Origin of the sequence: Paraburkholderia piptadeniae (assembly GCF_900007165.1) — a bacterium.
Lineage (GTDB): Bacteria > Pseudomonadota > Gammaproteobacteria > Burkholderiales > Burkholderiaceae > Paraburkholderia > Paraburkholderia piptadeniae.
In genome coordinates this window covers 115,343-156,364 of record NZ_CYGY02000021.1, presented here as the reverse complement: position 1 = coordinate 156,364, position 41,022 = coordinate 115,343, and the positions used below count along the sequence as shown (strand labels likewise).

General features: G+C 58.4%; 32 protein-coding genes, 2 pseudogenes and 1 riboswitch (1 of these 35 running past the window's edge). Of the genes and pseudogenes, 13 read left to right on the top strand and 21 right to left on the bottom strand.

Going from position 1 to position 41,022, the window contains the following annotated elements:
• The first annotated feature begins 361 nt into the window (after positions 1-361).
• From BN2476_RS09950 to BN2476_RS09935, 4 genes and pseudogenes are all read left to right on the top strand, one after another.
• Positions 362-1,087 carry an OmpW/AlkL family protein gene (locus tag BN2476_RS09950; protein WP_087733956.1) on the top strand — a complete coding sequence of 242 codons (726 nt, stop codon included), beginning with the start codon at positions 362-364 and terminating at the stop codon, positions 1,085-1,087.
• A gap of 70 nt (positions 1,088-1,157) precedes the next feature.
• A complete protein-coding gene (locus BN2476_RS09945; protein WP_087733985.1) occupies positions 1,158-2,342 on the top strand; it encodes a thiolase family protein in 1,185 nt (394 codons plus the stop codon).
• Between the two features lie 192 nt (positions 2,343-2,534).
• Positions 2,535-3,569, top strand: coding sequence for an XdhC family protein (locus tag BN2476_RS09940; RefSeq protein WP_087733983.1), 1,035 nt, complete (start codon positions 2,535-2,537; stop codon positions 3,567-3,569).
• 240 nt (positions 3,570-3,809) lie between these two features.
• A pseudogene (locus BN2476_RS09935) lies at positions 3,810-3,959 on the top strand (IS5/IS1182 family transposase); the annotation flags it as partial.
• Positions 3,960-4,039: 80 nt separating this feature from the next.
• On the opposite strand, the gene BN2476_RS09930 reads toward BN2476_RS09935, so the two are convergent.
• Entirely contained in the window at positions 4,040-4,408 is a 369-nt protein-coding gene (locus BN2476_RS09930; RefSeq protein WP_087733955.1) for a DUF1330 domain-containing protein, read from the bottom strand.
• A 103-nt stretch (positions 4,409-4,511) separates the two neighbouring features.
• Here BN2476_RS09930 and BN2476_RS09925 point away from each other — a divergent pair, with 103 nt between their 5' ends.
• From BN2476_RS09925 to BN2476_RS45410, 3 genes are all read left to right on the top strand, one after another.
• Positions 4,512-4,775 (top strand): hypothetical protein, encoded by a 264-nt coding sequence (locus BN2476_RS09925; RefSeq protein ID WP_143810933.1) that lies wholly within the window; start codon positions 4,512-4,514, stop codon positions 4,773-4,775.
• A 1,082-nt stretch (positions 4,776-5,857) separates the two neighbouring features.
• A protein-coding gene (locus tag BN2476_RS09920) for an IS3 family transposase (protein ID WP_218274508.1) occupies positions 5,858-7,035 on the top strand; the annotation gives its coding sequence in 2 pieces (ribosomal slippage) (positions 5,858-6,125 and positions 6,125-7,035; 1,179 coding nt in all).
• Between the two features lie 361 nt (positions 7,036-7,396).
• Positions 7,397-7,591, top strand: a complete 195-nt coding sequence (locus tag BN2476_RS45410) for a hypothetical protein (RefSeq protein ID WP_143810932.1) — start codon at positions 7,397-7,399, stop codon at positions 7,589-7,591.
• Between the two features lie 32 nt (positions 7,592-7,623).
• On the opposite strand, the gene BN2476_RS09910 is transcribed toward BN2476_RS45410, so the two are convergent.
• The 11 genes and pseudogenes from BN2476_RS09910 to speB all read right to left on the bottom strand — a co-directional run bounded on the left by BN2476_RS09910 (position 7,624) and on the right by speB (position 21,769).
• On the bottom strand, positions 7,624-8,292 hold the full coding sequence (locus BN2476_RS09910) for a TetR/AcrR family transcriptional regulator (RefSeq protein ID WP_087733952.1): 669 nt from the start codon (positions 8,290-8,292) through the stop codon (positions 7,624-7,626).
• Between the two features lie 228 nt (positions 8,293-8,520).
• On the bottom strand, positions 8,521-9,666 hold the full coding sequence (locus tag BN2476_RS09905) for an MFS transporter (protein WP_328590284.1): 1,146 nt from the start codon (positions 9,664-9,666) through the stop codon (positions 8,521-8,523).
• 158 nt (positions 9,667-9,824) lie between these two features.
• Positions 9,825-11,381: a methyl-accepting chemotaxis protein gene (locus BN2476_RS09900; protein WP_087733950.1), complete on the bottom strand. Its 1,557-nt coding sequence runs from the start codon at positions 11,379-11,381 to the stop codon at positions 9,825-9,827.
• A 523-nt stretch (positions 11,382-11,904) separates the two neighbouring features.
• Positions 11,905-12,969 (bottom strand): alkene reductase, encoded by a 1,065-nt coding sequence (locus tag BN2476_RS09895; protein WP_087733949.1) that lies wholly within the window; start codon positions 12,967-12,969, stop codon positions 11,905-11,907.
• A gap of 647 nt (positions 12,970-13,616) precedes the next feature.
• A complete protein-coding gene (locus BN2476_RS09890; protein WP_087733948.1) occupies positions 13,617-14,072 on the bottom strand; it encodes a MarR family winged helix-turn-helix transcriptional regulator in 456 nt (151 codons plus the stop codon).
• Between the two features lie 1,036 nt (positions 14,073-15,108).
• Positions 15,109-15,662, bottom strand: a pseudogene (locus BN2476_RS09885) (tyrosine-type recombinase/integrase); the annotation flags it as partial.
• 425 nt (positions 15,663-16,087) lie between these two features.
• Positions 16,088-16,861 (bottom strand): IclR family transcriptional regulator, encoded by a 774-nt coding sequence (locus BN2476_RS09880; protein WP_087733947.1) that lies wholly within the window; start codon positions 16,859-16,861, stop codon positions 16,088-16,090.
• 111 nt (positions 16,862-16,972) lie between these two features.
• Positions 16,973-18,517, bottom strand: a complete 1,545-nt coding sequence (locus BN2476_RS09875; protein WP_087733946.1) for a long-chain-fatty-acid--CoA ligase — start codon at positions 18,515-18,517, stop codon at positions 16,973-16,975.
• A gap of 1 nt (position 18,518) precedes the next feature.
• Entirely contained in the window at positions 18,519-19,382 is an 864-nt protein-coding gene (locus BN2476_RS09870; protein ID WP_438942869.1) for an enoyl-CoA hydratase/isomerase family protein, read from the bottom strand.
• Between the two features lie 11 nt (positions 19,383-19,393).
• Positions 19,394-20,791, bottom strand: coding sequence for an aminotransferase family protein (locus BN2476_RS09865; RefSeq protein WP_087733945.1), 1,398 nt, complete (start codon positions 20,789-20,791; stop codon positions 19,394-19,396).
• 18 nt (positions 20,792-20,809) lie between these two features.
• Positions 20,810-21,769 (bottom strand): agmatinase, encoded by a 960-nt coding sequence (speB, locus tag BN2476_RS09860; protein WP_087733944.1) that lies wholly within the window; start codon positions 21,767-21,769, stop codon positions 20,810-20,812.
• A gap of 175 nt (positions 21,770-21,944) precedes the next feature.
• On the opposite strand from speB, the gene BN2476_RS09855 reads away from it, so the two are divergent.
• The gene (locus tag BN2476_RS09855; protein ID WP_087733943.1) at positions 21,945-23,216 is read left to right on the top strand and encodes a M20 family metallo-hydrolase; all 1,272 of its coding nucleotides are present in this window, start codon (positions 21,945-21,947) and stop codon (positions 23,214-23,216) included.
• A gap of 69 nt (positions 23,217-23,285) precedes the next feature.
• Here BN2476_RS09855 and ubiA read toward each other — a convergent pair whose 3' ends face one another.
• The 5 genes from ubiA to BN2476_RS09830 all read right to left on the bottom strand — a co-directional run bounded on the left by ubiA (position 23,286) and on the right by BN2476_RS09830 (position 28,525).
• Positions 23,286-24,143 carry a 4-hydroxybenzoate octaprenyltransferase gene (gene ubiA, locus BN2476_RS09850; RefSeq protein ID WP_087733942.1) on the bottom strand — a complete coding sequence of 286 codons (858 nt, stop codon included), beginning with the start codon at positions 24,141-24,143 and terminating at the stop codon, positions 23,286-23,288.
• Positions 24,144-24,212: 69 nt separating this feature from the next.
• Positions 24,213-25,331 (bottom strand): alcohol dehydrogenase family protein, encoded by a 1,119-nt coding sequence (locus BN2476_RS09845; RefSeq protein WP_087733941.1) that lies wholly within the window; start codon positions 25,329-25,331, stop codon positions 24,213-24,215.
• Between the two features lie 23 nt (positions 25,332-25,354).
• Positions 25,355-26,161 carry an ABC transporter permease gene (locus tag BN2476_RS09840; protein ID WP_087733940.1) on the bottom strand — a complete coding sequence of 269 codons (807 nt, stop codon included), beginning with the start codon at positions 26,159-26,161 and terminating at the stop codon, positions 25,355-25,357.
• Positions 26,158-27,426, bottom strand: a complete 1,269-nt coding sequence (locus BN2476_RS09835) for an ABC transporter permease (RefSeq protein ID WP_087733939.1) — start codon at positions 27,424-27,426, stop codon at positions 26,158-26,160. Before BN2476_RS09835 ends, BN2476_RS09840 begins: the two co-directional genes overlap by 4 nt.
• 7 nt (positions 27,427-27,433) lie before the next feature.
• A complete protein-coding gene (locus BN2476_RS09830) occupies positions 27,434-28,525 on the bottom strand; it encodes an ABC transporter ATP-binding protein (protein ID WP_087733938.1) in 1,092 nt (363 codons plus the stop codon).
• 336 nt (positions 28,526-28,861) lie between these two features.
• On the opposite strand from BN2476_RS09830, the gene BN2476_RS09825 reads away from it, so the two are divergent.
• From BN2476_RS09825 to BN2476_RS09805, 5 genes are all read left to right on the top strand, one after another.
• Entirely contained in the window at positions 28,862-29,689 is an 828-nt protein-coding gene (locus BN2476_RS09825; protein WP_087733937.1) for an IclR family transcriptional regulator, read from the top strand.
• A gap of 416 nt (positions 29,690-30,105) precedes the next feature.
• Positions 30,106-31,203 carry a polyamine ABC transporter substrate-binding protein gene (locus BN2476_RS09820; RefSeq protein WP_087733936.1) on the top strand — a complete coding sequence of 366 codons (1,098 nt, stop codon included), beginning with the start codon at positions 30,106-30,108 and terminating at the stop codon, positions 31,201-31,203.
• A 72-nt stretch (positions 31,204-31,275) separates the two neighbouring features.
• A riboswitch (glycine riboswitch) is annotated at positions 31,276-31,370 on the top strand.
• A 135-nt stretch (positions 31,371-31,505) separates the two neighbouring features.
• Entirely contained in the window at positions 31,506-32,762 is a 1,257-nt protein-coding gene (locus BN2476_RS09815) for a D-amino acid dehydrogenase (RefSeq protein ID WP_087733935.1), read from the top strand.
• Between the two features lie 137 nt (positions 32,763-32,899).
• Positions 32,900-33,391 carry a cupin domain-containing protein gene (locus tag BN2476_RS09810; protein WP_087733934.1) on the top strand — a complete coding sequence of 164 codons (492 nt, stop codon included), beginning with the start codon at positions 32,900-32,902 and terminating at the stop codon, positions 33,389-33,391.
• A gap of 50 nt (positions 33,392-33,441) precedes the next feature.
• The gene (locus tag BN2476_RS09805) at positions 33,442-34,422 is read left to right on the top strand and encodes a LysR family transcriptional regulator (protein WP_087733933.1); all 981 of its coding nucleotides are present in this window, start codon (positions 33,442-33,444) and stop codon (positions 34,420-34,422) included.
• 951 nt (positions 34,423-35,373) lie between these two features.
• Here the strand turns inward: BN2476_RS09805 and BN2476_RS09800 are convergent.
• The 4 genes from BN2476_RS09800 to BN2476_RS09785 form a co-directional block, all read right to left on the bottom strand.
• Complete coding sequence (locus BN2476_RS09800) at positions 35,374-35,907, bottom strand: MarR family winged helix-turn-helix transcriptional regulator (protein ID WP_087733932.1); 534 nt, start codon at positions 35,905-35,907, stop codon at positions 35,374-35,376.
• 177 nt (positions 35,908-36,084) lie between these two features.
• Positions 36,085-36,891 (bottom strand): oxidoreductase, encoded by an 807-nt coding sequence (locus tag BN2476_RS09795; protein WP_087733981.1) that lies wholly within the window; start codon positions 36,889-36,891, stop codon positions 36,085-36,087.
• 31 nt (positions 36,892-36,922) lie between these two features.
• Complete coding sequence (locus BN2476_RS09790; RefSeq protein ID WP_087733931.1) at positions 36,923-40,060, bottom strand: efflux RND transporter permease subunit; 3,138 nt, start codon at positions 40,058-40,060, stop codon at positions 36,923-36,925.
• Positions 40,057-41,022 carry the 3' portion of an efflux RND transporter periplasmic adaptor subunit gene (locus BN2476_RS09785; RefSeq protein WP_087733930.1) on the bottom strand. Its footprint extends 147 nt past the window's final position, so 966 of the gene's 1,113 nt are visible here — the last part of the coding sequence; its start codon lies beyond the right edge, outside the window; its stop codon occupies positions 40,057-40,059. Before BN2476_RS09785 ends, BN2476_RS09790 begins: the two co-directional genes overlap by 4 nt.

The window sequence follows — 41,022 nt, the reverse complement described above, 5'->3', positions numbered from 1 at the left end:
TTTGCCGGGTCAACTTCAGCTCTGCTGGAACCATTGGGGTCACCGCTGCGCCATTGAAAAATTCCTTAGCATGACTATAGATAAATTGGGTCGGCTGCCCGGACGGCCTGCATCTACATTGGCAGTCGCAGGGCGCCCGAGATCTCGCTTTCGATCGTTCTCGAAATCATGGCGATCAAAAATGGGTAGAGGCGAAGACCCTGCCTGCATCACCGCAGGTTTGCTCCCCTCGTCGCGACGCCGGTCGACGCAAGTAAAGACCGATGTGGAGCAACTAAAAGACGAAGCTGCTGAACCATGGTTTTGAGAAGCACCTTGTTGCGCGTTAGGCAATTATATAAATGAACGGAGACGGAGACAAATGAAGAAAGGAAGCCAAATTATCACTGCCCTGGCCATAGGGTTATCAATTGCTTTCGCATGCGAGGGCGCTCGAGCTGACGAATCTGCAAGCGCGCAAGTCGACGAACCCGCAAACACTGTAAAGATGGGATATGTCGGTGTCGTTTTCAACACCAAATCTGGCAACATGTCGGGTCCGCCGGGTACCACCCCTCCCGGTCTTCAGGTGGACCTGAAGAATACAAGCATACTGGGGTTGAGCTACCAGCGGAGGCTGTCCGACCACTGGTCTGTCCTGCTCCAAATGGGAAGTCCTGTGAGCATACGCGGCGAAGGAGCCGGCAATGCAGCCGGCGTAGGGGAGCTCGTAACAGCCAAGGCCTGGTTTCCGGCTCTTATGGTTGACTATACCTTCACGGACTTCCATGGCATTCGGCCTTACGTGGGGCTTGGTGTGAACTACACTTTCTTCACGGATCAAAAAGTCACTGCCGCTTACACGAAGGCGTTCCAAGGGACGCAGACTTCGATCGAGACGAAAAATTCCTGGGGGCCAGTCGCGCGACTAGGGGTCGAGTATCTGCTCAGCAAGCATTGGCTCGTCGATTTTTCGTATTTGCATTACTGGACGAGAACGACACTCACCCTCACTACTGCGACACCCGGATTCGGCAACATCGCCCGGACCATCGGCGTCAAGGCCAACCCCGATCTCTTTGGTTTGGTGGTCGGATACCGGTTCTAACGACGAATCCTTATTTACTCAAGCAGGGCCGCTCCATAACTGAAATGATTCAATCAGAGTAATGATCACCATGAGCAAGAACATCGTCATCTGTTTCCCCGTTCGCACAGCCATTGGCGCTTTTGGTGGGGCACTGAAGAGCACACCGGCAGCAAGGCTGGGCGCGCACGTCATTGCCGCGACACTGCGCCGCTCGAAGCTCGATCCAGAGCGTGTCGACTCGGTCGTGATGGGCAACGTGGTGCAGGCCGGCAACGGTATGAATGTCGCTCGGCAGGCGGCGATCCATGGGGGCTTGCCGGTGAGCGTACCGGCGATGACGGTCAACCGGGTTTGCGGTTCCGGCGCGCAAGCTGTGGCCACTGCGTATGCGGAAATTGCGAGCGGACTCTCGCGCCTCCTGATTGTCGGCGGGACGGAAAACATGGAGCGCGCACCGTATCTATTGCCCGGCATGCGTTTGGGGACTCGCATGGGCAATGCAGAGGCCATGGATTCCGTGTTGTTCGATGGATTGAACGACGCCTTCTCGGGCAAACATTCGGGCTGGCACACCGAGGATCTTGTGCTGAAGTTGGGGATCACTCGCGATGCCCAGGATTCATTCGCCATGCAAAGCCAGCGCCGTTTCGCCAATGCGCAGGCCGCCGGTTGGTACGAAGCAGAGATTGAACCCTTGACCTTGACGGGGCCGAAGGGAGCCACGATCAACTTTTCTGCAGATGAATCGAATCGGCCGGATACCACGATGGAGACCCTTGCGAAGCTGAAGCCTGCCTTTCGCCCCGACGGAACGATTACCGCAGGCAACGCTCCGGGCGTCAATGCAGGTGCTGCCGCGATGATCGTTTGTGATGAGGTCATGGCACACGACAACAATATGCAACCCATGCTCGCGATTCGCGGTGTGGGTGTCGCCGCGGTCGAACCCGCGTTCTTCGGGCTGGGGCCGCTCCCTGCCATCCGTCTGGCACTCGATCGAGCAGGGTGGAGGGTCGAAGACGTGGACCGATACGAGGTCAATGAAGCCTTTGCCGCCATCGCAATCGCCGTGCGAGACGAGCTGAAGATCGATCCGTTGAAATTCAACATCGACGGCGGCGCGATTGCCCACGGACACCCAATAGGCGGCACCGGTGCCATTCTGATCACGAAGGTCGCGCATGCGCTCGAGCGCACCAAGACACGTAAAGCAGTGGTCTCGCTGTGCATTGGTGGCGGGCAGGGGATCGCCTTGTGCCTCGAGCGGATTTGATATCGAATATTTTTCCCGAGACACAATGACGCTGTACCGAAAGAGCTCTTCATCGAACAGAGGGTGCCGGGCACGAGTGTTCCCGCCGAACTCGTTGACGATGCCGGCGACCCATAGTCGAGACTCAAGCGGCGGATGTGGATTACGGCGACAGCGATCGCGCTACTCGCCATCATGGAAGTAGGACACGTCATGGATGCGGAAGACTTGCAAGTTTTGCGTGACTGCAGTTTGTGGATGTCTCAAAGGCATTCGGTGTTGCTTGTTACCGTGGTCAGGACGTGGGGATCTTCTCCGCGTCCGCCTGGCGCCATGATGGCCATTCGTGACGATGGGCGCGTAACGGGTTCGGTGTCGGGGGGCTGTATCGAGGATGACTTGATCGCCGATGTGCGCGAACGAAGCATCAACGGACTTACGCCGCAGAGTCTGCCTGCGATCGTCTCTTATGGCATCAGTGCAGACGAGGCACATCGCTTTGGGTTGCCTTGCGGCGGGACACTTCAGCTGGTTCTCGAGCCGCTCTCTCACGTCAGCCGCATCGACGAATTGGTGGACAGGCTTAACTCGCGGCGCCTGACATGTCGGGCCTTGAATCTGAAAACGGGAACAGTCGAATTGTCGGATTCGGATCGTGGGGATCAGCTTGAACTTGCGGAGGACTTGCTCCAAACGGTCCTCGGTCCCCGCTATCGCCTCCTGGTCATTGGCGGCGGTCAGCTTTCGCGTTACCTCTGCGCAACGGCCATAGGATTGGGTTTTGAGGTCACCGTTTGCGACCCCCGCACGGATTACCTGGATGACCATGAGTTTGGGCCCGTTTCGATCACGCGCGACATGCCGGATGACGCGGTACAGGCCTTTCAACCGGATGCTCAAACGGCGATTGTGGCGCTGACGCACGATCCGAAGCTCGATGATCTGGCGCTTATGGACGCCCTGAAGACGCCCGCCTTCTATGTGGGGGCACTCGGCTCACGATTGAACAACAGCAATCGGCGAGCGCGGATGAAGGAACATTTCGAAATGACCGATGAGGAATTGCAGCGACTCGATGGGCCCGCGGGAATCTACATCGGCAGTCGAACTCCGCCCGAAATCGCGCTGTCGATCCTCGCCGCGATGGTGGCCGCCAAGAATGGTGTGAAGCTGCCTGACCAGGCGATGGTGTCCTCAGCCAAGGAGGCCGCTTCAATGGCAACGCCGTATGCCGTTTGCAGCGTCTAGTCGGGCGTGGTTGACACGTCAAACTCGGCTTCAGGTCACTACGTTCGCGATGGAAGCGCGCCTGTCAGGCCCGGATGAGATCCCGTTCAGCAGGAGATATACAGAGAAGTTGATCACGTGCTGCAGATCGAGTTCGTGGCCAGGAAAGGGCACGGCTGAGCCAGGATCAGTGTGGCCAGTCCATGCTCGACCGACCATGCGGCATGCACGACGTGATTTGGTTTTTTAGCCTAGCCCTGCGTCCTGCCACGTTGCCGGGTCGTAGAGCGCACCTTCGGCAGGATGACTCGCTGGCGCTGCCTCGTGCGAGACTATGAAGAGCGCCTCGAATGCTCTGAGGCCATGGTCCACGTCGCCTTCGGAATTCTTCTCCTCAGGCGCATTGTTCACCAGCAGGTGTTCTCAAACGCGCCCTCGGAAGCCTCCTCCTCAGGCGCATTATTCACCAGCAGGTCTTCTCAAACGGACGCTTAAGGCTTGAGTACCGCCAGTACATCGTCAAGCGAACGGTCGGGGGCGGCCATATCGGGACCAACGAACGTCTGCCATATATAGCACGCTGTCCCGTTCTCCCGCAGCGGATGCAAGTCGGCCAAATCTGGATCGTCCCGGAAGCTGTTGAATGCCTCTTCGGACTCCCATTCAACGAGAAAAAGAACCTGCCGTGGCGCGAGATCACCAACGACATTGTCTTGGAAACGGGCAAGCGCCACCATTCGGCCGCCATATCGCGGGGCCGCTTCAGGCAAACGGCGGAAATACGCAAGGTATTTCTCCACGTCGACCACGTCGAACATATTCAGCGCGTAAAACTTTTTCTTCCGCGAACTTTCGCTCATTGCCAATACTCCTTTTGATGAACAGAATTGCGGTGGCAGTGCACCTTTCTCGCCCATGTTGGACGGATCTTCGGTCCGATCAGACCTTGTGCAGGCCGATCCGATGGCGACCTACCCTGACAAGCACGCCCAGACGCACGCCGGTCGGCTCGCCGTCGCGGAAAGTGACCTCATCAGACTCGACGATCGCAACATAGCCCTTGGCCCGCTGCAGCAGCCGAAGCCCGCCACCCGGCAAGTCCTACGCGACACAAGGAGCTTCCAGACGGAGCGCATCGAAGTCGAATCGCGAAATCAAACTTTTGTGAAGGCGTCGAAACTGCTTCTTGTGAAAACAGCTTCATCATTGTTTTGTAGTACCTTTTGAACTTTTATAAAGCTGGTGCTTGTTAGCGCCAACTGATCGTGGGTTCGTCGGCTGTCCACGACCTATGCGCCGCCAGGTAACGGTTGCTCGTACCCTACGATTCGCTGTGGGCTGGAGACGGCGCGCTCGGCAGCACAAACTTGGCATATAACATGTGCATATGAGACTAATGTATGTGGGAAAGCCGAGCCCACGCAACACAATTCGGCAGACTATTTTCTCCCGCAGCGGACGCAGGGTCGGTATCTCTTCTAAACATGTGCATATGAGACTAATACTATGCGAAAGGGTGGGGACACGCAACACAAATGAGCTGACCATGGGGGAGAATTATGATTGCATCATGGCCGCACCGACACCGCCGCGGTCTGTCGCCTTGCTGCTGAATAGCTTGTCAACAAGGTCTTCACGACGCCGTTGGAGCAGGAGACCATCGATGCTTCGTCCACCGGCGCATGGAACGACTTTATAACAGAAGCGACAATTGCGCTCGCGAGAACTCATCGAGCACGATGGTGGGGCATCTTTGTAGGGAAGCGGCGAATCGAACTCGAAATAGCCGCGTCGGTGTCGATCACGTCGCGCTACGCGTCGTCGGCCGGAGGGTGGCCGGTACTCTCCTGCTTCTGATCGACAGAGATCAGTCACATCAGTTTTCGGCCTGCTCGGCAAGCATATCTTCGATGTCCGCGAGCATGCCGTTGCGACGATTGTCGCGACGTAAACGCGTGTTAAGCATTCTCGGTGTGGGGGTGCATTGCTAGCAATCCCTAGCGTTAGGTTGACCGGGAACAACATCAACACAACGACTGCTCAGCCAGCGGTGAGCAGTCGTTGTACCCGGTTTCATCTTCCGCAAAGATTGTTTGAGTATTGATAGCGTTGAGCGATGCGCAGCGCCGGAATCTCTCCACCGGGTCAGTGTCGGCGATAAAGGGACGCCCGAATGCGGCGGCGTCAGCCTCGCCGCGTTTTACGGTCTACTGCGCGCGTTCCCTTTTAAGCTATTCATTGTAGTGGTCTAATTTCCTCGGACAGGTCGATAGGAGGACAATCCTGAATCGACGAGGAAAAAGAGCAAGATGACAAGAAGGCGCCGACAATTTGACGCCAGCTTCAAGCTGGAAGTAGTACGGATGGTGCGAGACCAAGGGCTATCGGTCAGCGAAGTGTGCCGGTCGATGGACCTTGTTGAGACAGCCGTGCGCCGCTGGGTGGCGCAGTACGATGCAGAGCGTGCTGGCGGCCCCGGCGAGGGCAAGCCGCTGACGGCTGAGCAGCAGCGTATCCGGCAGCTCGAGGCGGAAAACCGGCAACTGCGCGAGGACAACGCGCTGCTAAAAAAAGCATCGGCCTTCTTTGCCCGGGAACTGAAGTGATTTACCGCGTGGTAACTCATTTGCAACAGGAGGCCGTATCGGTCAGTCACGCCTGCCGGCTTTTGCAGGTGAGCCGCTCTGGCTACTATGCGCACCAGAGCGCCACGCCCAGAGCGAAGAGGTTGCACGAACAGACGCACATCAAGGCAGCATTCGCCGCGAGCGGCGCGAGCTATGGTAGCCGCCGCGTGATGCATGCACTGCGGGAGCAAGGGCTACGCATCGGTCGTTACCGAGTGCGTAGGGTGATGCGCGAAGCGGGCCTGCGCACGAGTTGGAAGCGCAAGTTCGTCTCGACGACCGACAGCAGGCATACGCTACCTGTGGCAGAGAACGTGCTCGACCGCCAGTTTGACGTGGCCGAGCCGAATCGCGCATGGGTTTCGGACATCACGTATATCCGCACGGCGCAGGGCTGGCTCTATCTGGCTGTCGTGCTGGACTTGTACTCGCGCAGGGTCGTCGGCTGGTCAATGGCACCGACCATGCCGGCTGGACTGGTCATGTCGGCATTGACGATGGCGCTGCAGCAGCGTCGGCCAGCGCCAGGACTGGTTCTGCATTCGGACAGGGGCAGCCAGTATGCAAGCGATGAGTACCAGGCCTTGCTGAAGCAGCATCACGTGGTTTGCAGCATGAGCCGCAAGGGAAATTGTTGGGACAATTCGGTGATGGAAAGATTCTTCCTGAACCTCAAAATGGAGCGCGTGTGGCAGCGTCAGTACGCCAACCACGATGAGGCTCGGCGCGATATCAACCAGTACATCGTCGCTTTTTACAATCCGGTGCGCTTGCACTCCACGCTGGGCTATCTGTCGCCCACCGCCTACGAGGCGAAACCGACAGCGAAAGAACCTATCTGCCTGTCCGAAATTAGTTGACCACTACACATTGACGATGAACGGGCCTTTGAGGAGGCGACTCAAGTCGTGCCCAATCCATACAGGCTCGACTACGTCGCAGCTGCCCAGCGGTGAGACGCTCTGAATCGAATGCGGCTCAGACGACGCCGAACTCGTGCGAGCGATGATCGAAGTGTTGGGAGCACGCTACTGTTTCGGCACGATGCCGAGTTGCGGGTTTACCTGCACCGCGATGCGATCGATTTCCGAGCCGGTATTGACAACCTCATAATGCTGTGGAGCAATCGATGCAGTTCGATCCGTTCACGCGCGAGCGATGTTTGCGTTCCGTTCCGATACCGCAAGCGCAATCGGGTCGAGCTGCTGCAGTACCTCCGCGATGAGCAATTGCAGCGGACTGGATGGGGCTGCGGGGATCAACATCGGCAGTCGAACTCCATCCGAAATCGCGTGGTCGATACTCGCCGCGATCGTGGCCGCCAAGAACGGCGTGAAAATGCCTGATCAGGTGATGGTGTCCTCAGCCAAGGAAGCCGCTTCGATGGCCGCGCAGTCTGCCGTTTGCGGCGTCTAGCGCGGCTTGGTTATCACGCTCCACTTTCGCCTTCAGGTCATTACCTTCGCGATGGCCGCGCGAAGGTCGGGCCCTGCTGAGATCCCGCTTAGCATGGTTGATACCGAGAAGTTGATCATTTGCTGCACATCGACTTCGTGGCCAGGAAAGGGCACGCGCTGAGCCAGGATCAGTGCGGCCAGTCCATGCTCTACCGACCATGCGGCATGCAGGACGAGATTGAGATCTTTTTTAGCCCAACCCTTAGTCAGCGCAAAGTCGCACACGGCGGATGCGAATAGCTCGAACGATGCCACTGAGGCAGCCACGAGTTCCTCGTATGCAGTGGCCGGGAGGCGTGGGCCCACCATAAGATCGAAGAGTCCCCTTTCGCGCTCGGCGAAGTGCACGTAGCACTGCATCATGCGGAAGACCTTGATCATCGGGTCGACCTTCGATGCGGCGATTTCGCGGCGCAGTGCCGCCAGTTCGTTGAATCCCTCGGTAGCGATCGCCGCCAGCAAGTGTTCCTTGCTCTCGAAGTGATACGAAGGTGCCGCAATGGAGACGCCTACGGAGCGCGCGACATGCCTGAGGCTCAGCTCGTGCGCTCCGATCTCCTCGAGTAGGCGCCGGCCTTCTGATATCAGCGCGTTCCGCAGGTCGCCGTGGTGATACGGAGTCGGTGCGGCCTTGACAGTTCGAGTGCGTGGTCTTGTCATTGAATGATACGAACGAATGGTTTTATTGGAGCCTGTTGCGTGCTACACCGTTCGTGATCATATCAGTGCTCACTCCATCTTGTGATCAAACTTGGCAAAGATAAGATAGACTCCTGCTCGTGCGAGGGACGCTCTGTCTCATGGCTAAGCACTAACCCTGAATTCATCCGCGTGGATCACGGGTCGGAACCCCATGGGTCGTGCGCGCCCCCGTTTCTTACCCTCAATTTACGAGCCGGGTGCCGCTTTCGTCGATTGACCATGTGGTTGCGAAATTCGCTGGTATGCGCACTCGGCAACAAAAAATCCCACCGTAATGAATGCCGCGCCGACAAGGCCAAGGGTGTGGCGATCGAACCAGGTGATGGCCGCTCCGCCTATGACCCCCGACATTGATACGCCGATATAGATAGCGGTCGCGTTCAGGCCTAACAGCACCGGCGCCGCAACGGGTGCGATGCTGATCAGGCGGTGCTGCTGCGGCACGAGCAGGCCCCAGCCGCACATGCCCCAGACGACGAGGGCGGGTGCGGCGGTCGCGAGCGACGCCGAGGTCCAGGGCAACAGCGCGAAGTCCAAAGCGACGATGGCGATGGCCGCGTTGATGATTCGGCGGCTACCGAAGCGATCAGTCAAGCGACCGGCAGCGAGATTGCCAACCGTAGCGGCCACGCCCCAGAGCAGTAGCAACCCGGCGAGCACGCGCGCGTCACCGCCGGTGGCGCGGTCGAAGGTCAAGCCGATGTACGTGTAGGTCAGAAAGAGGCCCGTATACACGAGCCAGGTAGTCAGGAGCGTGAGCAGCACGGGCGTATTGCCGAGCGGTGCGAGCCTGCGCTCGAGACTGACGGCCGGCGCAGTCGGGATGTCTCGCAGGCGCCAGGTCACGCCCATCGCGGCGACAGCGCCTACCGCGGCGACGAACCACATCGTCGCACGCCAGTCCAGCCACCCCCCAATGAAGGTGCCGAGCGGTGCGCCTAGCGCCGTCGCACTGGACAGGCCGGCGATCACGATGGCGAGCGCTCGGCCGCGCTGCTCAGGCGGCACCAGCGAAGCACCGGTGGCGGTTGCCGTCGGACTGAACATGGCCGCACCGATGCCGGCTAGCAACCGGCTCCCGAGCACGAGCCCGATACTCGGCGCCAAGGCGGTTATAACATTGGCGAGCACGAAGACCGCGAGCCCTGTGAGTAGCAGCCGCTTGCGCGGCCATTGAGCTGCTGCCGCGGCGATGACAGGCGACAGCAGCGCATAGCTCAACGCGTAGAGCGTGACCATCTGCCCGGCAAGCGCTACGGGCACGCGAAGGGATGCGGAAACCTGCGGGAGCACACCGGCGACCACGAAGCTGTCGGTGCCGATTGCGAACATGCCACAAGCTAGAATCAGGAGGCGTCTATCCATCGAGAAATCCTTCGGAGGCGTCCGACCGTTAGCGGGTCGTACCAGTAAGCAATCAATCAGTTTCGCGACGAAACTTACGGACGACAGTGGCGTGCCGCCCAACGATGAAAATTTCTAGCGCTGATTCAGGTGTTCAATAGCTTGAACATGGATACGGCCTCCTTCAGGCTCTCTGCTTGGCTCGCGAGAGACCGCGCGGAGCTTGCCGCTTCTTCGACGAGGGCAGCGTTATGCTGGGTCACTTCGTCCATCTGTGTAACAGCCTGATTGATTTGCTCGATCCCGCGGCTTTGCTCTTCGGATGCAGTCGCGATGCCGCTGACAAACTCGGATACTCTCGCAATCGCATCTTTAAGTTCCAGAATCGTGGTAGCGACGTGCGCAGAGTCATCAACGCTCCGCTCGACCACTGCTACGGATGAGGCAATCAGTTCGGAAATATCTTTCGCAGCAGTCGCCGAGCGTTGGGCAAGGCTGCGAACCTCGCTGGCGACGACGGCAAATCCGCGCCCGTGCTCGCCAGCGCGGGCGGCCTCAACGGCCGCGTTGAGCGCAAGGATGTTAGTCTGGAAGGCAATTCCTTCAATAAGGCCCGTGATCTCCCCGATCTTGGCTGAGCCAGTACCAATGTCCTTTATTGCTTGGACCAGGCCCTGAACGGCTTTATTGCCAGCGTCGGCCATCTCGGCAGCATAGACTGCTGAACCATTTGCCTCCCGCGCGTTGTCGGTGTTCTGATTGACAGCCTCTGTCAGCTGCGCCATGCTCGCGGCCGTCTCTTCAAGGGATGCTGCTTGACGTTCTGTGCGCTCGGACAAATGTGCATTGCCGCTTGCAATCTCGTTCGATCCTCGGTTCACGTCTTGAACGGTTCGTGCCACGTTTCTTACGAGACTCGACAGACCGACCGTGATGCCGTTCAATGCCTCGAGGATTTCTCCTATTTCGTCGTTCCGTGACAGCGGCTCCTGTTCGGTCAAGTCGCCCTTGGCTAGGCGCCGCGCCGCCGTTTGGGCGCGACGCAGGGAAACACTAACCCTGCTCTCAACTATCCAATAAACCCAGGCGCCGGTCAGAGTCAGCATTGTCAGACCCAATACCGCCGAAGGTAACGCTGGAGGTCGCATGCTGAGAGGAGCCCACGTGGCGAATGCAACGACAGTCCCCGCCGTGAGCATTCCGAGCCACGTAGTGACAGCGAAACTGATTTGTAGCGCCAGGCGCGGCCCTTTCTTTGTGCTCATGCCAACACCGATGGCGCCAACGACCGATCCATCCGCATCCAGAAGAGGCGTGTAGAGGATGGCCAGCTTCATGTCGGAGAGGGACGTGTACCCAAAATAGTGGCGCCCGGAGGAGAGAGCCCGGTTTGCCGGATTCGTCGGCTCGAGATCAACGCCAAGCAGGCGCTTGCCGTTAGGAAGAACGGAAGTAGTGATTCGGACGAATGAATCTCCGTTCCGGACGAAGATGGACCCTCCATAGCCGGTCCGAGATCTGAAGTCATCCAGTATGTCGTGGGCGAGATTGACGGTGCGGCCCCCATTTTTTAGCACGGGCGTTTGCTTGCCGACAACGTCAACCCATGCTGATTTATCCAGGGAAAAGACCGGCTCATATCGCGAAATCAAGCTTTCGTGGAGGCGTCGAAGCAGCGCTTCCTCTGAGAACAGCTTCATCATTGTTTTGTAGCACCTCTTGAACTTTTATAACGCTGATGTTTGCTAGCTCCAACTTATCGTGGGTTGCCCGGCTGCATCGACAGATGCGTGGTCGGGTAGCGGTGTACTCTCGTACCCACGATTCGCTGCAGATCGATCACGGGGCACTCAGCGGCGCGCGTCGCCCTCCGCGCGAAACGTGGCATCTCTTCTCTTAGACCGCTAAACGCGTGCATATGAGACTAATACTATGCCGGAAATGTGGAACCACGCAACACAATTGGACAGACTCTGGGCGAGGACGATAGCCGCATCATGGCAGGGTCGACACCGCTGCGCTCATGACCGTCAGTCACCTGATTCTGATGGAATGAGATCAGGCGCACCGCAGTTTCGGTCTGCTGCACGAGAATATCCTCAGTGTCGGCGAGTGCCGTTGCGGCCATAGTCTTGACGTGAACGCTGCGTCAAGTATTCTCCGATGCAGGCGCGCATTACCAGCAATCCGCGGCCTTTATGCTGGCCGGGGGAGAACAACCCAACCTCACCTATCGGCCAACGGTGGGTAGTCGTTGTACCCGGTTTCGTCATCCGCATAGATCGTTTGGGCATTGACGGCGTTGAGCGGTGCGCCGCGCCGGAACCTCTCCACCAAGTCGGGGTTGGCGATAAAGGGACGCCCGAATGCAGCAGCGTCTGCCTCGCCGCGTTCAATGGCCAGCTGCGCGCGTTCCTTGGTAAGCCCCTCATTGACGATGTACGCGCCTTTGAAGATGCGCCTCACGTCGCGCCCAATTTGCTGTCCACCTCGATCGAGAGCTTCTCGTGCAAAGATAAACGCGATATTGCGGACGTTCAGTTGCTCGGCCGTATAGGTGAATAATGCGCGCGGATTCGAATCGTGCATCGAGTTCGAACTCGACATTAGATTCAGATGCACACCCACTCGGTTGGCCGGCCAAACGGTAAGCATCGCATCCACCGCATCCAGCATCAAGCGAACACGGTTCTCAATCGATCCGCCGTAGCGATCGGTACGCTTGTTCGAGCCGTCATGCATGAACTGATCGAACAAATATCCATTGGCAGCGTGAAGCTCTACGCCATCGAAACCGGCACGCTTAGCATTTGCAGCAGCGACTCGAAAACTCTCCGTGATCCCTGCGATCTCGTTTGTCTCTAGTGCCCGTGGCACCGAATACGGGCGCTGAGGTCGCAAAATGCTGACCTGGCCTTCGGGCGCAATCGCACTCGGTGCGACAGGAAGTTTGCCGTTATGAAACGTTGGGTCCGAGACTCTTCCCACGTGCCAAAGCTGAGAGACGATGAGGCCGCCTGCGTTGTGTACCGCGGAAGTGACCGCGGCCCACCCGCTAATCTGCCTTTCGGACCAGATGCCTGGGGTGTTTGGGTAACCAACTCCCTGGGGAATGACCGAGGTGGCTTCGGTGATGACGAGTCCTGCACTGGCCCGCTGGGCATAATGGTCTACGTTGATCTGACCGGGGCTGCGTTCGTCAAAGGCGCGCATCCGAGTGAGCGGCGCCATCACGATACGATTTGGCAGTTTCAAAGCACCGATCTGGATTGGATCGAAAAGCGTGGACATGGGTGTTCCCGTTGAATCATCGAAAAAGAAAGCGTTAAACATTGCTACCGAAAAGAGGAATCCCCTCGGTTGCGCCGCGATGCTGCCAAGTTTGGCAAGAGGTCTTCATCGTTCAGCTGATTGAAAAGTCTCATATGCGCCTATCATAGTCTCACATGCTGGTAAAACGACAAGAGAAACCTCTCCCCGTTGATCGGCAAGACGAGCCGGTTCAGGTTGATGGGGCGAAGTGTTGAGCTGCGCGTCTGGCTTTTCATGCCCGAAGAGGGGCGAAGAGGGCGCTTCGCCGAAGTCCGTCATTCCGGCGGTCAATGGGTATGCTCGACTCACGCGGCTCACAAGGCCCTTTACACATTTGCGCTATCGCGGGGCAGCCGCTGAGGAGGCATTGGCCGAATCGCTTGCTGCGCGAGACCGAAGAGTGGCGCTGGCGGCTCCGTGGGAGCGCTGGAGCCGGAAACCCTCGGCGCGCCTTTCGGTACAAGGGGCGCTAAGGAACGTCCGCTTTCCGTCGGCGGAGCCGCTTACGCGGCGAGCATCAGATCCAGCTTCTGCACAGCCGCACCAGATACACCTTTACCCAGGTTGTCGAAGACGGCGGACAGCACACTAATGCTCTGTCCACAGTGATCGACGCACCATGCGTCTCACGATTCAAGGTGCTGCTCTGCGGCGCAATCAAGCATGTGCCGCAATTTCGCCGACTGGGCACTTCCGTATTCCGACTCGAAGCGATCTTGCGCCAGCACCCAATGCGGGTGCGCTTCCAAGATTTTGGCAATGCCAGCCTTGGTGACGCTGACCAACCGCGCACGGCGGTCCGTCTTGTCGACAGCGATTGTGATGTAACCGTCGCGTTCGAGAGGCTTCAGATTGTGTCCGATTGTCGCACGGTCCATTGCAAGCAGTTCGCCGAGCGCCATCATTCGTAGTGGCCCGCGCTCTCTAAAAAGATAGCCTAGGATCGTAAACTGGTTCGTGTTGATCCCTGTGGGAGCAAGGCAGTCGTCATACAATCGTGTTACAACGCGAGCGGCACGCCGGAGGCGCGCGCAGTTGCAACACAACGGTGTGTCAGGATCGATCTCGTTTCTCTTGGTCATTGGTGAAGATTCATTTACAAGCGGCAAGCGCGGACTGGCGTCGACCGCGGCGGTCTCGACGCCGCTGCGATGCTGCCATCATTCTCCTCCATAACGTCGAACGCATTGCGTAGCCCACGTTTCCAGACATATTAGTCTCGTATGATAGTATTATTTGTATTATTGGTCGAGCGAAGAGATGTCTAGGGCGATGGAACGGACGCTAATGTCCGAGCAGGTGCCTTCACGTAGTTACGTCGCATGCTATCGAAACGGCTCGTGCCTACAAATATCTTCGAACAGAAGTGGGCCTTTGCTGGGAACATCGACCAGCGCCCTACGCGCGCATACGGCGCAATAAGTGCTACGGCACGAGGGTTTCTGTGGGTAGCGGTCCGGCCTTAAATAGATGCCCGGGCGTTGCAAAAGCAGCGGTGGGTTTACCCCACGCGGTATGATTTACGGTGGTTGCTTGAAAGAATTGGGCCATTTGTTTTCCTGATTAAATTCTTGAAGTGCGAAAAAAAGATCGCGCATTGAATCGAGATCAATCAGCCTCACAAATGCAAACGTATCCTCGTAGGCCTGCAACTACGGGCCATTGCGGCAGCGACAGCTCTTCATCCCTCGGTCGTCCCGACGAACTGGCGTTTCCGTCGATGGCCCTTCTATGAGCATCAAATTGTCAAGGTTTGTTTTGCAACTTTGCATTGACGAGTGGCTGGCGAACCGTTGGCATAGGCCTGAATACGGTAGTCTTAGGTGGGCCTGCGGGACAGCACCGCCTGCAGAGGCAAGGCACGCGCCTGCTGTGCGGGAGGTATCCACGGCGGGCCGGCGGGTCGCCTTTCACGACCATGGCGCCGGGCCGGCTGTGGATAACTGCGGATCATCATGCGACGGAACCAGAACAGAAGTTTGAGACGGGGCCGCACCGCATTCAGATACCCCTCCGTTCGACCCGAGTCACTAGCCTGCGGCAGGGCGCTGTGATGCCTCGGGGGTCTAGATATGGAAGCAACGGCATCCGTCTTGCGCAGTGCGCCTGGATTCCGGTTCAGAGCGTATCTGCTTTACAGTCGATGCGGTGCTTCTCGTCGGTTTCCTGATGCCGGCGATCGTCACAACGTGCAGATAACTGCCGTCTGGCGGCCTGTGCCTTGGTTCCAGCCGTGCTGCCTGCTGCTTTTCCTGCAGTGCTACCTGCAGTTTGTCTGATCGGGAGCACGAGCGCGTCGCCTCACTGCGCGAGGGCGGGGCCGTCATGCCCAGCGACTGCCGGTAGCGTGACAGTTCCGTCATCAGTTCGCGCGTGGCCGGGACCAGGCGCTCCCTGTCTTGCCGTGCACCGTCAGCCACCAGCGCATCGTGTCATCGGTATCGCGTCGCACGAAGAAACCCGAAGAACTGCCCCATCGTATTGCCGCCGACCTCGGCGATGCGCAGGCCGCCCAGATACAGCAGCGTGAACAGCCACCGTACCTGCTGAGAATGCGCCCGGGTACGTGGCGTGTCCTGCGGCATCGCCGCCATGGTGTCCTTCACTTCCTGCCACAGGCTGGGCTCGAGGTAGCGGGTAATGCGTGGCGCGACCTTGCGGGTGCACTGGCGGGGGTGACCTTGATTTACGCGCAGTTTTACGGTTAGGACGCTCTCGACTCCGTGCGGGTTTGCGACATGGCCCGAATAATATTGATCGTGAAATCAGAAGGTTGCTGTCTGCGCCAGAAGTTAGCTATGCTCTGGGCCCTGCCGTCGGGAACTGAGCAAACGAAATTGGCAAATGCAGGTTTCCTGCGGGTGTCGTGCAGACGAGTTCCAGTGTCCACAGGAGTTAATCGGTGGAAGGCGGCGACCGTTGGCACGTTGCAGACCGAAACATGCCGCCCCATGCACAAGCGGAACTCGTCCGTTGCTTGCGCGAAAATGAGGGACAACGCGACGGATAATCGCGCTGCCTTAAACTCGCAATCCTACGACGGAAACAAAGACAACAGCATAGGTCGGTCAGGCTGTTCAGAAACAAGGGGCAGGGGTCACGGTCGTGCAAGTAATCGAGACAGGCTTTGCGCCGTTGAAAGGAGGGAGGTCACTATATGGTCTTGTGGGAACGCCATCAACAGCCTCTCCTTCAAGCCAACGAGGCCAATCGCGTACAGGACACCCGCACCCTCTATCTCAATAGGACAGCTTATTGAGAACACCCCTGCGTCATACTCATCATCGTTGATCGCATATCCCGCAGCTTGCACTGCCCTGAGACTTGCCTTGACCTTTGCAGGATCGGTGACGGTGTTGGGCCGGAATTTCTCATGCGGGCCCGATACGAAACGGTCAACCAAACCTTCTGGTTGAAAAGCCACGAGCGCTTTTGCTGTCGAGGTTGCATGAACCGGGAAGTCAGCACCAGGATAGACGAGGGTACGGGCCGGGTCCTCTGGAGGCACTATCACAACCAGTTCGATCTTTTCTCCGGTAATCTTCGCCAGATATCCAACTTCACCAAAGCGGTTGGCCACGATCTGAATTTCGCGACGGGCGAGTGTTTTTGAGGATGTGTCTGGCGCGCTGCAGCGAAAGAGGTCGAGAATTCGAGGGCCAATGAAATAGTTGGACCTACCTCTCTGACCAGCCACGAACCCCGCCTCAACCATGCCATTGAGCAGTCGGTGAGCCGACGGCATAGGCAATTGTGTCCTGGACGAGATCTCTGCCAGGGACAGGCCGGCCGATGAAGTCGATATGACTTCAAGAATGGCAGCGATTCTTTCCAGCCGGCCGGCTTTTTCACCCGTTGTCTGCGTCGGCATACGTGTCCGCCCTGTTCGATTGCCTTGCTGTTGCGCCGTCTCGCGTGCGTTTCACGGAAGCGGTGAGCTGAACGTTGGCCATTGTCCGACGGAGTCGGACAATGGCGACTTTCATTCACAAGCGGTGCTTCGAAGTTCCCGCTTGAGCACCTTGCCCGCGGCGTTCTTGGGCAACTCATCAATGAACTGCACGACCGACGGCTTTTTATAAGAGGCCATGTTCGCCTTGCAATGCTCGATGACTCCAGCAGCGTCTAGGCGGTGACCAGAACGCAGCACGACGACCGCCTTGACGAGCTCCCCCCATACCTCATCGGGCACACCCACCACAGCGACTTCTGCCACCGCGGGGTGGGAGCAAATGACCTCTTCGACTTCGCGGGGGTAGATGTTCGAGCCACCAGAAATGATGAGATCTTTCTTGCGGTCGGTCAGAAAGAGGTATCCCTCAGTGTCCAGGTAGCCGACATCGCCGGTGTGTAGCCAGCCGTTGCGCAGCGTCTCGGCCGTTGCCTCGGGACGATTCCAGTAGCCTTTCATGACGAGGTCGCTGCGCACGCAGACTTCTCCGAACTCGCCGACGCCCACTTCTGCGTCGTTGTCATCCAGAATCGCAATGCGCACACCGGGCATCTCACGGCCACACGATGCAAGTCGTTTGATCTTTGCCTCATCGTCGCCGACCATATGCGCCGCCTTCGGCAGTGATGCGACGGTCATGGGTGCCTCACCCTGTCCATAAATCTGGACGAAGACGTTGCCAAAGACGTCGAGTGACTTCTGGAGCTGATTGACGTACATGGGGCCGCCGCCATAGATGACGTTCTTCAGCGACGACAGGTCGTATCCGGTGTGCGAATCGGACTGAAGCAACATCGTAATCATCGTCGGCGCCATAAACGTCGAAGTCACGCGGTACTTCTCAATGGCCTCGAACACCTTCTCCGCTTTGAAGCTTTTCGATAACGGGAATGCGTTGGCCGCCCCGACCGCCAGGTGAGGCATCATGCAACTGGCAGTTCCATGTGATATCGGCGCGACGTGAAACATGACATCACTGGAAACGACATCCGGGACAACGCCTAACAAAAACTGCTGACACATCGTAACTAGATTCCGATGCGTTTCCATCGCACCCTTAGGCTTTCCGGTCGTCCCCGACGTATAGAAAAGCCAGGCGATGTCATCGGGGTCGATGACGACGTCGGGCGGCGTGGCGGGGAATTGCAGAAGGAAATCTTCATAGTCGGTGTCCGCGCTCCGATGCTCGCCACCGATGCAGGTCCAGAGCTTGACCTCGGGTACTAAAGGTTTAAGTTCGGCCACGTGATCAGCGAAGTCTTCACTGTAGAAGACGACTCGAGCGCCGGAGTCTGAAATGAGAAACGCATACTCCTGGACATGAAGCCGGGGATTCATGGGGACGGCCGTACATCCGGCAGACATTGCCGCCAGAAACGCTTCGAGTCCCTCAAAGCGGTTCGCGCACAGGATCGCCACGCGTGCGCCCTTTCCTGCGCTTGCAAGAAGGGCGTTTGAAACCCGATTAATCCGGCTCGCGCCGTCCTTGTAGGTGATCCTACGGTCTTCGGAAATCCACAAGATGTTGTTCGGTGTGCGCAGCGCAGACCGCTGAACCCAATGACCCGCGTGCATACTATTCTCCCAACTTCAAGATGCGATTCTTGCTTCCCCAACCAGCTTCCTGATATGTACCTCGCTCGGAAGACGGGAATCTCGCGCCGCGCTTTTCCTTCACCGAAAGGATGCCTTCCCGCGCGTCCTCGTCAACGAAGTTGAGCATTTCCATGGCGACTGACAGGTCAAAGATCGGAGCGACAGGCTTATACCAGTGATTCAGAGCCCGTTTTGTCCAGCGAATAGACAGTTGACTGCCTTTGCTTAACGTGTCTGCGACAGCCAGGGCGCGGTCCAGCAGCTGCTCGTGCCGAACACACAGACTCACTAGCCCGATCCTTTCGGCTTCCGGACCATCAATGAAATCGGCTAGTAGGAGATGATATTTGGCTTTTGCCATGCCGCACATCAAAGGCCACAGCATCACTGCGTGATCACCCGAAGCGACACCCAGACGCGTATGTCCGTCGCTTAGCCTCGCCTGGTCGGAGATGATGCTGATGTCAGCTGTCAGCGCAGTTGCCAGACCAGCACCCACGGCGACGCCGTTAATCGCGGAAATGATGGGCTTTTCAAGGTTCATCATGTTGTTCACGATGTCCAGCGCTTCCTGACCAGTGCGAAGAACGCCCCAATAGTCTTCGAGGTTCCGTTTAACCATGTCGAGGTCGCCTCCCGCACAGAAGGCTTTACCCGCTCCGGTGATTACGATCGCGCGCGTCTCCGGGTCGTCACCGATCGTCAGCCAGATCTTGCTCAATTCCCAGTGCAGTCGCTCATCGGTGGCGTTGTATTTCTCTGGCCGGTTAATGGTGATCAAAAGAACACCTGGAGAGGGGCGATCAAATTTCAGGTGCTGATATTCGCTGTAAGCGATTGACATTCTCCGTCTCCCTATAAGGCACCGGCGCGGTGCAGCTCGTCCGTAAACTCGGCCAGTGTAAGCTCCAGTCGCTCCATCATCTCGTCCACCTGCGCGACCGTCATGGTTAGCGGTGGGGCAGTCATGAACCACTCTCCGAATCGACCACCGCTGGTGCGGCGCGCGTAAATCAAAAGGCCGTGCTTCATGCCGATCTGACGAACGCGGTCAGCAGCCATCAGTTCGGGCGGCAGCATCTCGCGGGTTTCCTTGTTCTTCACCATTTCCACAGCAGTCAGCATGCCCTTGCCACGCACATCGCCAATGATCGGCGAGCTCTCCTTCAGCGCCAGCAGACGCTCCAACAGATAGCCGCCGACGCGGGAAGCGTTACCTATGATGTCGTTCTCAACGGTCTCGTCGAGAACCGCACAAGCACCCGCACAGGTAATGGGGTTGGCGTTGTATGTGTGGGCCAGATTGAACCCGGTGAGTCCTGCTAGCTCATCCACGAGCGCTGCGGGCGCGAGGACTGCCCCAAGCGGGGTATATCCGGACGCTAGTCCTTTGGCAAGAACGACAAGGTCCGGTTTTGCCTCCGGCCAATGACTATTGGCGAGGAATCTTCCTGTTCTTCCTGCGCCGCACATGACCTCGTCAAAGATGAGAAAGACGCCATACTCGCTGCAGATGCGCCGGATTTCAGCGAAGTACTCAGGCGGGGGAACATTCGCGCCCGTCGACAGTCCTCCAATCGGCTCGAAGATGAAGCACAGCGTGTTCTCTGGGCCAAGACGAAGGATCGCGTCCTCGAGCGCTTGTGCACATTGCAGCGCATACTGGACTACGCCCATGCCGTCGGGGCGCCGGTACGTGAACGGCGTCGGGATTTTCTCGGAAAACTGAACCATGTCCCCGTAGATGGGAGCGAAGTCCAGGTCCCCCGTTACAGCAATGGTGCCAAGCGTGCCACCGTGGTACGACGGCATGCATGAGATCACACGCGTCTTTTTGTGCATGCCTTTGGCAAAAGCGTACTGGCGACAGAACTTGATCGCCATTTCGTTAGCCTCAGAGCCGCCGGATGTGAAGTGGCACCGTTCGAAGCCAGGCCCTGCGAGTACCGCTACCTTTCTAGAAAGCTCTGCGTTCGGCTCGTGACGGGATACACGCACGTAGCTGAAGGACAGCTTCTTGCCTTGCTCGTACATCGCCCGCAACACCCGCTCGTTACCTTGTCCTATGTTGCTTACAATCGCACCGGATGAAACATCGATAAACCGATCGCCAGCGTCGTTCCAGAGGTAGATCCCTTCGCCCCGAACAATCGTAGGTAAATCCTTTGTGTTTTTGCGGCTGTAGAACAGGTCCTGAGGGCCGCCGACAGGAAACTCCGACAGAACGGCATCACGTTTAGCAGTTTGCGCCATGATTATCGACCCGGTCGGTTAGCGTTTTGCGTTCGACTTGGCATGTGCAGTCACACACAGGATTTCGAACATCAGGTTGGCCGCATTGAGCGCCGTATGGCCGGATGGGTCCAGAAGGGGCGCGACTTCGCAGACGTCACCGCCGATAACGTCCAAACCAAGCGCGCTGCGAATGATGACCTGACAGTCGCGCATCGAAAGTCCGCCCGGTTCAGGGGCACCCGTGCCGATCGCGTAGACGGGGTCTAACCCGTCAATATCGAACGTGATGTACACCGGGCCGCCCGCAACCGTCTCAAGCATCTTGCTGATGACCGCCGCACGTCCCATCTCCTCATAGTCGTCCATCGTAACGACGGCCATACCTGCGTCGTAGGCGTACTGGATGTCGCCTTCGCTGAAGCGGGTGCCGCGAAGACCGATCTGGATGACCCGTTTCGGGTCAATGATCCCGTCCTCAACACCGCGGCGAAACACGGTGCCGTGATTGATGCGGCTTCCGTAGAGCTCGTCGAGGGTGTCGGAATGCGCATCGAAGTGGATAACGCCCAACTTCTGCCCCTTCGGCGCCAGCCCGCGCAAAATGGGGTAGGTGACCGTATGGTCCCCGCCACAGGAGATTGCGGCGATGCCGCGATCGCGAAGGCGCGCATAGTACGCCGTAATCGCGTCGAGGGTTTGTGCATTGTCGAGCGGATTAACCGGCGCATCCCCAATGTCGACGACGCGCTGCAGTTCGAATGGGCAAATTCCGCTTTGCGGATTGATTTTCCGGATGAGCCGCGACATTTCTCTCACTTGCGCAGGCCCCTGCCGGGCACCGTTTCTGTTCGTGCACCCAAGATCGTATGGAACGCCGACAAGCGCGATGTCGACGTTCTCAAGCTCTCGTGTATAAGGCGCGCGCATGAACGTCGCAGGCTCGGCGAAACGGGGAATGATTCCGGAGTCAAGAAATTGGTCAGCAGTCGAGTTCATCGCGTTTCCTATAGGGGTGGGGGGCGTTGCAAGATTCCATTTTGTTGTCTAAACTTCCGTTAAATGAAATCTAGCAAGATTTTTTGGAAATTGCTAGTAGCAAAGAGAAATCTTCGGCCCGTTTTCGCAGAGGCGGCGCCGGACGGGCAATCACTTCCCTCATCAGGTGTCGCAGATGAAATTCAACTTCACAGACCTTCTTACTGATCATGTGTCGCAGGAACGACTTGCCAGGCTGATTTCGGCGCTGGCCGAGATTGGCAAATCGGACGGGGACGGTGTCAATCGGCAAGCGCTTACGCCTCAGGACGTGGCTGCCCGCAAATTTCTAGCGGAAGTTGCCGCCGGGTGCGGATGCGAGGTCTACCGGGATGAGGCAGCCAATGTTTTCTTTCGACGCGCGGGAACGACGGACGGCCCTCCGGTAGTGACGGGGAGCCACATCGATTCGCAACCCACCGGCGGAAAATTCGACGGAGCGTACGGCGTCTGCGCAGGGCTAGAAATGATGGCCGCACTGAACGATGCGGGCGTCGTTACCGAGCTACCGCTCGAAGTGGCAATCTGGACGAACGAGGAGGGTTGCCGATTCGCTCCAGGTTCAATGGGTTCCGCTGCGTTCGTTCAGCCTGAACTGCTATCCACCTTTCGTGAGAGTGCGGATTCCACTGGCTTACGGTTCGGCGAGGCGTTGGACGATGCGGCGAACGCGCTCCAGTTCATTCCGCTGCTGCCACTGAATCGCCCGTTTTCCGCGTTCGTAGAAGCGCATATCGAGCAGGGCCCGGTGCTTGAGCGGGAGGGTAAAACACTCGGTGTTGTAAGTGGAATTCAGGGAGTTCGCTGGTTTAGGATTTCAGTCCGAGGGCAGACCTCCCACGCGGGCACAACGCCCAGAGAATTCCGGAAAGATGCAGTCCTTGTCGCAACCGAGCTGGTACAGCAGGCATACGCTGCCGCCAACGAAAGTGACGCTGATTTGCGCTTGACTGTCGGGCGCTTCGAAGTCTCCCCCGGTGCGACGAACACCATCGCAGATGGAGTCACTTTCACAATTGACCTACGACATCCGTCCGATGATGTCCTTGATGACTTCGAGGCCAGATTTCGTTCCTGGACGCGACGACAGTCCGCCTGTTCGATTTCGCTCGAAGAACTGATGCGACACAAGCCGACACCGTTCTCGGAGAAGGTCAGGGCGACCGTCGCTGAAGCGGCTGAGCAATGCGGAGAACCGTGGCGAGAGCTTCTGTCGGGCGCCTTCCACGATTCAATGTACCTGGCGGAACATTGTCCAACGGGTATGCTATTCATTCCGAGCAAGGACGGGCTGAGTCACCATCCTGCAGAGCTGTCAGCTCCGGATGAGTTGGCGTGGGGGGCCAAGGCGCTGACGTTGGCGATGTATCGGCTTGCGAATCCGTCTCTCGACGTGGCCGGCCAGTAATCGGGCTGGCGGTACGCGACGCGTCCCAAGAGTAAGGCACTACTCGTCGGGACGCGTTTCACGACTGGTTCAGGTCAGAGCCACCGCGAGGCCTGTAAACATGCAGAGACCCGCACGGTGAGCGCGATTAAATGCCTGAAAACACAGCGCCGGATCGCGAGATCTTATCTTGAAGTATTGGTCCACGACGCACCCAAGCGCGCCTGTCCACCCGAGCCAGAATGCGGTGGTCCATTGCGAAACGATAGCCAGTGCGGCGAATATGCCCAGATATGTGGCGAAGCAGAAGCCCGAGGCCAGCACCTCATACCGACCAAAGGTAATCGCGCTGCTTTTGACGCCTACTAGAAGGTCATCCGCCCGATCGACCATTGCGTACGCAGTATCGTAACCGACGACCCAGAACAGGTTAGCGGCGCACAGCCACCAGGCGACGGCGGGGACGGAATCGAGGACAGCTGCGAAAGCCATCGGGATTCCAAAACTGAACGCCACCCCGAGCACGACCTGGGGCACGCCAAAGACGCGCTTCCCGAACGGGTAGCAGAGGGCAACAGCAGAGGCACCGAGAGCGTACAAGCCAGTCAATGCGTTCAAATGAAGCAGTAGCAGGGCAGCGAGCATTAGCAACATAGCGAGAAAGCTACGCGCCTGCGTGCGCGATATCGCACCGGAAGCTAGCGGGCGGTGCTTCGTCCGCGTGACGTGAGCATCGAACCGTTCGTCGGCAAGATCGTTCGCGACGCATCCTGCGGAACGCATCAGGACGCTGCCAAGTATGAAAGTAGCCAGCAGGTGAAGCGGGGGATGCCCGCTCGCGGCAACTGATAGGGCGCCCAGCGTCGGCCATAGCAGGAGTAAGATCCCGACGGGCTTGTCGACCCGTGCCAAACGAAGGTACGGACTCGTCCTGTCAAAGAAGTCCATTGTCTGATGTCTATTGAATTGAAAACGGCCCCATCTGCGGGGCCGGCGCTTCGAGGAAACAATCCGTGCTTAAGCCGAGGCGTCCACGTCAATGACAATCTTCCCAACGTGAGATTTTTTCATGAATTCGGCCTGCGCATCGCGTAATTGAGCCAGCGGGAAGGTCTTATCCACCATCGCTTTGATTTCTCCGCTTTCAATGTACTGCACAAGGTTCCCCGTAGTATTGGCCACCGGATTTGCGATGCCGTACATCTCAAGGTCCTTGTAAATCAGGTCACGCAAATCTACCTCGGAGATTGGGCCCGCAATCGCTCCACCTGTGGTATAGCGACCGCCGCGCTTAAGAACGCGCAAGAGCCCCGTAATGGAGTCTCCACCGACCACATCCGCAACAACATCGACGCCACGAGGCCCCACAAGCTTCTCAACCTCTGCCACCATGTTAGGGGTTTCGCGTGGTATGAAATGGTCCGCGCCCAGTTCCAGAAGTTTGCTGCGTTTGCCTTGCCCAGCAATTGCAATCACCACACACCCACGGCGCTTCGCCAACTGCACATTCGCGCTACCGACCCCGCCCGCTGCTCCCGTGATGACCACGACTTCGCCAGCTTTCAGTCGAGCTCGCTCAAGCATCTCCTCGGCCGTCGTGAAGGCACAAGGAAAGGTTGCCAGCTCGACATACGGGATATCGGCGTTCACCGTGAAGGCATTCTCGACCGGAACCGCTGCATACTCTGCGTAACCACCGTCGCATTCACTGCCAACGAAGCGGACACCTTCTTCTCGCAACGGTGCCGACGGATCACGAATTACGGGATCGACCATCACGCGGTCGCCGATCCGCTGCACATCGACGCCCTCGCCGACGCCGACGATTCGCCCTGCAATTGCGGCACCCTGAATGCGGGGAAATGCCAGACTCGAGCGGTCCCAATTGCCCAGATCGGCAGTGTCCGGATCAATGCCCCTGCTGCCAATTTCTTCCGTCATCCCTGTGCGGACGTTCGGGCTATACCAGCCGGTGCGGGTATTCAGATCAGTATTATTGACACCGCAGGCTCCGACACGGATCAGGACCTCACCCTTTCCTGGTCGGGGCGTTGGGATATCTTCATGATACTCCAGCTTATCAAGTCCGCCGTGGCCCATAAGCACTACGGCGCGCATCATTCGGGGGATATTCATTTACCTGGATCTCCACTTAACTATCAAGCGTTGCTGAACTTCGATGACCATGCCCGGAGGTATTCGACAGTCAGCAGCATGCATATCGAAACCATTGTGAGAATTACCGCTGCTGCGAGGATTGTCGGGCTTAACTCTTCGCGGATTCCGCTCCACATGATCAATGGGATCGTCCGCTGATCGACGCCGGCAATGAAGAGCGCCATGACCACCTCGTCCAGTGATGTAGCAAATGCGAAGATGGCGCCCGACGCCACGCCCGGCGCAATGAGCGGCAGGGTCACACGGAAAAACGTTTCGATGGGCGACGCTGAGAGGCTCAATGAAGCCTTTACGAGGTCGTAGTCGAAGCGCGCCAACGCTGCGCTGACCGTAATAACCACAAGTGGAACCGCAACGATTGTGTGTGCGATCACAAGACCCGTAATGCTCTGTGTGAGACCCCAGCGCGAGAAGAGAAAATAGATGCCGGCCGCTGTGACAATAACCGGAACGATCATCGGCGAGAGAATCAGCGCCAACAGAATCTTCTTGAACGGTGTATCACGCCGACTTAGGCCAATTGCCGCGACCGTTCCGAGCGTCGTCGCAACGAGGGTAGTCAGTGACCCGACGACCATGGAGTTCACGATCGCGTCACGCCAGACTTCGGAGCCGAAGAAGCTTGCGTACCATCGCAGGGAAAAGGCGTCTCGATGAAGCGCTAGCATCCCTGGGGTGAACGTCAGGTATCGTTGGGTATTGAATGAGAGCGGGACGCATATGAGAATTGGCGCCATCATGAAGAAGAACACAGAACCGCAGATTAAATAGTACGTTTTCCGGATCATTTCGGTGCTCCCACAAGTTCAGCGCTGGCGAGCGTTCTGAACATCCAGAAGATGTCCGCAACGAGCACCAGGAGGCCGACTGATAGCGCTGCAGCTAACCCCCAGTTCAACGACGATTGCATGTGGTAGGCAATCAGATTCCCTACCATCTGTCCTTGACTGCCACCGACAAGGGCGGGTGTGATATAAAAACCAAGGGCAGAAATGAAAACCATCATCGCTCCCGCGGCAATCCCTGGGACGACCTGAGGTATGTAGACGGAAAAGAAAGCCTTGACGGGTCCGGCACCGAGGGAGCACGCGGCCCGCACATAGTCCTTCGAAACCCCCTTCATTACGCTGTACAGCGGAAGAATCATGAACGGTAACAAGATGTGTGTCATCGCGACAATCGAGGCGAAACGGGTGTAGGCCAATTGAGGCCGAGCGTTATTGGAAACAATGTGCAGCCAGACAAGCAGGTCCACGAGCGGACCGTTCGTCTGGAGGATGACCAGCCATCCAGAGGTGCGGACCAGTAATGACGTCCAGAAGGGAAGCAGCACGAGCATCATTAACACAGTGGCTGTGCTTCGACGCGAGGTGGCGAGCAGATGCGCCACCGGAAATCCGAGGAGCAGGCATGCGAGTGTCGCGCTTACGGAAATCACGATCGTGTTGATGAAAACGGCGATGTACAGTCGTTGGTCCGCGGGCTGCAAAGCGACGCCCCCCGTTGCGGTCTGGCGCAAGTCCACCGCAGCAAGAAGGTTTTGGGCCGTCATTTTTCCGGACGAGTGCTTGATGACACCCCAAGGCTCGGGCGTACCCCATCTCGGATCAATACCGACGAACTTGCTCTTCCAGGTCTCCTGGGTTCCGTCAGATCCGTTCAGTTGGCGCACAGTCTTGCGCAGCAGGCCTTCGAAGCCCGTGTACCTATAGCTCAACTCCCGGACAACTGGCCCTAGCTCGTCACGGTCGTCAAGGGCCATCAGATCTTTTCCAAGCGCGCGATATGCCGCTTCGGGCGGTGTTCCTTCTCCGCTCCAGTTCCCGAGCTCGGCGTGGACCTGAGCGAGAGGCATCGCCACGGCACTCGTGTCGACCGAGCGGTACAACATCTGGACGATCGGAAACAGGAAAAAAGCGACGAGGAAGGCGACGAGCGGCAATATCAGAATCAGCGCGCGGACCTGGGCGCGTAACTTGACGTGCCGATATTGTCGGTCAGTGGGCAAGGGGGCTGCCGCAGGCGGTACGTACGCAGTATTTGGCATGTTCATTCTCACCTCACGGAGCTGATCGGAAAGCAATACAGTCCTCGGACCGGAAGCCAACGGTCACCATGTCGCCGATCTGAACACGTTCGCAGTCGCGATTGTTTGCAAGCTTCGCGATCAGCCCGTCACCTTCCTCGCGTGCGAGACGCACCCGGATATGGTCGCCCTGATAGGTTCGGTCTGTGACGCGGCAGTTGAAGCGATTGTTTAGGGAGTCCGCGTCCACGCCGAGGACAATGCGTTCGGGGCGAATAGATAGCTTTAGCGAATCACCGATTTCGGCCGCAGTACCGACGCCAGTCGCGGTAACCTTGCCCATTCCCGGGCTATCCACTACCCAGTTTTCTGAACGGATTTCGGACAGCCGGCCGCATAGCTGATTGTTTTCGCCAATGAATGAAGCCACAAATGAATTGCCTGGCTGCTCATACAGGGCGACCGGAGAGGCAAGTTGTTGCACGATGCCCTCATTGAAGATCGCAATACGGTCAGACATGGTCAGTGCTTCGCCCTGGTCGTGAGTGACGTAGACGATCGTGATGCCGAGGCGGGCATGCAGTTGTTTGATCTCGTACTGCATGTGCTCCCGCAATTGCTTGTCGAGAGCGCCAAGCGGTTCATCCATCAGGACGATGCGGGGCTCGAAGACGATTGCGCGGGCAAGAGCGACACGCTGCCGCTGGCCGCCTGACAGTTGGGCCGGAAGCCGATCGCCAAGGCCCTTCAGTTTCACCATGTCGAGCGCGGCCGTCACTCGTTCGACGATTTGGGCGTTAGGTACCCGGCGAACTTTCAACGGATAGGCAACGTTATCGGCCACCGATAGATGCGGAAAGAGCGCGTAGCTCTGGAACACCATTCCGATGTTCCGCTTGTGAGGTGCGACGCTGGTGATCGCGACGCCGTCCAGAAATATCGATCCGCTGCTGGGAGTCTCGAACCCGGCAAGCATCATTAGCGTCGTGGTCTTCCCGGAACCCGAAGGCCCAAGCAGCGTGAGGAATTCGCCTCGTTGGATGCTGAGGTTGAGTCCGGCAACGACAGGTGTATGTCCGTCGTAACTCTTGCGGACGTCCCGAAACTCGACTATCGCGTCTTTCATTTCATGCTCCTGCGGGGACTAGCGGTGGGCTTCAATATTTCTAAAATTAAACGTTACTTCCGTTTTTTAGTCAACGAGAACGAAAATAGGTGTTTGTACTCAGTGAAGTTCCAAAAGGCGAAAGCGGATCCTGTGGTGTGCCCCGGTTTCCAGAAACAGGTACAGAGCCTGCGTTGCAAGATAATCTGTGGCCGACCACTCCCGAGGGCGGGCGAAGAGACGCGTTCATGGCTACCGACGATCGACTGCTGCACACAGCAAGAGCGGCGAGAGGCTTGACATTGCGTTTTTCGACGTATGATTACGAAATTCGTGTATCCGCAGGCGTAGACCAAAATGTCCGATTCCAATTCCGATATCGAGAAAAGCGACAGAATTCCAAGGCTGGAAAGGGTTGCAATGATTCTCGAGGCGATCAACCGGTCAGACCAGGGCCTCACCTTGGTCGAAATTTCGTCGCAGACTGAGATGCCGATGCCTTCGGCGCATCGGCTCGTGAACAACATGCTCGATGCCGGGTTTCTCGTTGGGCAGCGTGGGAGGTCGCGATACCGGATCGGGCCCCGACTTATCCGCATATTCCAAAGTTCGCTGAGCCTCGAGACGCTTCAGGCACTGGCCGAGCCCACCCTGCAAAGGATTGCCGACAGGTTTGGTCAAGTGGCGTATCTGGTGAGGCTGGTTCAGGACTCCATTCAGCTTGCTGTCACGGTGCTGCCATCGTCCCCGAGCCGGAACCTCATCTATCCGGGCAATGTTTTTCCGCTAAACGCCACCGCCTCCGCAAAAGCGCTGCTTGCGTTTCAGTCCGAAGCGGTGATAGACCAGCAGCTGCAGGGGCCGCTGGAGAAATATCGCCCGAACACGATCGTTGACCCCGAGAAACTTAGAGCGAAGCTGGCGGATGTCCGAGAGCAGGGCTACGCGATTAGCGACGATGAGTTCGATCCAGGCGTCTATTCGATTTGCTGCCCAGTGCTGATCGGGTCCGCGGGCGCGCTGTACGGCGTTGGCATCGTCGCCCTCAAGGAAAGACTGTTAATGAGCTTTGATACGGAGGCCGTCGTGCAAAGCCTGAAAGAGGCCGCGGGCGAGTTGCGCACGACATTGCAATCGACCGGTCTGCATGCCGTCAGCGATGTTGAAAGTGAAGTCGATGCTTGAGCGCCGGCCTTCGCGCGCTCCGTGATCTGCGGGGCTGATCGAAGGATCGTGTCTGCATGATACTGCCCCAATTCCGACGACGATCGTCGTCGCGTTCCCTTCTGTTATTCCCCCACACGAGTCGGCGGCTGCCGCGCCCCGGCTCGTCCGCAACTGCTGTCTGAGCGCCGGCCGCCCTGATCGGGCAGCTGACTTCTGATCGCGGCGCCAGCCACAAGATTTCGCATATCGGAACGAAGCGTTTTTATTTTTCCGAAAAACGGCGCGCTAGACTGCTGCCAGCCTGAGTCGTGCGTGTGTGGCCTAGGTAAATTCCATTATTGATAATGAAATTCCGTTTTCCGATACTTTGGGTACGGCGAGGCTACGCAGGTGCCACCGGTGCAACGTTCGTATTGACTTGATGCAGTTTCTTCATGGGAAAAGGTGATGCAATGAACGTAGTGAGAAGGATGGTGATCGCGAGTGCCGCCTTGCTGATCTCAATGTCTTCGATGGCTCAGGGCGGCAAGGAAATGACCGTTGCATCCTGGGGTGGCAGCTACACGGAAGCGCAGAAAAAAGCTCTGTTTGACCCCTTTACCAAGGCGACGGGGATCGCCGTCAAAATCATTGAATATAACGGTGGCCTGAGTGAAATTCGCGCGCAACAACAGGCAGGGAAGGTGGTCTGGGATGTAGTCGTCTCGGATATTTTCGACGAGCGCCGCGCCTGCGAAGACGGATTGCTGACGAGATTCAACGCGTCGACGCTCCCGGCTAGTGCAGATGGCACTGCGGGTGTGTCCGATTTCGTACCGGGGACAACGTCCAAATGCAGCCTCGGGTCAATCTCATGGGCGCGTGCTATTGCCTACGATGCGAATGCGCCCAAGCAGCCAAAGACCATCAAGGATTTCTTTGATACCAAGAACTTTCCGGGCAAGCGTGGGCTGCAAAAATCACCGGTTGCGACCTTGGAGTGGGCACTGGTCGCTGACGGAGTTCCGCGAAAGGACGTCTACACTGTGCTATCGACCCCAGCTGGCGTCGACCGCGCTTTTCGGAAGCTGGATACGATCAAGAAAGATATCGTGTGGTGGGAAGCTGGTGCCCAGCCGCCACAATTGCTCGCGTCGCATGAAGTCGTTATGACGTCTGCTTACGCGGGCCGGATTTTCGTCGCTCGAATGGAAGGAGCACCGTTCCGGATCATGTGGGACAGTGATGTCTGGTCAACCGATTTCTTTATGATTCCAAAAGGCGCACCACATACGCAAGAAGCTCTTGAGTTCGTGAAATTTGCGAGCAACCCTGAGCGTCAAGCAGCTCTGTCGACCCTGACATCGAATGGGCCGACGCGACGCTCGGCAATCGTGCTCGTTGGTAACTATCCCGGCACTACGGAAAGCGTTGCGCCGCACATGCCCACCTACCCGGCCAATATCAAGGATTCGATTCAGGCAGGTGCAGATTTCTGGGCCGAAAATCAGGACGCACTGAAGTTGCGCTTCACGCAGTGGCTTTTGCAGTAACGAGTTAGATAGGGCAGGCGGCAGTCGCTCGCCGCCTTGTGCCGATATTGAAGTAAGCGTCAAGTTTGCAGCAAACGCGCTGCAGGAGAGACCGCAGTCACAAGGGCTGCGGCGCCGACGGAGCAACCGCCCCGGAAACTCTCAGGCAAAAGGACTGTAGCGCGTTCAAAACTCTGGAGAGAGGCATGCATGTATGCCCACCGAAGGGGACGGCGAGTTCTTGCGCCTAAGCTCTCAGGTACCGTGACAGATGGGGTATGCGCCGAAAGACCGGCGACATCTATCTTTTCACGGATTGAACCATGCCCCACGTCATTATTATTGGCGCCGGCATCACCGGCGTTACGACTGCATACACGCTCTCCGAGCTCGGGTACCAGGTGACTGTCATTGACCGGCACCGCTATCCTGCGATGGAGACATCGTTCGCCAACGGCGGTCAACTTTCGGCGTGCAATGCCGAAGTCTGGAACAGTACGGGAACGATCCTGAAGGGGCTCCGATGGATGCTCAAGCAAGACGCCCCCGTCCTTTTCAATCCAAAACCGTCATGGCACAAATACTCATGGATTGGCGAGTTCATCTCGAATATCGCGCACTACCGCGACAACACGATCGAGACGGTAAGGCTGGCGATAGAGGCGCGGAACCATCTTTTCGCGATCGCCGAACGCGAGCAGATCGATTTCGACCTTCAAAGGCGCGGCATTCTGCACTTTTACCACGACAGAAAATCGTATGACGCGGCTACTAGAACGAATGAACTTTTGGTGTCGGGCGGTCTTGAGCGCTTTGCCGTGACCCCGGCAGAAGTCAAACAGATCGAACCGACGCTGCGAGGCCAATACTACGGGGGATATTTCACTCCATCTGACTCGACGGGTGATATTCATCGATTCACCCGAGGACTGGCATCTGCCTGCGAGAGGCGCGGCGTACGATTTCGGCAAGGCGTAACGGTGGAGAGTGTCGAGTGCCTGCAACGCGGTGTCAGATTTCTGCTTTCGAGCGACAAAACGGATCAGGAAGTGCCAGCGCGGCAGAGTCTCGAAGACGTTGCAGGCGATGCAGTCGTTGTCTGTGCCGGCGTAGGGAGTCGGAGAATCGCGAGTTTGCTCGGCGATCGTTTGAACGTCTATCCGGTAAAAGGCTATTCGATCACTGTTCACCTCGAGGACGAGAACAGTGTATCGCAGGCCCCATGGGTCAGCCTCCTTGACGAGAGCGCAAAAATCGTCACAAGCCGTCTCGGTGCCGAGCGACTTCGGATCGCTGGCACGGCGGAATTCAACGGATGCAATCGCGACATCCGAATGGACCGCATTGATCCTCTCATTCGTTGGGTCAACCAAAATTTCACGGTCAATACTTCACGTGTCGTCCCGTGGTCGGGACTCCGACCGATGATGCCTAACATGATGCCCCGCGTAATGAAGGGAAGAGCACCACGGGTGTTTTATAACACGGGTCACGGTCATCTTGGGTGGACCCTTTCGGCGGCTACGGCGGCGGCAGTGGGCAAAGTCGTGTGGGAGCACTTACCGACGGACGTGAACTGAACTCCGGCGAAGGGAGTCTTTTCCCGACGACGGTCCTTGCGTTGATAGCGACACAGCCCCATGTGGTTCCCAAAGGTTCCGGACCACTGGGCAACGCCGACGCCAACGAGACACGCGAGACATGCGGAGGACAAAACATGGTCGAATTCCCGCGCGAGTTGCTGAAAGCGGTTCATATCGGTGCAATGGAGCCGCAGCGCTCTGTCCATCTGTTGAACGACAGAGCAATACGGCTTAAAAGGCCGCTGAGCGAAGTGACCGGCATCACCCAGTTCGGCTTCCACCTTGTAACGCTTCTGCCAGGATGTGAATCCACTGAATATCACCGGCATCTCTATGAGGAAGAATGCATCTACGTCCTTTCGGGTACCGGTGAGGCGATCATCAACGAGCGGGCATACGAGATCGGTCCAGGGGACTTCATGGGCTTCGCGCGAGAAGGCGCGGCCCACACCTTGTTCAACACCGGACATATTCCGCTTGAGCTTATCGTCGCGGGTCAGAGGCTGGAGCATGACGTTTGCGACTACCCGCAACAGGGCAAGCGTCAGTATGTCGCCGGAGCGAACTCAGTAATGGTGGACCTTCCAAAACAGGCAATGATTCCGGGCTCCGAGCGGACGACCTGAGCGGGACGGGAAAATGAAACCTCGTGACTTCAACATGGCGACGCGAATATATGAACATATCGTTGCAGCAACTGAAGGTGTTCGCCGCTGTCGCGCGTCAACGTAGCTTCACCCGTGCAGCACGTGAGTTCGATCTCACGCAGTCGGCTGTGAGCCGATGCATACGTGAGCTTGAGGACACGATCGATTTGCGCCTGTTCTACCGGACGACGCGTCAGGTCGAGCTGACGGCTGCTGGTGCCCGGCTTGAGCAGCGCGTCGGCCGGCTCATCGAGGAAATCGAACTGACTTTCCGCGAGGAGCGCGCTGCGCACAACCGACGCACGGGAACCGTCGTGATCGCGTGCGATCCGATAACGTCGTCAGGGTGGTTGCCTGAACGGCTCGCGCGCGGCGCCGCGCATTTTCCCAACCTGACGATAGTCGCAAAGGAGCAGCCTCAACACGCTGTACTCACGGCCGTTGAACAAGGCGAAGTGGACTTTGGCGTGCTGTCTGACACGAACTTCGGCGGCGAGACGGATGCTTTCCACATGCATCCGCTCATGTCGACGCCGCTGTGCGCGGTGCTGCCGCACACGCATCCGCTCGCTTCCGGCGCGGCGCTGCACTGGGAAGCGCTGCGTAACACGAACACGGCCTCGCGACTCGTCACACTCAATGCGGAAGCGGGCATGCGCAATGTGATGGAGCGAGTGTTCGGCGAACACCGGATCGATGCAACTCGCGCTAATGAATGCGGCCACCTCACTGTCGCACTGCGCATGATCGAGCTGGGGATCGGCGTTGGTGTGCTGCCCGTTTCGTCCTATCCCGACGTGCTGCCGGCTTCTCTCGTCGCACGTCCGCTCGTTCCTGACGTTTCCATCACAACTGTGCTCTTGCGGCGTCGCAAGAGCGCGTTGAATGCGAATGTGGAAGTCGTGTGGAGGTTGTTCGTTAGCACGGAGTTCCCTACCCATGTCGGTATATCGAGCAATAGAGGCGCGATAGCGGCGAATCCAGCGGTAGATGGAGTAACGCAGATCTGATGCCATGCAAGCGCTGTACGAGGGCGAGGCTGGTGCTTTCTGAATGAACAGGCAGTTCAAAAACGATGCAAAACCAATCTTGGAACGAGGCGACGATGAACAGCAAAGAAAAGGAAACGCGACAAAGCTGCGGTAAAAACCAAGATTTCGCGGAGACAGAGAGCATTACAGGCCGAGAGACTGGAGGAATCTCGAGTCGCCCAGTACACAACTGGGCGTGGACGACGATGCATAGTCACTACGACTGGATGGATTCGCACTCGCCAATCAATCTTCTGGACCAGTAAGACAGCCGAGCACCGCCCGCGGAGACTGTAACCTGATCGCGCGCTTTGGGATCTGCCACGCGGAATCGGCTGTCTCGTTAGAAATTCATTCCGCTGCCGCGTCATGCAAGCGGCCGATGAACGATCAATCGAGGAAGGAATGATGCTCAGCGGGAACTCTCTGCGCGTTCTGGTAGACGAGTGGATCGGAGCCGGGGAGATATTGAAACTGACACGGCCACCGAGATCGCGCAATATGCCTTGGCGAGTGGTTAGGGTTGAGATCGCAAGGCCAACCGAAACAATCGCTGTTACCTTCTTTCGACACGGTCGCGGTTCGTGGTGTGTCTATCCGCCGCCGAGACGTACGCCGTCGATGCGCTTGATGTAGTTGTAACGCTGGCGTGTTGCATCCATCGCGTCAGGGAGCTTGGCAGCCTGAGGATCATCGAACATGCGCCTGAAACTGTTCTGACCTATCGCTGCGAGTTTGGCGCCCGCGCTGGCATCTCCTCCACGTGGGCGTCCTTTTTAATATTGTCTTGATCCAATGGTGTGGTCAAAAGCTTGTACGTTGCTCGCGCGAGTCACGCCGATACCCCGTGCTCCGAACTGGATCAACGCGACCGATGTATGTCATGTCACGATGATCCCAGGCTGTCGGACCGTCTTGTGGCTCACCGGGCTAGTCATTGTTTAGCAGTATTCGAGTTTCCGGACGAGCATGAGCGCCGCTGGCAACGTTCGGATCGTCGAGCCTTTTCATATCCCGAATCACGTGAAAAAGATCGCGCATTGAGTCGAGATCAATGAGTCTCACAAACGCAAAGGTATCCTGATAGGCACGCATCCAGGGGACCATCGCCGAAGCCACAGCTTTTCGGCCTTCGGTCGTCAGGATGAGCTGTCGTTTCCGTCGATCTCCTTCGTGAGAGATCGTGGAGATGAGCATGCGGCGAAACAATGGTGCCAGATTGGCCGACAGATTCGATCGGTCCATTTCCAGTTCTGTTGCCATGTCGCCGAAAACGAGTGGTTCGCGTAGATGTAGCAACGCGAGCATGCAAAACTGGGATGCGTTAACGTCCGTATGCCGCAGTGCTTCGTCGAAATGCGCCCAGAAAGCGCGCATTGCACGCTGGGCGAAAAAGTGGTTGAGCGCGAGAGCGGAGATCTCTTCGATTGCGGGTATCGACGACTCGCAATGCTGACTTTCCATATCTGCGGTTCCGGATGCGTACTAGCTCGGTTTCAAAGAGTTCCGTGCTGCCGCGGGCAGGTCGTTGCGAGGCGCCGGAGCTGTCATGACCATGGACGCCTGAAACCAATCACCCGTCGGTGCCAGGCGGGCCCGCGAACGTGATGCCCGGACCACGTTGCGGCGGGAAAGAGGACTTCATGCGAGCCCGAATGTTTTCCTCAAGCTTGCATCGACGGGGCCGGAGGGCATGAAGCGCCGCAATTTGCGCAACAGGGACGCTTCACCGGCCGGCGTGCGACGCATACGCCAGGTGCCAAGCGCCGCTTCAACTATTGTCTTCGCTACGCCGTCGGGCGCTGGGGCGCCTTTGACACTGTTGACGACTGCGCTCGATGCAAGGATCCGCTCGCGATCATAGTCGGCGATTTTCGAGCTTGCCAGAGGGGCGTTGATGTCCAGATTGGTCCTGGTAAAGGATGGTTCGACCAACGTTACCCGGATACCGAACTGGCGCACCTCATGATCCAGGGTCTCGGTCAGCCCTTCGACAGCATGCTTGGACGCGGAGTAGAGTCCCATGTAGGGGGCGGGCAAGAACCCAAGCACCGAACTGACGTTGATGATCCTTCCGCCGCGTTGTGCCCGCATATGAGGAAGTACTGCCTGCGTCGTGCGCAGAATGCTGAAGACGTTGGTATCGAACAGCGACAGGGCCTCGGCAGTCGACGTTTCCTCCACGGCACCGATCAGGCTGGTTCCCGCGTTGTTGACGAGTACGTTGATTCGCCCGGTGCGTTCGATGACAGACTGGATTCCAGCCCGGACCGAAGCATCGTCGCGAACATCCATCTCGACAAGCTGCACTGAGGAGATAGGCACCGCTTTTGCGATGCTGCGCACTGTGCCAAACACGCGGCAACCTCGCCTCGCAAACTTCTCGGCGGTGGCGCGCCCGATACCCGATGACACGCCGGTCACAACAACAATCGTCGAATTCGACATGAACAGCTCCGTTTGGTGAATTGATTGTGTTTCAACGCGCGTCGAGCGCATCCTGCGTCATCGATTCGGAACGCGATGACTGGTGAGCCCGGCTCTGGTGCGAACCCGCAGCGCTGCCGGGGCGGATCCTGAACCAGATCGCGTACATGGCAGGCAGGAACACCAGCGTGAGAATCGTCCCGGCGAGCGTGCCGCCGATCAGCGTGTAGGCGAGGGTTCCCCAGAACACCGAATGCGTCAGCGGGATGAAGGCGAGAATCGCCGCCATGGCCGTCAGGACCACCGGGCGGGCACGCTGCACAGTGGCTTCCACGACAGCATGGAACGGATCCAGCCCGGCATGTTCATTCTGGTGAATCTGCCCGATCAGGATCAGCGTGTTGCGCATCAGGATGCCCGAGAGCGCAATGAGGCCGACCAGCGCGTTGATGCCGAACGGCTGCCGGAACAGGATCAATGTCGGCACCACGCCAATCAGGCCGAGTGGACTCGTCAGGAACACCATCACCATCGCCGATATCGAGCGAACCTGGAGAATGATGATGATCAGCGTGATCGCCAGCATGATCGGGAACAGCGGCAACATGGCGGTCGTCGCCTTGGCCGACTCCTCGATGGAGCCCGCCTGCTCGATGCGATAGCCATTGGGCAGCTTGGCGATGATCGGCTGGAGCTCCTTGGTGATTGCTGTTGATACATCCGGTGGCTGCAGATTGTCGGCAATGTCGCCGCGTACCGTGATCGTGGGCACACGGTCGCGCCAGCGCGTGATCGGTTCCTCCATGCGCACATCGACCTTGCCCACCTGTGACAGCGGAATGCGCTGCCCATTGGCGCCGGCCAGCGTGAAGTCGCCGAGCCGGGCCGGGTCGAGACGCGCGTCGCCGGCCGAACGCGCAACAACCTGCACGGTTCGGATATCCTCACGCACGGCGGTGACAGGCACGCCCGTGAGCAGGAATTGCAGCTGTTGCGCGACGGCGCTGGACGTCAGTCCCACCGCCTGCAAGCGATCCTGCTGCAACGTGAAGTGCAGCGTGGGCGAGCGCGTGCCCCAGTCGGTGTTGACCGTGCGCATCATCGGACTGGCCTGCATCACCTGCTGAACTTCGGCCGCGATGCCACGCAACTTGTCCGGGTCCGGACCGATGACGCGATAGGCGACGGGGAATGGCGAATACGGCCCGAACACGAGTTGCGTGACGCGCACGCGCGCTTCGGGCACGAGACCGTCGGCGATGGCTCGCCGCAGTCGCGCCTTCAGTGCATCGCGTTCCTCCTGACTGTCCGTGCGGATCACGATCTTCGCGAACGACGGATCAGGCAGTTCCGGTCCCATCGCCAGGAAAAAGCGCGGCGCACCTTGCCCGACGTACGCGGTGACGATGCTGGCTTCCTTCTGTTTAGCCAACCATGCCTCCACCTTTTGCGTGGCGGCGCTGGTCTGTGAAATCGACGTGCCATACGGCATCTGCACCTCGATCAGCACTTCGGGACGGTCGGAGATGGGGAAGAACTGCTTCTTGACCACGCCCATGCCGAGGATGGCCAGGGCAAAGAGGCCAACGACCGAACCGGCGACCAGCCATTTACGCGCGATGACGCGCGTGAGCAACTGGCGGAAGCGGTTGTAGCGCGGCGTGTCATAGATCGCGTCGTGCCCGCCTTCGACCATCTTGAAGTCGGGCAGCATCTTCACGCCGAGGTAGGGCGTGAAGACCACGGCAACGACCCACGATGCGATCAGGGCAATGCCAACGATCCAGAACATGTTGCTGGTGTATTCGCCGGCGGTGGACCTTGCGAAGCCGTTGGGCATGAAGCCGACCGCCGTCACCAGCGTACCCGAGAGCATGGGTGCGGCAGTATGGCTCCAGGCATAGGCAGAGGCGGCCACACGGCTGTAGCCTTCCTCCATTTTCACCACCATCATCTCAATGGCGATGATCGCGTCGTCCACCAGCAGGCCCAGCGCCAGGATCAGGGATCCCAGGGTGATGCGGTCGAAGTTCTTGCCGGTCGCGGCCATCACCACGAACACGATGGCCAGCGTCAACGGCACGGCGGCGGCGACCACCAGGCCTGCGCGCCAGCCCATGCTCACAAAGCTCACAAGCATGACTACCAGCAGGGCGACGAAAAACTTGAGCATGAACTCGTCGACCGCCGAATGAATGTTGACGGCCTGATCGGTGACCTTGGTCAGGCTCATGCCCAGCGGCAGCCCGGCATTGATTGCGCCGACCTCGCTGTCCAGCGCCTTGCCGAGGTCGAGCCCGTTCCAGCCGTCGCGCATCACGATGCCCAGCAGCAGCGCCGGCTCGCCGTTGTTGCGGATCATGAATGTCGCCGGATCTTCATAACCGCGCTCGACGGTGGCAATGTCCGACAGCTTCAGCGTGCGGCCCTGCACGACGACCGGCGTGTCGCGGATCTTTTGCAGGTTGTCAAAGGCGCCGTCCAGGCGAATGAACACTTCCGGACCCTTGGTCTCCACGGAGCCGGCTGGCGTCAGGACGTTCTGGCCATTGAGCGCGGCGAACACGTCCTGAGGGCTGACGCCGAGCGTTGCCAGCCGGTCATGCGAGAACTGGACGTAGATGCGCTCGGCCTGCTCGCCGATGATGTTGACCTTCTTCACGCCCGGCACGTGCAACAACCGCTGGCGCAGCGACTCGGCATCGCGCACGAGCAGGCGTTGCGGTTCGCCCCTGGCTTTCAGCGCAAAGAGCGCAAACGTGACGTCAGCATACTCGTCGTTGACCATCGGCCCAATCACGCCAGCCGGTAGGTTGGCCGTTTCGTCGCCGATTTTTTTCCGGGCCTGGTAGAACTCCTCCTGCACTTCCGACGGCGGCGTGCTGTCGAGCAACGTCAGCGTCGTGAAGGCCAGGCCTGGCCGGGTGTATGTCTCGGTCCGGTCGTACCAGCGCAGCTCCTGCATGCGCTTTTCGATTTTTTCGGCGACCTGATCGTGCATCTCCTGCGCGGTGGCCCCCGGCCATACGGTGACGATGGTCATCACCTTGATTGTGAACGCCGGGTCTTCGGCGCGCCCCAGCTTGAAGAACGACAGGAGCCCGGCCAGCGAGATCAGGCAGATCAGAAACAGGGTGATGGAGCGCTCGCGCACGGCGAGCGCCGACAGATTGAACCGGCCTTCACTCACGGACGTGCTCCTTCGTTTGCGACCGTGATGGCCAGGCCGGACACCCGGACCGGTTCACCTTCGCGCAGCAACTGGGCACCGAGCGCAACGACGCGGTCGCCTTCCTTCAACGTACCTCTCACGCGAGCGCTGTCGTCGTCGAGGTGAAGGACCGTCACCGGCCGCCACATAGCCTTGGCCGGCTCACCGTTGACAACCCACACGCCGGCCCCTTTGCCTGCGTCGAGCACCGCGCCGATCGGCACCTGCATGCCGTCCTGGAGCGCCGCGCGTGCGTCCGGTATCTCGATCGTGACGGTTGCGCCGAGCGGCGCGTCGGCCAGCGCACCCTGCAGCACATAACGCGCTTCGAAGGTGCGGGTACGCGGATCCGCGGTATCCGAGAGCTGGCGTAGGGTGGCTGGTACGCCGCCGCTGTTGCCGAACAGGGTGGCCTGGGCGATCGAGCCGATAACTGGGCGCAGGGTTTCCGGTAGCTGGATCACAGCCTCGCGGCGTCCTGCGTGTGCCAGGCGCACCACGGGCTGTCCGGCGCTGACGACCTGGCCCGGTTCGGCCAATGTTTCCATCACGACGCCATCGCCGTCCGCCACCAGATCGGCGTAGCCGGTCGCATTGCGCGCCACGTCGGCGTCAGCCTCGGCCGCGCTGAGCTGCGCGCTGGCTGCATCGGCGGCCGCCTTGGCCTGGTCGTAGGCCGAAGCTGAAATGGCACCCGTGCCGCGCAGATCGCGATACCGCTCCTCATCCTGCGCGGTCTGGTGCGCTCGCGCCCGCGCAGCGGTGACCGCCTCCTGCCGGGCCTGCGCCGCAAGTTTGAGATCCATGGGGTCGAGGCGCATCAGCAACTGACCGCGTTTGACTGTCTGGCCGGCATCCACAAGCCGTTCCAGCACCTTGCCGGAAACACGGAAACCCAGGTCGCTCTGCACGCGTGCCGCGACAGCTCCCGTAAAAGAGCG

What these genes read in the sequence shown, in the direction of transcription:
- BN2476_RS09950 (WP_087733956.1), top strand. Translation starts at nt 362, where the DNA reads ATGAAGAAAGGAAGCCAAATTATCACTGCCCTGGCCATAGGGTTATCA.
- BN2476_RS09945 (WP_087733985.1), top strand. Translation starts at nt 1,158, where the DNA reads ATGAGCAAGAACATCGTCATCTGTTTCCCCGTTCGCACAGCCATTGGC.
- BN2476_RS09940 (WP_087733983.1), top strand. Translation starts at nt 2,535, where the DNA reads ATGGATGCGGAAGACTTGCAAGTTTTGCGTGACTGCAGTTTGTGGATG.
- BN2476_RS09930 (WP_087733955.1), bottom strand. Translation starts at nt 4,408, where the DNA reads ATGAGCGAAAGTTCGCGGAAGAAAAAGTTTTACGCGCTGAATATGTTC.
- BN2476_RS09925 (WP_143810933.1), top strand. Translation starts at nt 4,512, where the DNA reads ATGGCGACCTACCCTGACAAGCACGCCCAGACGCACGCCGGTCGGCTC.
- BN2476_RS45410 (WP_143810932.1), top strand. Translation starts at nt 7,397, where the DNA reads ATGAGCAATTGCAGCGGACTGGATGGGGCTGCGGGGATCAACATCGGC.
- BN2476_RS09910 (WP_087733952.1), bottom strand. Translation starts at nt 8,292, where the DNA reads ATGACAAGACCACGCACTCGAACTGTCAAGGCCGCACCGACTCCGTAT.
- BN2476_RS09905 (WP_328590284.1), bottom strand. Translation starts at nt 9,666, where the DNA reads ATGTTCGCAATCGGCACCGACAGCTTCGTGGTCGCCGGTGTGCTCCCG.
- BN2476_RS09900 (WP_087733950.1), bottom strand. Translation starts at nt 11,381, where the DNA reads ATGATGAAGCTGTTCTCAGAGGAAGCGCTGCTTCGACGCCTCCACGAA.
- BN2476_RS09895 (WP_087733949.1), bottom strand. Translation starts at nt 12,969, where the DNA reads ATGTCCACGCTTTTCGATCCAATCCAGATCGGTGCTTTGAAACTGCCA.
- BN2476_RS09890 (WP_087733948.1), bottom strand. Translation starts at nt 14,072, where the DNA reads ATGACCAAGAGAAACGAGATCGATCCTGACACACCGTTGTGTTGCAAC.
- BN2476_RS09880 (WP_087733947.1), bottom strand. Translation starts at nt 16,861, where the DNA reads ATGCCGACGCAGACAACGGGTGAAAAAGCCGGCCGGCTGGAAAGAATC.
- BN2476_RS09875 (WP_087733946.1), bottom strand. Translation starts at nt 18,517, where the DNA reads ATGCACGCGGGTCATTGGGTTCAGCGGTCTGCGCTGCGCACACCGAAC.
- BN2476_RS09870 (WP_438942869.1), bottom strand. Translation starts at nt 19,382, where the DNA reads ATGTCAATCGCTTACAGCGAATATCAGCACCTGAAATTTGATCGCCCC.
- BN2476_RS09865 (WP_087733945.1), bottom strand. Translation starts at nt 20,791, where the DNA reads ATGGCGCAAACTGCTAAACGTGATGCCGTTCTGTCGGAGTTTCCTGTC.
- speB (WP_087733944.1), bottom strand. Translation starts at nt 21,769, where the DNA reads ATGAACTCGACTGCTGACCAATTTCTTGACTCCGGAATCATTCCCCGT.
- BN2476_RS09855 (WP_087733943.1), top strand. Translation starts at nt 21,945, where the DNA reads ATGAAATTCAACTTCACAGACCTTCTTACTGATCATGTGTCGCAGGAA.
- ubiA (WP_087733942.1), bottom strand. Translation starts at nt 24,143, where the DNA reads ATGGACTTCTTTGACAGGACGAGTCCGTACCTTCGTTTGGCACGGGTC.
- BN2476_RS09845 (WP_087733941.1), bottom strand. Translation starts at nt 25,331, where the DNA reads ATGAATATCCCCCGAATGATGCGCGCCGTAGTGCTTATGGGCCACGGC.
- BN2476_RS09840 (WP_087733940.1), bottom strand. Translation starts at nt 26,161, where the DNA reads ATGATCCGGAAAACGTACTATTTAATCTGCGGTTCTGTGTTCTTCTTC.
- BN2476_RS09835 (WP_087733939.1), bottom strand. Translation starts at nt 27,426, where the DNA reads ATGAACATGCCAAATACTGCGTACGTACCGCCTGCGGCAGCCCCCTTG.
- BN2476_RS09830 (WP_087733938.1), bottom strand. Translation starts at nt 28,525, where the DNA reads ATGAAAGACGCGATAGTCGAGTTTCGGGACGTCCGCAAGAGTTACGAC.
- BN2476_RS09825 (WP_087733937.1), top strand. Translation starts at nt 28,862, where the DNA reads ATGTCCGATTCCAATTCCGATATCGAGAAAAGCGACAGAATTCCAAGG.
- BN2476_RS09820 (WP_087733936.1), top strand. Translation starts at nt 30,106, where the DNA reads ATGGGAAAAGGTGATGCAATGAACGTAGTGAGAAGGATGGTGATCGCG.
- BN2476_RS09815 (WP_087733935.1), top strand. Translation starts at nt 31,506, where the DNA reads ATGCCCCACGTCATTATTATTGGCGCCGGCATCACCGGCGTTACGACT.
- BN2476_RS09810 (WP_087733934.1), top strand. Translation starts at nt 32,900, where the DNA reads ATGGTCGAATTCCCGCGCGAGTTGCTGAAAGCGGTTCATATCGGTGCA.
- BN2476_RS09805 (WP_087733933.1), top strand. Translation starts at nt 33,442, where the DNA reads ATGAACATATCGTTGCAGCAACTGAAGGTGTTCGCCGCTGTCGCGCGT.
- BN2476_RS09800 (WP_087733932.1), bottom strand. Translation starts at nt 35,907, where the DNA reads ATGGAAAGTCAGCATTGCGAGTCGTCGATACCCGCAATCGAAGAGATC.
- BN2476_RS09795 (WP_087733981.1), bottom strand. Translation starts at nt 36,891, where the DNA reads ATGTCGAATTCGACGATTGTTGTTGTGACCGGCGTGTCATCGGGTATC.